This window comes from Specibacter sp. NPDC078692 (genome assembly GCF_040686835.1).
GTDB lineage: Bacteria > Actinomycetota > Actinomycetes > Actinomycetales > Micrococcaceae > Specibacter.
Map to the genome: position 1 here is coordinate 115,343 of NZ_JBFBLV010000001.1, position 55,483 is coordinate 170,825.

General features: G+C 61.1%; 62 protein-coding genes, 3 tRNA genes and 1 pseudogene (2 of these 66 cut by a window edge). 51 read left to right on the forward strand and 15 right to left on the reverse strand.

Annotated elements, in window-relative coordinates; genetic code table 11:
* Positions 1-828, reverse strand: the 5' portion of a protein-coding gene (locus tag AB0O97_RS00465) for an SGNH/GDSL hydrolase family protein (RefSeq protein WP_363878731.1). It extends 21 nt beyond the left edge of the window; only the first 828 of its 849 coding nucleotides appear in the window; the start codon lies at positions 826-828; its stop codon lies beyond the left edge, outside the window.
* 117 nt (positions 829-945) lie between these two features.
* Between AB0O97_RS00465 and AB0O97_RS00470 the strand changes: the two genes are divergently transcribed.
* Entirely contained in the window at positions 946-1,596 is a 651-nt protein-coding gene (locus tag AB0O97_RS00470) for a phospholipase (RefSeq protein ID WP_363878734.1), read from the forward strand.
* Between the two features lie 77 nt (positions 1,597-1,673).
* On the opposite strand, the gene AB0O97_RS00475 is transcribed toward AB0O97_RS00470, so the two are convergent.
* The 3 genes from AB0O97_RS00475 to AB0O97_RS00485 are packed head-to-tail and all read right to left on the reverse strand — an operon-like array spanning position 1,674 to position 2,958.
* Positions 1,674-1,904: an RNA-binding S4 domain-containing protein gene (locus AB0O97_RS00475; protein ID WP_363878737.1), complete on the reverse strand. Its 231-nt coding sequence runs from the start codon at positions 1,902-1,904 to the stop codon at positions 1,674-1,676.
* A gap of 59 nt (positions 1,905-1,963) precedes the next feature.
* Entirely contained in the window at positions 1,964-2,614 is a 651-nt protein-coding gene (locus AB0O97_RS00480; RefSeq protein ID WP_363878740.1) for a hypothetical protein, read from the reverse strand.
* On the reverse strand, positions 2,611-2,958 hold the full coding sequence (locus AB0O97_RS00485) for a PadR family transcriptional regulator (RefSeq protein WP_363878743.1): 348 nt from the start codon (positions 2,956-2,958) through the stop codon (positions 2,611-2,613). Before AB0O97_RS00485 ends, AB0O97_RS00480 begins: the two co-directional genes overlap by 4 nt.
* Positions 2,959-3,072: 114 nt before the next feature.
* Between AB0O97_RS00485 and AB0O97_RS00490 the strand changes: the two genes are divergently transcribed.
* The 4 genes from AB0O97_RS00490 (at position 3,073) to AB0O97_RS00505 (ending at position 8,460) form a co-directional block, all read left to right on the forward strand.
* Positions 3,073-4,158, forward strand: coding sequence for a beta-propeller fold lactonase family protein (locus AB0O97_RS00490; protein WP_363878746.1), 1,086 nt, complete (start codon positions 3,073-3,075; stop codon positions 4,156-4,158).
* 331 nt (positions 4,159-4,489) lie between these two features.
* Positions 4,490-5,875, forward strand: coding sequence for a glycine--tRNA ligase (locus AB0O97_RS00495; RefSeq protein WP_363836614.1), 1,386 nt, complete (start codon positions 4,490-4,492; stop codon positions 5,873-5,875).
* A gap of 2 nt (positions 5,876-5,877) precedes the next feature.
* A complete protein-coding gene (locus AB0O97_RS00500) occupies positions 5,878-6,867 on the forward strand; it encodes a GNAT family N-acetyltransferase (RefSeq protein ID WP_363878748.1) in 990 nt (329 codons plus the stop codon).
* Between the two features lie 276 nt (positions 6,868-7,143).
* Positions 7,144-8,460, forward strand: a complete 1,317-nt coding sequence (locus AB0O97_RS00505) for a YibE/F family protein (RefSeq protein ID WP_363878750.1) — start codon at positions 7,144-7,146, stop codon at positions 8,458-8,460.
* On the opposite strand, the gene AB0O97_RS00510 is transcribed toward AB0O97_RS00505, so the two are convergent.
* From AB0O97_RS00510 to AB0O97_RS00520, 3 genes are read right to left on the reverse strand one after another with little or no spacing between them, the layout of a single operon-like run.
* On the reverse strand, positions 8,404-9,552 hold the full coding sequence (locus AB0O97_RS00510; RefSeq protein WP_363878753.1) for an NAD(P)/FAD-dependent oxidoreductase: 1,149 nt from the start codon (positions 9,550-9,552) through the stop codon (positions 8,404-8,406). The two genes, AB0O97_RS00505 and AB0O97_RS00510, sit on opposite strands and share 57 nt — an antisense overlap.
* Positions 9,545-10,279: a class I SAM-dependent methyltransferase gene (locus AB0O97_RS00515; protein WP_363878756.1), complete on the reverse strand. Its 735-nt coding sequence runs from the start codon at positions 10,277-10,279 to the stop codon at positions 9,545-9,547. The genes AB0O97_RS00510 and AB0O97_RS00515 overlap by 8 nt, the downstream gene beginning before the upstream one ends.
* A complete protein-coding gene (locus AB0O97_RS00520; protein WP_363878759.1) occupies positions 10,272-11,438 on the reverse strand; it encodes a type III polyketide synthase in 1,167 nt (388 codons plus the stop codon). Before AB0O97_RS00520 ends, AB0O97_RS00515 begins: the two co-directional genes overlap by 8 nt.
* 599 nt (positions 11,439-12,037) lie before the next feature.
* Here AB0O97_RS00520 and mgtE point away from each other — a divergent pair.
* The gene (mgtE, locus tag AB0O97_RS00525) at positions 12,038-13,396 is read left to right on the forward strand and encodes a magnesium transporter (protein WP_363878762.1); all 1,359 of its coding nucleotides are present in this window, start codon (positions 12,038-12,040) and stop codon (positions 13,394-13,396) included.
* Positions 13,397-13,490: 94 nt separating this feature from the next.
* On the opposite strand, the gene AB0O97_RS00530 is transcribed toward mgtE, so the two are convergent.
* The 3 genes from AB0O97_RS00530 to AB0O97_RS00540 all read right to left on the reverse strand — a co-directional run bounded on the left by AB0O97_RS00530 (position 13,491) and on the right by AB0O97_RS00540 (position 17,289).
* On the reverse strand, positions 13,491-14,063 hold the full coding sequence (locus AB0O97_RS00530) for a TetR/AcrR family transcriptional regulator (protein ID WP_363836603.1): 573 nt from the start codon (positions 14,061-14,063) through the stop codon (positions 13,491-13,493).
* Between the two features lie 100 nt (positions 14,064-14,163).
* Positions 14,164-16,512: a YhgE/Pip domain-containing protein gene (locus AB0O97_RS00535; RefSeq protein WP_363878765.1), complete on the reverse strand. Its 2,349-nt coding sequence runs from the start codon at positions 16,510-16,512 to the stop codon at positions 14,164-14,166.
* Entirely contained in the window at positions 16,513-17,289 is a 777-nt protein-coding gene (locus AB0O97_RS00540; protein ID WP_363836599.1) for an ATP-binding cassette domain-containing protein, read from the reverse strand.
* Positions 17,290-17,633: 344 nt separating this feature from the next.
* Between AB0O97_RS00540 and dusB the strand changes: the two genes are divergently transcribed.
* The 5 genes from dusB to AB0O97_RS00565 all read left to right on the forward strand — a co-directional run bounded on the left by dusB (position 17,634) and on the right by AB0O97_RS00565 (position 22,586).
* Positions 17,634-18,815: a tRNA dihydrouridine synthase DusB gene (gene dusB, locus AB0O97_RS00545; RefSeq protein WP_363878768.1), complete on the forward strand. Its 1,182-nt coding sequence runs from the start codon at positions 17,634-17,636 to the stop codon at positions 18,813-18,815.
* A 161-nt stretch (positions 18,816-18,976) separates the two neighbouring features.
* The gene (locus tag AB0O97_RS00550) at positions 18,977-20,251 is read left to right on the forward strand and encodes a deoxyguanosinetriphosphate triphosphohydrolase (protein ID WP_363878771.1); all 1,275 of its coding nucleotides are present in this window, start codon (positions 18,977-18,979) and stop codon (positions 20,249-20,251) included.
* Between the two features lie 84 nt (positions 20,252-20,335).
* A complete protein-coding gene (dnaG, locus tag AB0O97_RS00555; RefSeq protein WP_363878774.1) occupies positions 20,336-22,249 on the forward strand; it encodes a DNA primase in 1,914 nt (637 codons plus the stop codon).
* A gap of 62 nt (positions 22,250-22,311) precedes the next feature.
* Positions 22,312-22,387 (forward strand) — tRNA-Asn (locus AB0O97_RS00560).
* Positions 22,388-22,513: 126 nt separating this feature from the next.
* Positions 22,514-22,586: transfer RNA gene (locus AB0O97_RS00565), tRNA-Asn, on the forward strand.
* Positions 22,587-23,026: 440 nt separating this feature from the next.
* On the opposite strand, the gene AB0O97_RS00570 is transcribed toward AB0O97_RS00565, so the two are convergent.
* Positions 23,027-24,247, reverse strand: a complete 1,221-nt coding sequence (locus tag AB0O97_RS00570; RefSeq protein WP_363836591.1) for a multidrug effflux MFS transporter — start codon at positions 24,245-24,247, stop codon at positions 23,027-23,029.
* A 319-nt stretch (positions 24,248-24,566) separates the two neighbouring features.
* On the opposite strand from AB0O97_RS00570, the gene AB0O97_RS00575 reads away from it, so the two are divergent.
* The 5 genes from AB0O97_RS00575 to AB0O97_RS00595 all read left to right on the forward strand — a co-directional run bounded on the left by AB0O97_RS00575 (position 24,567) and on the right by AB0O97_RS00595 (position 28,463).
* The gene (locus AB0O97_RS00575; protein WP_363878776.1) at positions 24,567-25,406 is read left to right on the forward strand and encodes a phage holin family protein; all 840 of its coding nucleotides are present in this window, start codon (positions 24,567-24,569) and stop codon (positions 25,404-25,406) included.
* Between the two features lie 90 nt (positions 25,407-25,496).
* Entirely contained in the window at positions 25,497-26,168 is a 672-nt protein-coding gene (locus AB0O97_RS00580; protein WP_363878779.1) for a CDP-alcohol phosphatidyltransferase family protein, read from the forward strand.
* Positions 26,165-27,052 carry a DMT family transporter gene (locus AB0O97_RS00585; RefSeq protein ID WP_363836586.1) on the forward strand — a complete coding sequence of 296 codons (888 nt, stop codon included), beginning with the start codon at positions 26,165-26,167 and terminating at the stop codon, positions 27,050-27,052. The genes AB0O97_RS00580 and AB0O97_RS00585 overlap by 4 nt, the downstream gene beginning before the upstream one ends.
* Before the next feature lie 59 nt (positions 27,053-27,111).
* A complete protein-coding gene (locus AB0O97_RS00590; RefSeq protein ID WP_363836585.1) occupies positions 27,112-28,317 on the forward strand; it encodes a glycosyltransferase in 1,206 nt (401 codons plus the stop codon).
* Positions 28,318-28,389: 72 nt separating this feature from the next.
* A tRNA-Ile gene (locus AB0O97_RS00595) sits at positions 28,390-28,463 on the forward strand.
* A gap of 82 nt (positions 28,464-28,545) precedes the next feature.
* Here the strand turns inward: AB0O97_RS00595 and AB0O97_RS00600 are convergent.
* The 3 genes from AB0O97_RS00600 to AB0O97_RS00610 are packed head-to-tail and all read right to left on the reverse strand — an operon-like array spanning position 28,546 to position 30,959.
* Positions 28,546-29,856 carry a site-specific integrase gene (locus AB0O97_RS00600; protein ID WP_363878782.1) on the reverse strand — a complete coding sequence of 437 codons (1,311 nt, stop codon included), beginning with the start codon at positions 29,854-29,856 and terminating at the stop codon, positions 28,546-28,548.
* A gap of 30 nt (positions 29,857-29,886) precedes the next feature.
* Complete coding sequence (locus tag AB0O97_RS00605) at positions 29,887-30,291, reverse strand: ImmA/IrrE family metallo-endopeptidase (protein WP_363878785.1); 405 nt, start codon at positions 30,289-30,291, stop codon at positions 29,887-29,889.
* A gap of 41 nt (positions 30,292-30,332) precedes the next feature.
* Entirely contained in the window at positions 30,333-30,959 is a 627-nt protein-coding gene (locus AB0O97_RS00610) for a helix-turn-helix transcriptional regulator (RefSeq protein WP_363878788.1), read from the reverse strand.
* Positions 30,960-31,209: 250 nt separating this feature from the next.
* Between AB0O97_RS00610 and AB0O97_RS00615 the strand changes: the two genes are divergently transcribed.
* The 17 genes and pseudogenes from AB0O97_RS00615 to AB0O97_RS00695 all read left to right on the forward strand — a co-directional run bounded on the left by AB0O97_RS00615 (position 31,210) and on the right by AB0O97_RS00695 (position 40,783).
* Positions 31,210-31,491: a helix-turn-helix transcriptional regulator gene (locus AB0O97_RS00615; RefSeq protein WP_363878791.1), complete on the forward strand. Its 282-nt coding sequence runs from the start codon at positions 31,210-31,212 to the stop codon at positions 31,489-31,491.
* Positions 31,491-32,204, forward strand: a complete 714-nt coding sequence (locus AB0O97_RS00620; RefSeq protein WP_363878794.1) for a hypothetical protein — start codon at positions 31,491-31,493, stop codon at positions 32,202-32,204. Before AB0O97_RS00615 ends, AB0O97_RS00620 begins: the two co-directional genes overlap by 1 nt.
* 89 nt (positions 32,205-32,293) lie before the next feature.
* Positions 32,294-32,521 carry a hypothetical protein gene (locus AB0O97_RS00625; protein ID WP_363878797.1) on the forward strand — a complete coding sequence of 76 codons (228 nt, stop codon included), beginning with the start codon at positions 32,294-32,296 and terminating at the stop codon, positions 32,519-32,521.
* Positions 32,522-32,623: 102 nt separating this feature from the next.
* Complete coding sequence (locus tag AB0O97_RS00630) at positions 32,624-33,010, forward strand: hypothetical protein (protein ID WP_363878800.1); 387 nt, start codon at positions 32,624-32,626, stop codon at positions 33,008-33,010.
* A complete protein-coding gene (locus AB0O97_RS00635) occupies positions 33,007-33,270 on the forward strand; it encodes a hypothetical protein (RefSeq protein ID WP_363878803.1) in 264 nt (87 codons plus the stop codon). Before AB0O97_RS00630 ends, AB0O97_RS00635 begins: the two co-directional genes overlap by 4 nt.
* Entirely contained in the window at positions 33,270-33,473 is a 204-nt protein-coding gene (locus AB0O97_RS00640; protein WP_363878806.1) for a hypothetical protein, read from the forward strand. The genes AB0O97_RS00635 and AB0O97_RS00640 overlap by 1 nt, the downstream gene beginning before the upstream one ends.
* A complete protein-coding gene (locus tag AB0O97_RS00645; protein WP_363878809.1) occupies positions 33,470-33,946 on the forward strand; it encodes a hypothetical protein in 477 nt (158 codons plus the stop codon). Before AB0O97_RS00640 ends, AB0O97_RS00645 begins: the two co-directional genes overlap by 4 nt.
* On the forward strand, positions 33,946-35,421 hold the full coding sequence (locus tag AB0O97_RS00650) for a ParB/RepB/Spo0J family partition protein (RefSeq protein ID WP_363878812.1): 1,476 nt from the start codon (positions 33,946-33,948) through the stop codon (positions 35,419-35,421). Before AB0O97_RS00645 ends, AB0O97_RS00650 begins: the two co-directional genes overlap by 1 nt.
* Positions 35,418-35,750 (forward strand): hypothetical protein, encoded by a 333-nt coding sequence (locus AB0O97_RS00655; RefSeq protein WP_363878815.1) that lies wholly within the window; start codon positions 35,418-35,420, stop codon positions 35,748-35,750. Before AB0O97_RS00650 ends, AB0O97_RS00655 begins: the two co-directional genes overlap by 4 nt.
* A 990-nt stretch (positions 35,751-36,740) precedes the next feature.
* Positions 36,741-36,896 (forward strand): annotated as a pseudogene (locus AB0O97_RS00660) (DNA translocase FtsK); the annotation flags it as partial.
* Between the two features lie 56 nt (positions 36,897-36,952).
* Positions 36,953-37,564, forward strand: coding sequence for a hypothetical protein (locus AB0O97_RS00665; protein ID WP_363878818.1), 612 nt, complete (start codon positions 36,953-36,955; stop codon positions 37,562-37,564).
* Positions 37,561-37,926: a DUF4326 domain-containing protein gene (locus AB0O97_RS00670; protein WP_363878821.1), complete on the forward strand. Its 366-nt coding sequence runs from the start codon at positions 37,561-37,563 to the stop codon at positions 37,924-37,926. Before AB0O97_RS00665 ends, AB0O97_RS00670 begins: the two co-directional genes overlap by 4 nt.
* The gene (locus AB0O97_RS00675) at positions 37,923-38,222 is read left to right on the forward strand and encodes a hypothetical protein (protein ID WP_363878824.1); all 300 of its coding nucleotides are present in this window, start codon (positions 37,923-37,925) and stop codon (positions 38,220-38,222) included. The genes AB0O97_RS00670 and AB0O97_RS00675 overlap by 4 nt, the downstream gene beginning before the upstream one ends.
* Positions 38,223-38,241: 19 nt before the next feature.
* Complete coding sequence (locus AB0O97_RS00680) at positions 38,242-39,363, forward strand: hypothetical protein (protein WP_363878827.1); 1,122 nt, start codon at positions 38,242-38,244, stop codon at positions 39,361-39,363.
* A gap of 8 nt (positions 39,364-39,371) precedes the next feature.
* A complete protein-coding gene (locus AB0O97_RS00685; protein ID WP_363878830.1) occupies positions 39,372-39,731 on the forward strand; it encodes a hypothetical protein in 360 nt (119 codons plus the stop codon).
* A gap of 49 nt (positions 39,732-39,780) precedes the next feature.
* A complete protein-coding gene (locus AB0O97_RS00690; protein ID WP_363878833.1) occupies positions 39,781-40,077 on the forward strand; it encodes a VRR-NUC domain-containing protein in 297 nt (98 codons plus the stop codon).
* Between the two features lie 31 nt (positions 40,078-40,108).
* Positions 40,109-40,783, forward strand: coding sequence for a hypothetical protein (locus tag AB0O97_RS00695; RefSeq protein ID WP_363878836.1), 675 nt, complete (start codon positions 40,109-40,111; stop codon positions 40,781-40,783).
* Positions 40,784-40,829: 46 nt separating this feature from the next.
* Here the strand turns inward: AB0O97_RS00695 and AB0O97_RS00700 are convergent, their stop codons facing one another.
* Positions 40,830-41,138, reverse strand: coding sequence for a hypothetical protein (locus AB0O97_RS00700; RefSeq protein WP_363878838.1), 309 nt, complete (start codon positions 41,136-41,138; stop codon positions 40,830-40,832).
* Between the two features lie 290 nt (positions 41,139-41,428).
* Between AB0O97_RS00700 and AB0O97_RS00705 the strand changes: the two genes are divergently transcribed.
* From AB0O97_RS00705 to AB0O97_RS00790, 18 genes are all read left to right on the forward strand, one after another.
* The gene (locus tag AB0O97_RS00705; protein WP_363878840.1) at positions 41,429-41,635 is read left to right on the forward strand and encodes a hypothetical protein; all 207 of its coding nucleotides are present in this window, start codon (positions 41,429-41,431) and stop codon (positions 41,633-41,635) included.
* A 65-nt stretch (positions 41,636-41,700) separates the two neighbouring features.
* The gene (locus AB0O97_RS00710; RefSeq protein WP_363878843.1) at positions 41,701-42,228 is read left to right on the forward strand and encodes a hypothetical protein; all 528 of its coding nucleotides are present in this window, start codon (positions 41,701-41,703) and stop codon (positions 42,226-42,228) included.
* Complete coding sequence (locus tag AB0O97_RS00715) at positions 42,188-43,270, forward strand: terminase (RefSeq protein ID WP_363878846.1); 1,083 nt, start codon at positions 42,188-42,190, stop codon at positions 43,268-43,270. Before AB0O97_RS00710 ends, AB0O97_RS00715 begins: the two co-directional genes overlap by 41 nt.
* Complete coding sequence (locus tag AB0O97_RS00720) at positions 43,267-43,860, forward strand: terminase (RefSeq protein ID WP_363878849.1); 594 nt, start codon at positions 43,267-43,269, stop codon at positions 43,858-43,860. The genes AB0O97_RS00715 and AB0O97_RS00720 overlap by 4 nt, the downstream gene beginning before the upstream one ends.
* Before the next feature lie 20 nt (positions 43,861-43,880).
* Positions 43,881-45,332: a phage portal protein gene (locus tag AB0O97_RS00725; protein WP_363878852.1), complete on the forward strand. Its 1,452-nt coding sequence runs from the start codon at positions 43,881-43,883 to the stop codon at positions 45,330-45,332.
* A gap of 34 nt (positions 45,333-45,366) precedes the next feature.
* Entirely contained in the window at positions 45,367-46,557 is a 1,191-nt protein-coding gene (locus AB0O97_RS00730) for a hypothetical protein (RefSeq protein WP_363878855.1), read from the forward strand.
* 66 nt (positions 46,558-46,623) lie between these two features.
* Positions 46,624-47,307 (forward strand): hypothetical protein, encoded by a 684-nt coding sequence (locus AB0O97_RS00735; protein WP_363878858.1) that lies wholly within the window; start codon positions 46,624-46,626, stop codon positions 47,305-47,307.
* A gap of 53 nt (positions 47,308-47,360) precedes the next feature.
* Complete coding sequence (locus AB0O97_RS00740) at positions 47,361-48,320, forward strand: major capsid protein (protein ID WP_363878861.1); 960 nt, start codon at positions 47,361-47,363, stop codon at positions 48,318-48,320.
* Between the two features lie 43 nt (positions 48,321-48,363).
* Positions 48,364-48,633 carry a hypothetical protein gene (locus AB0O97_RS00745; RefSeq protein WP_363878864.1) on the forward strand — a complete coding sequence of 90 codons (270 nt, stop codon included), beginning with the start codon at positions 48,364-48,366 and terminating at the stop codon, positions 48,631-48,633.
* A gap of 15 nt (positions 48,634-48,648) precedes the next feature.
* Positions 48,649-49,050: a hypothetical protein gene (locus tag AB0O97_RS00750; protein ID WP_363878867.1), complete on the forward strand. Its 402-nt coding sequence runs from the start codon at positions 48,649-48,651 to the stop codon at positions 49,048-49,050.
* A gap of 2 nt (positions 49,051-49,052) precedes the next feature.
* Complete coding sequence (locus AB0O97_RS00755; protein ID WP_363878870.1) at positions 49,053-49,481, forward strand: DUF6093 family protein; 429 nt, start codon at positions 49,053-49,055, stop codon at positions 49,479-49,481.
* Positions 49,478-49,867 (forward strand): hypothetical protein, encoded by a 390-nt coding sequence (locus AB0O97_RS00760; RefSeq protein ID WP_363878873.1) that lies wholly within the window; start codon positions 49,478-49,480, stop codon positions 49,865-49,867. Before AB0O97_RS00755 ends, AB0O97_RS00760 begins: the two co-directional genes overlap by 4 nt.
* On the forward strand, positions 49,864-50,274 hold the full coding sequence (locus tag AB0O97_RS00765) for a hypothetical protein (RefSeq protein WP_363878875.1): 411 nt from the start codon (positions 49,864-49,866) through the stop codon (positions 50,272-50,274). The genes AB0O97_RS00760 and AB0O97_RS00765 overlap by 4 nt, the downstream gene beginning before the upstream one ends.
* Positions 50,275-50,343: 69 nt before the next feature.
* Positions 50,344-50,511: a hypothetical protein gene (locus AB0O97_RS00770; RefSeq protein WP_363878878.1), complete on the forward strand. Its 168-nt coding sequence runs from the start codon at positions 50,344-50,346 to the stop codon at positions 50,509-50,511.
* A complete protein-coding gene (locus AB0O97_RS00775; RefSeq protein WP_363878881.1) occupies positions 50,511-51,011 on the forward strand; it encodes a hypothetical protein in 501 nt (166 codons plus the stop codon). Before AB0O97_RS00770 ends, AB0O97_RS00775 begins: the two co-directional genes overlap by 1 nt.
* A gap of 93 nt (positions 51,012-51,104) precedes the next feature.
* Positions 51,105-51,638, forward strand: coding sequence for a hypothetical protein (locus AB0O97_RS00780; RefSeq protein WP_363878884.1), 534 nt, complete (start codon positions 51,105-51,107; stop codon positions 51,636-51,638).
* 458 nt (positions 51,639-52,096) lie between these two features.
* Positions 52,097-55,126 (forward strand): phage tail tape measure protein, encoded by a 3,030-nt coding sequence (locus tag AB0O97_RS00785; protein ID WP_363878887.1) that lies wholly within the window; start codon positions 52,097-52,099, stop codon positions 55,124-55,126.
* Positions 55,123-55,483, forward strand: the 5' end (the start) of a protein-coding gene (locus tag AB0O97_RS00790) for a hypothetical protein (RefSeq protein WP_363878890.1). Its footprint extends 428 nt past the window's final position; only the first 361 of its 789 coding nucleotides appear in the window; the start codon lies at positions 55,123-55,125; the stop codon falls past the right edge of the window. Before AB0O97_RS00785 ends, AB0O97_RS00790 begins: the two co-directional genes overlap by 4 nt.

Here is a 55,483-nt window from a genome sequence, read left to right on the forward strand (position 1 = left end):
GTCGAATGTAGGCGCGTCGAATGCAGGCGCGTCAAACAGCGGCTGGCTGAACACAGGTCCTGGCGTGGGGCGCTTGGCGGTGATCCCGTCACCCGACGACTGGTGCCGCAAACGCCGCAGCACCCAAGGGAACAAGAACTCTCTGGCCCAGACCAAGTCCTCCGCACGGGCTGCCTGCCACTTTTGCGCCGGCAGGGGAGTGGGCTCCGATGGCACCAGCGAGTGCTTCACATTGAGGGCATCGAGGGCCATCATGGCAATGGTGTGATGGCCCAGCGGGGAGAAATGCAGCCTGTCCACATCCCACATTTGGGTGCCAGCGGGCTGCCGCAGCGACCACATGTCGGCAACAATGGCGTCATGCCGTGCGGCGATGGTGCGCAGATTCTCATTGAAGATGGCGACCCGCCCGCGTACGATTCCCAGAACCGGGGTGTCACGGATGTCTGGACCGTTGAAGAGCAGCACAGTCGCCCCGGTCCCCGCCATTTTGGCCACGGCAGCATCGAGCTGTTCGGCCAAGGCGTCGGGGTCAGAGCCGGGCCGGATCAAGTCATTTCCGCCGGCGGAGATACTGATCAGATCCGGCTTCAGTGCCAGTGCCGGGTCCAACTGCTCGTAGAGAATCTGGCCCAGCAGACGTCCGCGGATGGCCAAGTTAGCGTATTTGAAGTCGTCTGTGCCGTGGCTCAGTTCTTCTGCCACACGGTCTGCCCACCCGCGGTAACCGCCGGGGCTGGAAGGCTCTGGATCTCCGATTCCTTCGGTAAAAGAGTCGCCCAAGGCGACGTAGCGGGTCCAAGGATGCGCAAGGGTTGAATCATTCACCTCTCCATACTGCCCGGTAACAAGACATTTCCGCTACCCCGCTTTCTGTTCTTCCTATTTTGACGAGCTATTGGGACAGTCTTTGGGGCAGCTCACCTGCCATGGAAAGATGGAATCATGAATGCAACCCCCACAGTCCTTTGGTCACGTCCGGAAAATGAGCGCGCCGGAACTCCTCTTCTGGTCATTTTCCACGGCTATGGCGCCGATGAAGCCGACTTGTTTTCGCTGGCCGACCAGCTCCCTGCAGAGTTCACGGTCGCCTCGGTCCGGGCACCGCTGCAGGCAGGTCCGGGCTACTCGTGGTTCCCGTTGCGCAACGATCTGAGCTACTCGGTGACGGCTGTGACCGAGTCCGCGGCCGCCGTCGAACTATGGATTGATACGCTCCGGGAGAATCACGCCTCGGTGAGTTTGCTGGGATTCTCCCAAGGCATGTGCCTGGCCACCACATTGCTGCGCCACCGCCCGACCGATTATGCCGCCGTCGTAGGGCTCTCAGGTTTCGTGGTGGAGGCCGAGGGCGATCCATACTTCGACGATGCCGCAGTTGCCGCCGTGAAGCCGGAGATTTTCTGGGGCCGTGACCAGGCCGATCCGGTCATTCCGCAGGCGGCTGTCGAGGCCACGAACACGTGGATGCACGGCCACGTCAAGCTCACCAAAGTTCTCTACACGGGCATTTGGCACGGTATCAATGCCCAGGAAATCTCCCATGTGGGTGAGTTCCTGCAGTACAAGGTCCTCAACACGCAGGCCGCCAAGTAACCTGTTCTTAAAGTACGACGGCGGCACCCGCGTTGGGTGCCGCCTCGTTCGGTTAACCTGTGGTGCCGTCAGGGACGTCAGCCGCCGGTGGCGATGCGAACCGTTTCGCCGTTAACCGTGACGGTGTCGCCGGGGTGAAGCTGGCGGCCGCGGCGGTCATCGATCTCGCCGTTGACCTTGACTAGACCGTTTTTGATGAGCTCGGTGGCCTCAACGCCGTCCTCGACCAGGCTGGCTAGCTTGAGCAGCTGGCCCAGGCGGATCATGTCGTCGCGGATGGGGATGTCAATGATCTCGTGTGCACTCATGTAGTTAATTGTGCCGCATGGGATGGCTTTCCGTTTACCCACTGCCGCGCGCTGCCCCTTTACGGTTGTTTGGTGCCGCGGCGCAGGCCGACCACCAGGAGATAGAGCGCCACGGCGATGGGGATGCACGTCACGGCGATGGTCCAGCCCAAAGGCAAACCAGGGAAGAAGGGGCCAACGACGATGGGGTTCTCTGACGTGGGTGCACGTGGGGGCAGGGTGATAAGTCGTGACAGGATTTGAGCTCCCACAATCCCGCCGGGAAGCAGCACCGTGCCCATTACCTTTTCCCACACCTTCCACCGGGTGCCCATCCACAGACCGGCCACGCCGAAGAGCCAGCCCACTCCGGCCAGCAGAATGCCGAAGGGGAGCAGGATGGTTGTCGCGACCACCCAGAGGGTTGAGGTTTGGTGGCGCGGTGCCGGGGCGGCTTGCGGTATCTGCTGGAATTGGTAAGGGGGCAGTTGCTGCACTGGGCCGGGGGCCTGCACGTCCGGAGCAGCCACACCGGCGGCGATGTCGTCCGGAGAGCCCAATCCGGCCAAGATTTCGGAGGTGGACTGCCCGCCCCGCTCCGTGGCCTCGGCAATGTGCTCGCGAACGCCGAACATGATCTCCTCGGACTGCTCGGTGGGCAGCTGTGCCAGCCGGGCCTCGATGGCGGCCAGGTAATTGCGAACCTCGGGTGCCTCAATGTCGTGATTCATGGTGTTCCCCCGGTTGTTGAGTTGAGTGTGTCGGTAACGGAAGCGCTGAAGGTTTCCCAGACTTCGGCAAAAGCGGCCAGTGACTGCTGCCCTGATTCCGTCAAGGTGTAATAGCGGCGCGGGGCGCCCTGGCTGGATTCGCGCCAGCTGGTTTCCACCAGTCCGTTGCGGCGCAGCCGGGCCAAGAGCGGATACAGCGTGCCCTCGCTGGTGAGCAGCCCGCGGCTCTGGAGGCCGTTGGCTATGTCCAGCCCGTACATTTCTCCATCGCCAATCGTGGCGAGGACGCAGTACTCCAGAACCCCCTTCCGGAGGTTGGTGCTGACAGTGTCATTGAGTACCATGCAATGCACAGTACCTTGTGTTGCGCAGTCATGCAACGGTTTTTGGGTGGTGGGCGCGGTAGCGTAGACGCAGAATTCCAGCGTGAGAAGACACAACGATCAGGAGAGCCAGCTATGCCCACCACCCCCGAACTGATTGTCAGCGGCTACACCAGGGAAGGTTATGGTGCGGGGCCTGGGATGGTGCGCTACGCGTTGTTGGCTGATGGCACCGTGGGGCAGCAACTGGCACAAGGCACAGCTGTAACCAATCCATCGTTCATGGCCGCCGGCGGCGCCGTTCTGTTCGTTGTTGAGGAGCTGGAACAAGGCAACGTGGTCGCAGTGGATCCATGGTCACTCGAGGTGCTCGGTAGGGTTTCCAGCGGTGGCGCCGACAGCTGCCATGTGGCACTCGTGGACGGTGCGGTGTGGGTTGCCAACTACTCAACGGGAACGGCGACAGTCCTCCCCGCTGAAGATGTTGTGGGTGTGAGCATTAATGCCGGTTCGCACGGAGCACCCGTCCAGCCCATAGTTCTGGCACATCCGGGCAGCGGTCCCGTGTCGGATCGCCAAGGCGAATCCCATGCGCATCAGGTCACGGCCACGGAGTGGGGTACCGTTCTGGTCGCGGACCTTGGCGCGGACAGAGTGGATGAATACTCCGCGGAGTCCCACGTTCGCCTGGGCTCAGCAGAATTACCGCCGGGGACCGGTCCGCGTCATGTTGCCATCAAAGGCGAGTTTCTCCTGGTGGCCGGTGAACTCGATGGCTACCTGCACGTCATGAGGCGGACTGTGCGTGACGCACGCGGCGAATACTTTTGGCACTGGCTGTTCAAAGTCCCCTTGGCGGAAAATAGTCAGGACATAGCGGATGCGGATCAGTTCTTCCCCTCGCACATTCAGCTCTCCGATGATGGCAGTAAACTCTATGCCGCAGTTCGCGGGCCCGACACAGTGGTGGTGTTGGACGTGAGCGGATTGAACGTGCCGGAGAATGCTGATGCGGCTCCCACTCCGCCGCGGCTCCTGCAGCAGCTGTCCAGCGGCGGGACGTGGCCACGACACTTTGCCGTGGCCCACAACAAAATGTACGTTGCCAATCAAAACTCCAACAATGTGGCCGTTTTCGAGGTGGACAGCCAGGGGGTGCTCGGCCAGGAACCCCTCCAATCCGTGGAATTTGGCAGCCCCACCTGCGTTTTGCCGCGCTAACAGCGCAGCGGTGAGCCAACGGCGCACGTCTGGAGTCCGGCGTCGTGCTTCACATAGTCCTTATGCGCTGAACCTGCAATCGAGTTTGGTGCACAAGGCACACGGTGTTCCCTTATACGCTGAACTGGCAAGCGCGTTTGGCGCATAAAACAACTGGCGTGCTTATATGCGTCAGACTGACCGCGAGTTTGGTGCATGAGGCACCCGGCGCCGAATTCATGCCGGGTTCAGCGCATGCAGGGAACAATTCCCCCGGAATGCTCGCCGAACTGTAAGCTGGAGCGCGGGACGGACCGCACCCAGCGGCCTCGTAAGTAATAGGAGTAATACAGTGGCGCCTCAGTCCAAGCTAGACCAGGTCATTTCACTCGCGAAACGTCGCGGCTTTGTTTTTCAGGCCGGTGAGATTTACGGCGGTTCGCGGTCGGCCTGGGATTACGGCCCCCTCGGTGTTGAGCTGAAGGAAAACATCAAACGCGAATGGTGGCAGTCATTCGTGCGCGGCCGCGAGGACATGGTGGGACTGGATTCCTCCATCATCCTGCCCAAGGCCGTGTGGGAAGCATCTGGCCACGTCGCCACGTTCACCGACCCGCTGGTCGAGTGTACTCAGTGCCACAAGCGCCACCGCCAGGACCACCTCATCGAGGGGTTCGTCGCGAAGAAGAAGCGCCAGCCCGAAGATGGCATGTCCGAGATTGTGTGCCCCGACTGCGGCACCAAGGGTCAGTTCACCGAGCCGCAGCTGTTCTCCGGCCTGATGAAGACGTTCCTTGGCCCGGTCGAAAGCGAGGCCGGCATGGCCTACATGCGTCCGGAAACCGCGCAGGGCATCTTTGTGAACTTCAACAACGTGCTCACCACGTCCCGCAAGAAGCCCCCGTTCGGCATCGGCCAGATTGGCAAGGCGTTCCGCAACGAGATCACACCCGGAAACTTCATCTTCCGCACCCGCGAATTCGAGCAGATGGAAATCGAGTTCTTTGTGCCCGGCGAGGACGCCGAGAAGTGGTTCAAGGAATGGGTCGAGCTGTGCTGGGACTGGTTCATCGATTTGGGCATCGACCCGGAGAACATGCGCCGCTTTGACGTCCCCGAGGACGAGCGCGCCCACTACTCTGCCGGCACCATCGACTTCGAGTACAACTTCGGCTTCCAGGGTTCCAAGTGGGGCGAGCTCATGGGCGTCGCCAACCGCACCGACTACGACCTGGGCTCGCACACCAAGGGCTCCGGCACGGATTTGAGCTACTTCAACCAGGCCACGGGCGAGCGCTTCACCCCTTACGTGATCGAGCCGTCCTTCGGCCTGACCCGTTCCATGATGGCGTTCCTGGTGGACGCATTCGTCGAGGACGAGGCCCCCAACGCCAAGGGCGGCGTGGACAAGCGCACCGTCCTGAAGCTGGACCCGCGCCTGGCCCCCGTCAAGGCTGCGGTCCTGCCGCTCTCCCGCAATGAGGACCTGTCCCCGAAGGCCAAGGAGCTCGCCAACACGCTGCGCAAGCACTGGAACATCGAGTTCGACGACGCCGGTGCCATCGGCCGCCGTTACCGCCGCCAGGATGAGATCGGCACCCCGTTCTGCATCACTGTTGACTTCGACACCCTCGAGGACAACGCCGTGACCATCCGCGAACGCGACACCATGAGTCAGGAGCGCGTGCCCTTGGATCAGGTTCAGGCGTACCTCGCCACCCGCCTTTTGGGTGCCTAGGAATGGCTGAACTTTCCTACCGGCCGTGGCGCGACGGCGATGACCTGACCCTCCTGGAAATCTGGGGAGACGCCGAGTCTGCCCCGGCCGGAGCGTTCCGCGCCGCGCTGGCACCGGAATCTGACAGTGGCCCGTGGCGACGCACCATCGTCGCCGAAGACCAGGGCATCCCGGTCGCGGCCGGCACCGTCTATTCGACCAAATTGCACCCGGCGCGCCTGTGGGCTTTCGTGGAAGTTGCCAAGGACCACCGGCGCGCAGGCGTCGGCGCCACCTTGCTGACCATGTTGCGTCGCGAAGCTGACGGTGCGCTTGCCGCCGGCTTGGTAAGTACGACGGCGTTGCGCACCAAGGTGGCCCCCGGCACCTCGGGCGCGGGGTTTGCTGAGGCAATGGGGTTGGCTGTGCTACAGCGCAACCGCGTGGTTGAGGTGGGCCCCGGCGCACTGAAGCTTCCCATGTTCGGTGAAGGCACCGAGGAGGAAGCCAGCGCACGCGTGCAGGATTTGGCTACCGGCTCGGTGGAACTAACAGATATTGTGGGCCGCTACTACGAGTCCGTGAACCTGTGGGACCCGACCGGTCCGCTGAGCCCCGGGCTTGTTCAGCGCATGTTCCTGGACGAGCTCACCGGCGCCCACGGTGCCTTGGTGCTGCGGGCCGAGCCCGCCAGCGCCTTCGGTGCCGGCGTTGCGCCGAGCAAAAAGGGCAAGATTCAAGCCTTTGCGCTCAGCTACTCACAGGGGCACATCGAGGCGTCGGAAGACGTTGCCGCGGCAGCCTCTGAGGTGTTCCTCGGCGTTGAACCGGCACTGGAGAACGATGAGGCGGTGCAGGCCGTCTACGATCTGTTGGCCCTCATTACTCACCAGTACCCGGTGCTGCTGGAATTGGACGACTCCATGGAAGCACTTTCCGCCGTGGTCAACCCGATGATCGCCGTCGGAGCAGCCAAGGTTCGCGGCACCGAAACCCTGGTGCTCGGCGAATAAGTAGCAGCGGACCGGCATTTTTCCGGCGACTATCCGACTCCTCGGCGCGGGCGGCCTGCGAGTCTCCTTTACGTCGCCTACAAAAAATGCCGGCTCCGCCGCTTCGCCGTTGCCGACGTGACTGGCGACGGAGGGCAAGCCCAGCCCCCGGAGCGAGGATGGATTTCTGAAGGCCGCCCGCGGCCGAGGAAATCTTACTGCTCGCGAGGGGGCCGGGTTTGCCCGGAGCCATCCGCCGCACTGAGACCAACCGATACGAAGGACCAACCACAGCCCATGGGCCATTCACATTCGCACGTTGATGAGTCGACCCTGAGCCGTCCGGAGTTGCGACGCCTGAGGGCGATGCGGCGGCGTGCGGTGGTGCTGTTGAGCTGGATTCTGGTGCCCTTAGCCGTGGTGACCATTGTGGCCATGGCGCTCCTGTGGCCTAGCGCCGACAACACGGACAGTGGGCCGGGACAAGCTGGCAACCCTTATGCAGCGGCGCCCGGTGCCAGCATCGATTCCGGAAAAGTACAGCGCACAGCCACGGAAGATTGCTCCTTGAACACCGGGGGCAGCCCGGGGACCAGCTGCTTTGTCGCTTTCATTGCGGGGCAGGGCCAAACAGAAGTTCCGGTGCTGATCAGCCCTGACATCGTGCAAACCCGCGGCGTCCATGTTGGCGACACCATCCGGTATCTGAACCTCTCCGGTTTGTCAGCCGTCACGGGTGTCCAAGCCAATGGCCCCCAGTACGTCTTCATGGACTTCGTGAGGACCTTCCCCATGGGGTTGCTAGCCGTGGTGTACGCCGTCGTGGTGGTGGCTGTGGCGCGCTGGCGTGGATTCCGTGCCATCGTGGGGCTGGCGGGGGCATTCGGACTGCTGGCCTGGTTCATTCTGCCGGCGCTGGCGCAGGGCCAGCCGCCCATGCTGGTGGCCCTGGTGGGCTCATCGGCCATCATGTTTGGCGTGTTGTATTTTGCCCACGGCTTCTCCGCCCGAACCTCCACGGCCCTCCTGGGCACCTTGTTCGGACTTGGCGTCACGGCAGGACTCGCCTGGTGGGCGGTCGATGCCGCAGCCTTGGCCGGAAACTCGGGCGAATACGGCTACCAACTACTGAATATGACGCAGGGCATGTCTCTGTCCGGCATGATCCTGTGCGGCCTGGTGATCTCGGGCCTGGGCGTGCTCAACGACGTCACCATCACCCAGTCCTCGGCCGTCTGGGAACTCTACGAACTCGCCCCCAACACCAGCACACGGGAACTGTTCACCTCGGCCATGCGCATTGGCCGCGACCACATCGCCTCCACGGTCTACACCATCGCCTTTGCCTACGCCGGAAGCGCCATCCCCGTGCTCCTCATGGTCTCCCTCTTTGATCAGGAACTACTCCTGGCCCTCACCGGATCTGAGCTCGCCGAGGAGATCGTGCGCATCCTGGTCGGTTCCATCGGCCTGGTCCTAGCCATTCCGGTCACTACTGCGGTGGCGGTCGCCGTGGTCAAGGCCACCGGGCGGCCCGCGGCTCGATCGGCCCAGGATTCACCGGAGGCTGTGCATAGTGAAGCGGCGGGCCACAAGGTTATGGACGGCGTCTAGCCGCACCAACCGACCCAGCACCGCATTGCGCCTCTGAAGGTACGACGCCGGGACCTTGCGTCCCAGCACCATGTTCAGCTGCGCTTGCCGGGCCGCCGTGCGGGCGGCTCGCATGCGTTTCTTCTCAAACGCGGCCAGCTTTGTCCCGGTTGGTTTTCCTGCCAAAGCAGCCACCACAATGGGCGCCAACTCGGCGGCATCGAGCCAGCCCAGATTCATGCCTTGACCGCCAATGGGGCTGATTTCATGCGCGGCGTCGCCCACCAAAGCTACTCTGCCAGCAATCATGTGCCGGGCCAGCCGTGTCCGGACAGCAAAGGCGCTGAGCATTCTGTTGGCTTGCGGCTCCAGGGATACTCCGCTGCGTTCGCTGACAATGCGGGCTAGATCAGCTGCCGTCGCATCCAGAAGCAGTGAATCCGTATGTGCCACCCAGCGGCGTAGCCCGCCCGGCAGCGGAAAGGACTCGAGGATCCCGCCAGGTTCCAGATACAGAATGGCGGCCGAACCATCCGGGCCCGTGTCTGGAAAATCGCCCATCAGATAGGTGTCCGGGTAGTCCCGGCCGCTCGTGGGGATGCCCAGCAATCTGCGAACGGCTGAACGTGCACCGTCGGCACCCACCACCAGACGGGCCTGAAAATGCGTGCCAGCTTCCACATCGGAAGAAGAGCCGGACAGCGTGAGGAAAGTCCCGGCGTCGTGCATGGAAGAAACGCAGAAGCCGCGCACCAAGGCTGCCGGATCCAGAGCGTGAAGCCGCGCCTCCAGCAGCGCTTCCGTGCGGGCTTGGGGGAGGGTCAGCACGTACGGATAGTGGGAAGCAAGGGTTGCGAAGGACAGCCGGGCCACCTCGGTGCCGGCGCTGCGGGCGATGCCGAGACCGATCTGCACAGCTTCGGCCACCATCTGGGCTGCGACGCACGCCTGCTCCAGCGCCGCCAGTGCCGGCGGGTGGATGCCAATGGCGCGCGAATGCGGGCTCGGACCGGTGCGCTGTTCCAAAATCCGGACGGAGAGGCCCTCTTGCAACAGGAGCGCGCCGAGGAACAATCCCACCGGCCCGGCGCCGACCACGACCACGTCAAACATGCTGCTGCTCGGGCGTATAAAGCAGCAGATTCCGGTACGGTCGCGCAGACTCGACGCGCCACCCCGCAGGCAGAACAGCTTGAAGTTCGGCGGGCGTGTAGCTGCGGCGAATGGATGTCAGGCCGTCGCGCCGAATAAAGGAACCGCCTATGAGCGGGAGCGTTGCCACGGAGAATAGCGCGTAGCCGAGGCGGCTGCGAGCAATATCGCTGTGAATGACGGCGCGCCGTGCCAGCTGGGCCGAATCCTGAAGCAGAGCCTGCAATTCGGTCTGGGCGAGGTGGTGCAGCATGTGGTTGGAAAGCACGACGTCGAACCTCTCACCTGCCGCCGTGAGGGCGGCGCTGTGGGCTTGGCGAAACTGGACGCCAGCGCCTGCGAAATGTGTGCTGGCGTAGGTGATCGCCCGGGGATCGGGGTCGATCGCAGTGACTTTTAGGTGCAGGTGGTCGCGAGCAGCCCAGCGGGCCAAAGCGGCGGGGATGTCTCCGCCGCCGCAGCCAATGTCCAACAAGGTGCTGCTGCGTGTTGAGGATAGCAGCGGGCGGATGCGTTGTTTGTAGACGCTGTGCCAACGAGCAACCACGCTATTGATCAGCGGAAACTGGGCGTAGGTGCGGGCTAGCATGGCAGGATCGCAATCGGCCCTGTCCATCTCCTCTATGGCGTGCTCGTCGCGAACGGCTAAGAACCCGCCGGTGCCGACAGGGCCAGGATTCTCAGTCATGGACATCCGCGGCAGATGCGGTGGAGACCCACTGTGTGACCTTGGTGAATAGCCCGGTTTCCACGGTGAGGCCGGGCCCAAAAGCCATGGCGCAGATGCTCTCACGCTCGGATTCCACGGGCTGTTCCAGGATATGTTTGAGCACAAACATGACGGTTGCGCTGCTCATGTTGCCAAAGTTACGTAGTGTTTCCCGGGCCGGAATGAGTTGTTCGTCGCTGAGTTCCAACTTGCTCTGAACCTTGTCGAGAATGCTGCGCCCGCCGGGGTGAATGGCCCAGTGACGGATGCTGGAGAATGGCACGCCTTGTCGTTCTGGAGCCAAGGCCAGTAGCGGTTCCAGAGCGCCCACAATGTGCTCGTCGATGATCTTGGGAACGTAGCTGTCGAGCACCATTTCAAAGCCGTGATCGCCAATGTTCCACGCCATGGAATCTTCGCCCACCGGGGTGAGTACCGTTTCAAAATGATCCAATTCAAGAACCGGCCCACCGCCTGGCAAGCCCCGCGCCGTGACAACCGCAGCCGCTGCGCCGTCGGCAAAGAGGGAGGATCCCATGATGGTGTCGGGATTATTGGAGGTGCGCACATGCAGCGAACACAGTTCCACACTCACCACCAACACGACAGCTTCGGGGTCTGCCTCGCAGAAGGATTTGGCTGCCCGCAGCGCCGGAAAAGCGGCATAGCAGCCCATAAATCCGAGGTGGTAACGCTGCACTGACGGGTTGAGCCCGAGGGCACGGACAATCTTGTAGTCGGGCCCCGGGTTGAAGAATCCGGTGCAGGATACGGTGATGACATGCGTGATATCTGCTGGAAGCAGCCCCGGGCAGGCGGCTACCGCCTTACTGGCCGACTCGATGAACAGCGCCGTTGCGGCCGTGGCAAAGAGATCGTTGCGATCTTTGGTGGTGGGGTTGAGCAATAGTCCGGCGATGCCGTCGTAAAACAGGGGATCGGGACCCCGGAAGTCTAAGCTCATCTCCGTGACGGCGGTGTGGCGGGTATCGATCGCGGCCGAATCGAAGCAGGTGCGCACCAGCCGCTGGCCCAGTCGGGTGAGGCCAGGTTGGGCGGCAAACACGTCGCGGGCTTGTTCCTGGATCAAGATGGTGGGTGGAACAGCTGTTTCGAGAGACCTCAAGGTGACCGTCATAGTCCATTCTTAGAGGCTCCAGAGACATAACACAATACATAGAACACATTGGTGTGGGCACCTGGGGAGCGCCGGCAGAGCGCCGTGGAGCATCCGAGAAACCCGGGCGGAGCGCCTGATTGGTGGTTCACGCTGCGGTTGGCCTAGGATGAGAGGGACGCCCGGATTCCTCAGGAATCCCTTGTAAGGGCAGTACATACGCCCGGGATGGGCCTTGGAATGACGGAGGTGAGCCGCACATGGAAGACGGACTTAGTCGATCTACGTCACCGCGCGAGCCTCGCCTGCGCCACCGGAATTCACTCTCCTCGTAGTCTGCCCGTTCTGCGTAGTCTGCACGATCTGCAGAGTCTGCCTCAGTTCATTACCCCACACGCGTAGCCTTTTCTGCGCCGTGGTGATGGCTGCCTTGACACAGCTGCCGTGACACAGATGAATCGCCTGCCACTGTTCAGGCGGTGATGGAGTATTTCACCGGCATCGGGTTCGTGCGGTAGACACTTCGAGCACAGCACTGCGCCACACACCCAATTTCTGCACACGCCCACGGCTAGCGCCGCGTCATACCCGCGTGTGTTTTTACCGGAGGGATTCGGATCATGATCAAGTACCCAGTTCAAACTTTTGAGGACAGCGCAGAGCTGCTCGGGCGCGCCTTGAGCCAGCACGATCTGGCCGCCATTTCCAGCGCCCTCTTGCCCTTGAACACGGCCGAAACATTGGAACAGCTGGAACGGCTGAACACCATTGAGCGGGCTCTGGCCTACCGCACGCTGTCCAAGGGCCGCGCCATTGAGGTCTTTGAGCGCCTCGATGCCGCATTGCAGGCCGATCTTGTGGCAGGTCTTCAAGACGTCGAAGTTGCCGATGTTTTTGCCCAGCTGAGCCCGGATGACCGGGTGGCGCTGCTGGACGAGCTGCCAGCATCAGTTGCGAACAGGCTGATTTCTGGGCTGGATGAGAAGGAACGGGCGCTCACCAGCACGGTGCTGGGCTACCCGCAAGGTGCCGTGGGCCGTTACATGAGTCCCGAATTTGTCACCACCCATCCGCACTTGACCGTGGCGCAGACGTTTGCTCGTGTACGGTCCCAGCTCGATGATGCCGAGAGCGTTTACACCATTCCGGTGACGGATGCTGGCCGCCACTTAGTGGGTGTAGTCTCACTGCGCGATGTGCTGCGGGCCGATGATGCGGTTCTGGTTGGCGAGATCATGAAGGCCCCGCTAAGCTTTCCCGCCACCGAAGATGTGGAGGAAGCTGCCCGTTACTGTGCCGACGCCAAAATTCTGGTGCTGCCCATCGTTGACGCCGAGGACCGCTTGGTAGGTATCCTGACCGTGGACGACGCCCTGCAGATCCTTGAGGATGCCGAAACCGAGGACGCCGCCCGCTCCGGCGGCACCGAACCGTTGCGCAGGCCGTATCTGGCCACGCCCGTGGGCACGATTGTCCGCGCCCGGGTGGTCTGGTTGCTGGTCCTGGCAGTGGGTGCCACGTTGACGGTCCAGGTCATTGGCGCGTTTGAAGCCACGCTGGCCGAACAAGTGGTGCTTTCGCTATTCATCCCCCTACTGATCGGCACCGGCGGCAACACCGGCAACCAAGCAGCCACCACCATCACCCGTGCCCTGGCCCTAGGCGATGTCCGCCCGCGCGACTTCCTTAAAGTCTTCGCCCGCGAGGTACGCGTCGGCGCATTCCTAGGTCTGCTGCTGGGCACCTTGGGCTTCGTGATCGCCTCCCTCGCCTTCACGGTGCCGTTGGGCTGGGTCATTGGGCTGACGCTGCTGGGTGTGTGCACCATGGCGGCCAGCATCGGCGGGCTCATGCCGTTGCTAGGTAAAGCTGTTAAGGCGGATCCGGCCGTGTTCTCCAATCCGTTCATCTCCACCTTTGTGGACGCGGCCGGGCTGATCATCTATTTCCTGATCGCCACCAGCATTCTGGGCCTCTAACCCGAAGGAAGTACGACGCCGGGAGGTCACCTTTGTGCGCGACGGTGACCTCCCGGCGTCGTTCTCTAGCCCAGTCAGGCTATGTAGTTCGACTCTAAGAAGCGAGCTTTCCCGAGAACGTGAACAAGATCGCGGCGGACACCTCTGCCGCCGGCGTTTCGGGGCTAAAGAGCAACCATTCCAGCCCACCTACCAGGGTGGCTCCGAAGATCCCGCCGGCCATCAACAGCCGGCTACTCTCGGACGTTCCGGCCGGAACCAGAGGCAGCAAAGCTGCGCCGATCTCGGTGACGGCCTCCCGGCGCAGCGCAGAAACAGCTGTTTGCCACGCCCTGTCGGTGCGGAAAATCTCTGCCGCCATGAGCTTGGCCAGCGCCCGGTTATCGGCGATCAAGATCAACATGTCAGAAACCATCGCCTCAACGGCGGCAAACCCAGAGGCACGACCACGTGCCGCCGCCAGATTTTCGGCCAGCGAGCTGACGCCCGTGGTCAGCAGCTCTTCAAACAGCTTGTCCTTCGAGGAAAAGTTGTAATAGACGCTGCCCTTGGCCACGCCAGCGCGCTCCGCCACCTCGTCCATGGTGGTCCCGGAAATCCCGTGCAGCGCACCGAGCTCCAGCGCGGCGGCCAGGATGGCCTTCTTAGTGGGGGAGATGCGAGGCACTTAGATTCCTTGGGTGTTGGGGGAGGGCTGGCTTCTGGTGGACAAAGACATGGACGACGGCGGATGGGGCGCCTTGCGCTATTGGCGGCGCCCCAGTTGGCTACATCTCCAGTTCCGGATGCAGCCGCTTGATGGAGAACACCCTCTGGCGGCCGGCGCAGAATGCGCTAACTGCCACGGAGCCCGCCGCAAGCACGGCGAGGAAAGTGATGGAGATCCACAGTCGGGAGTCTATTCCACCAGTCATCAGCTGCCGAAGTCCATTCACCACATAGGTGGCTGGCATATACGGGTGCAGGGCCTGGAAGAAACCGGGTGTGGTCTCCACCGGGTAGGTGCCACCGGAGGAGCTCAGCTGCAACATCAGCAGTACCAGGCTTACGACCCGGCCCGCAGCGGTGCCGAAGACGATGATGAACATTTGCTGCAGTGCCAGGAACGCCACGGTGGTCAGGTAGATGAACGCGGCAGTGGCCACGGGGTAGACAGGTTTCATATCCAGACCCCACAACAGGACGGCCACCATGATCAGCACCTGACCCAGACCAATGGCCAGAGCAGGGAGCAGACCAGTCAGCACGCTGCGCAGACCGCTCGCACCGGCAGCCAGTGCGCGGGTGGGAAGTGCTCGCAGCAGCAGCCAGGAAATCAGGGCGCCAACAAAGGTCGCCAAGGCGATGAAGAACGGGGCAAAACCTTCGCCGAAGCCACCCGACTCATTGGACCACTGCTGATTCACGGCCACGGGATTGGCCAGCACCTGTGACTTTTCACTAAGCAAAGTGGAGGAGTCGTTCGGGATTGCCGCTCCGCCGTCGTGGAGCTTGTCGGTCAAGGTGTGGCTGCCGGTGGAGAGTTTCTGAGCCCCGTCAGCCAGTGTGGTGCCGCCGTCAAGGAGCTTGCCGCTGCCCTCGGCCAGATCCGAGCTGCCCGTGCTCAGAGATCCGGCGCCCGTGGCCAGTGCCGCGGCACCGTCCTTCGCCGTTCCAGCACCGTCGGCCAGCGCAGATGCGCCACCAGCCAATTTGGAGGCGCCGGCGGCAACGCTTGAGGACCCTGCGGCGGCGCTCTGGGCGCCCTTGGACAAGGTGGCTGCGCCCGTATTCAACGTAGCGGCACCCTGGGAGAGTTTCCCGGCACCGGTAGCTGCCTCGCCCACGCCAGCGGAAAGCTTCGTGACGCCCGTGGCGACCGAGTCGGCGCCAGCGGCGAGTTTCGCAGCACCGTCGGACAGCGGAGTGATGGCCTCAGTGGAGAGCTGGTTTGCGCCAGCTGCCAACTTGCCGGCACCTGCTGCCAGGGGTGTGGCTGCCTCACTTTGTAGTTGCTTCAAGTTCCCCAGGATGGAGCTGGCAGGGGTGTCGGCCGGCAGGGACTCCACCGCGCTGATCAGGGCGGTTAGTTGCCTAGCTGTTTCGCTGGCGCCCGCGGCTACGTCATCGGCGCTGCCAGCCAGGGCTGATGCGGACGTGGAAACCTTGGCGGCGCTCGCCGACAACGTGCCAGCACTGGCGGAGACCGAGGCGGCACCCTGCTCCAGTGCCTTGGCATCCGGGACCGCATTGGCCAGCGATGTTGCCAGCTCGGAGGTCCCGACGGCGAGGGTGTTGCTGCCCTTGGCCAGTGAGGCGGCACCGGTGTTCAGTTCCGATACGCCGGTTGCGAGGGAACCGGCTCCCGTGGCGAGAGAAGCTGCGCCTGTATTCAAGGTGGCGGCTCCACCGGCGAGGGTGGTGACCCCATCGGAGAGGGTGGTAGCGCCGTCGGCCAGCTGGAACGCGCCATCTTTCAAGGTCACCGAGCCGGCCGTCAGGTCTTTCATGCCGACAACCAGTTTGCCAGCACCGTCCTTGGCGCTGTCGATGCCCTTGGTGACCTCAGCGGAACCTGACGCTGCGGCGCGTAGTCCTTCTCCGGCGTCGTGCAATCCCACGAGGAGGGCGGAAGAGGTTTGCTCACCCAACTGCTCGGCGACAGCATCGCGCACCTGTGCCATGGCCTGCTTGCCAAGGACGCTGGAGAGGAAGTTATTGGAGTCGTTGAACTCGACGTCGATCATGGTCTGGGCCGGGGAATCCGTGCCCACCGAAACGGCGTTCTTGGAGAAGTCCGCAGGGATGCTCATGGCAAAGTAGTACGTGCCGTCGGCGACACCCTGGGCGGCGGTGGCGGCATCGGTCTGCTCCCACGAAAGCTTCATGCCATCGATGAGTTCGGCGGCGAGGTCATCACCGGCATGCACGGCTTCGCCGTCCTTCGTGGCGCCGGTGTCCTGGTTGACAAGGGCCACGGGCAGGTTGTTCATGTGCTGGTCCGGGGCCTGGAAAGCCCACAGGTAAAGGGCGCCGTAAATTAGCGGAATGAACAGCATGACAGCGACGGCAATCTTGGGAAGCTTGCCGCGCTTGAACCGGCCCAGCTCCGTTCCGGAGGATAAAAAGGCAAACATTTAGTGGGACTCCTTGATCAGTTCATGCTGGGCAATCAGTTCATGCTGGGCTGCCGGGATTTCTTCGGTGCGCAGAGAATCGGTGGGTGCGTCAGCGTCAGTCTTTGGCTCGATCGGCAGGTTCATGTCGATCACCTGCGGGGTGAGGTCCAGTTCATCCCAGAGCAGTTCATCCAGGGACGACGCCGAGACCACCACGTCGGTGCCGCGCGCCGCCAAATGCCCCAGCCGGGCCCAAACGACGCGACGGGCGTCGGTGCTGCGCAACTGCTCAATGTCATCCACGAAGAGCACGTCCGGGTTGCTCATGGTGGCCAGTGCCAAGCGGAGCAGGAACTGCGCGGTGTCATCCAGATCCCAGATGACGGTGTCGGCGTGGGGGATGGATTCGCTGCCGAAGGCGGGTGCGCAGAGCCTAGCGACCTCCACGTCGTTGGGCCGGCGCACCATGGACCACCAGGGTGCCAGCCAGGCGCGGCGTTCACGCAAGGCGGCGCCTACGGTTACGGATTCCTCAAGGCTGTCGATGCCGGCGAATCCGGCCACGGAGCTGATCTTCTGGACGGCGCGCAGATTGCGGGGGAGCTCATGTCCGCCCACGGTGAGAGTGCCGGCGTCGGGCTTCATGCGCCCGCTCAAGGTGAGCAGCAATGAGGTTCGGCCGCTGCCGGGATCCCCGCGGAGTACCGTGAGCCCGCCGCTGCTTTCAAAGGTGAGGGGGCCGTAAACAGGGCCGCGGCCTGCTGACAGCGCGAGGTTGTGGGCGGTGATCTGCACAGGGGTTCCTTTGCTGGTGGTGATTCAGGAGCTGAGGGAGCGGCCGCCGAATCGTGTGAAACGACGGGACCGCCACGCTCTAGCTGCCTTCTCAATTCTTTGTACTGACCAGTCAGTTTAGCAGGATGTTCGGGACGGAAAAGTCCGCTCCGGGTGAGGAGATTCTGTGAGCTTGTTCACGGCCGGGTTTGATTGAGTGCCCGGGGTTTTGGTGGGTTTAGCCGTGTTTCGGCGGTGACGCGCCGCTTTTTCACAGTCGGGGACAGTGGGGCGGGAGAAGGGCGGGATATGAGATTGGCCGGGGATGCCGCGCAGAATTTGGCAGGATTTGAGAGAATTGATTTGTGACTGTTACAGACATCCCCAGCAGCTATACAAAACTGGACCTCCCGCCCCTGAAACTCGGCAACATTACGGTGGACACCCCCGTGATCCTTGCCCCGATGGCCGGGATCACCAACACCGCGTTCCGCCGCCTGTGCCGCGAGCACGGTGGCGGCGTTTTCGTGTCCGAAATGGTGACCTCCCGCGCCCTCGTGGAGCGCACCCCGGAGTCCATGCGGCTCATCAGCCACGACGACGATGAGCAGATCCGCTCCGTCCAGCTGTACGGCGTCGATCCCGAAACCGTTGGCAAGGCCGTGCGCATGCTGGTCGAAGAAGACCACGCGGACCACATTGACCTGAACTTTGGTTGCCCCGTCGCCAAGGTGACCCGCCGCGGAGGAGGCGCCGCGCTGCCGTGGAAGCTGGACCTGTTCACCTCGATTGTTCAGACCGCTGTCCGTGAAGCCTCCAAGGGTGGGCTGCCGCTGACCATCAAGATGCGTAAAGGCATCGACGAGGACCACCTCACCTACCTTGAAGCTGGCCGCATTGCGCGCGACGCCGGTGTTGCTGCGGTAGCGCTGCACGGACGCACAGCCAACCAGTTCTACTCCGGCCAGGCCGATTGGGACGCCATCGCCCGCCTGCGCGAAGCTCTCCCGGATGTTCCCGTTCTGGGTAACGGCGATATCTGGAGTGCCGAAGACGCGATCGCCATGGTGCGTCAGACCGGCGTCGACGGCGTAGTAGTGGGCCGAGGCTGCCAGGGCCGCCCGTGGTTGTTCGGTGACCTGATGAACGCTTTCGAGGGCAGCGATGCCCGCCATAAGCCCGGAATGGCTGAAGTTTCCGCTGCCGTGTACCGTCATGCCGAGTTGCTGGTGGACACCTTCGATGACGAAAATAAGGCCCTCCGCGATATCCGCAAGCACATGGCCTGGTACTTCAAGGGCTATGTGGTGGGCGGAGATTTGCGCGCCAAGTTGTCCTGCGTGCCCACTCTTGAGGTGCTCCGCGAACTGCTGGATCAGTTGGACATGTCAGGGGAGTACCCCGGCGTTGACGCTGAGGGCCCCCGCGGCCGTGCAGGCACGCCCAAGCGCACAGCACTTCCGGCCGGTTGGCTGGATGAGCGCACCTTGAGTGGATCGCAAAAAGTGGAGCTCGTCGGCGCTGAGTTGGACGTCTCCGGCGGCTAATCCCCAGCCGTATCACCCAACATCGATCCGTTAGATAATGTCGCTTAGAAGCTTCTAAGCGACATTATCTAACGGATCGATGTTGGCTGGCGGGGTGGAGGACTGGCCATCCTGTGGAGAACGTCCCCGGACCGGGTTGCATTGGCCCTAAACTGGGTTTTATGTCCAATGAATTGCAGTCCGTGTACCTTCCCCGCGATCAGCAACGCTGGGTGCCGGAAGCTCCGAAAACAAGTTTCCGCACAGTGTTTGAACGGGACCGGGCGCGAGTGCTGCACTCCTCGGCGCTGCGCCGGCTGGGCGCCAAAACTCAGGTTGTGGCACCTGATACCGACGACTTTGTCCGCACCCGCCTGACCCACAGCCTTGAAGTGGCCCAGATTGGTCGGGAGCTCGGCGGCACGCTGGGCTGCGATCGTGACGTTGTGGACACGGCGTGCTTGGCCCATGACCTCGGCCACCCGCCCTTTGGGCACAATGGAGAATCGGTTCTCAATGACCTAGCCCATTCCATCGGCGGCTTCGAAGGCAACGCCCAAACTTTGCGCCTATTGACCCGCCTCGAGTCCAAGGTCTTCACGTCCGACGGCGGTTCGGCCGGCTTAAACCTGACCCGCGCCTCCCTCGACGCCTCAGCGAAATACCCATGGCTGGCCGTGGATGCACCCCTGATCAATGGCCTCCGCACGGGGAAGTTCGGCGCCTACACCGACGATCTTCCCGTGTTCAACTGGCTGCGCGAAGGCGCCCCAGCCGGTAGAACCTGCATCGAGGCACAGGTCATGGACCTCGCCGACGACATCTCCTACTCGGTCCACGACGTCGAAGATGCCATTGTTGCAGGGCATGTGCAGCTCAAATGGCTCGCCAACCAAGACCAGCGCAACCGGGTCCTGGGCTACACCCAACAGTGGTACCTGCCCAACGTGGACGTGGCCGAAATCGATGCCGCACTCAAACGTCTGGAAGCCACGGATGTGTGGGTGCGCCGCGCCGACGGCAGCCGCCGCTCCATGGCTGCGCTGAAGGACATGACCAGCCAACTCATTGGCCGCTTCTGCCAGAGCGCCGTCGCCGCGACCCGTGCCGTGCATGGCACTGGAGCCTTGGCGCGCTACGCCGGCGAGGTAGTGGTGCCGCACGAAACTCTGCTGGAAATCGCCGTCATGAAGGGCCTGGCCACCACCTTCGTCATGACCACCGATCACCGCCAGCCCATCTACCAGCGCCAGCAGGACATCCTCAGTGAATTGGTCGCTGTCCTCAGTGTCACCGGCGACGCGCATCTGGAAACCATGTTTGCCGCCGATTGGCGTGACGCGCACGACGACGCGTCCCGGCTTCGGGTGGTCATCGACCAGATCGCTTCACTGACTGACGTATCGGCGCTTGCGCTGCACGAGCGGCTCGTGGGCACCGAACGGACACTCCTCTAGGCGGGGCCGGGGACGCCTGCGAGTTCTCCACAGGGACGCCTGCTGAGGGAAACTGGGCGCAGGAAACTCACGTAAACTGGCCCAGTGGCTGGCCTGATTAAACGTGAAGATATTGATGAGGTGCGGACTCGCACCGACCTCAAGGAAATTGTTGACTCTTACGTCACCTTGAAATCGGCGGGGATCGGTTCCTTCAAGGGTCTGTGCCCCTTTCATGACGAGCGCAGCCCCTCCTTCCATGTCCGCCCGCAAATGGGTTATTTCCATTGCTTCGGTTGCCAGGAGAGTGGCGATGTCATCTCCTTCATTCAGAAAATGGATCACATTTCATTTTCTGAGGCAGTGGAAAAACTGGCCGGCCGTATTGGCTACGAGCTGCGCTACGAGGACGGCGGAACCGGACCGCGCCGCGAAGATGTAGGTAAGCGGCAGCGCCTGCTGGACGCCCACAAAATCGCCGGTGAATTCTTCCGCGCCCAACTTCTCACCCCCGCCGCAGCCGCAGGACGGCAGTTTCTGGATGAGCGCGGCTTTGACCGCGAAGCCGCTGAACGTTTCGGTGTGGGCTTTGCCCCGCAGGGTTGGGACGCCCTCCTCAAGCACCTGTCCGGGAAGGGTTTCACCCAGGATGAGTTGAAGTTGACCGGCATGTTCTCCGAAGGTCAACGCGGCATTTACGACAGATTCCGCGGCCGCCTGATCTGGCCCATCCGCGACATTGCCGGGGACACTGTGGGCTTTGGTGCCCGTAAACTTTTTGACGATGACCAAGGCCCTAAGTATCTGAACACCCCGGAGACCAGCCTCTACAAGAAGTCGCAGGTGCTGTACGGCATCGATTTGGCGAAGAAGTCCATCGCCTCCAAACGCCAGCTGGTAGTGGTGGAAGGCTACACGGACGTCATGGCCTGTCACCTGGCCGGCGTGGACACCGCCGTGGCCACCTGTGGCACCGCCTTCGGTACCGATCACATCAAGGTCGCCAGGCGACTGCTCTCCGACGACGGGACCGGCGGGGAAGTGGTGTTCACCTTCGACGGCGACGCGGCCGGCCAGAAGGCTGCGCTGAAGGCCTTCGATGAGGACCAACGTTTCACCGCACAGACGTTTGTAGCCGTTGAGCCCTCCGGCGCCGATCCCTGTGAGTTGCGTCAACGAAAGGGCGATGAAGCTGTCCACGCCCTGATCCGCTCACGGCGACCACTCTTTGAATTCGCCATCCGCACCACCTTGGCCAAGTTCGATCTGAGTACGGTTGAGGGCAGGGTCAGTGGCCTACGCGCCTCGGCCCCCGTGGTGGCCTCAATCCGCGACGCCTCCACCCGGATGGGTTACAGCCAGGAACTTGCTGGCTGGCTCGGCATGGCAGATCCCAACGAGGTGCTGCGGGCGGTCAAGGGTGCCGAGCGTCGTGCCCACGCCCAGCCCGGCAGTCAAGGTGCGGGGCAGGGGAACTTCAGGAACGACGTCGCCCGTCATCAGCAGATGCCGGCAGCCGAGGTGGAGCAGGCGCCGCCTACAGTAGCTAGGCCGGATCCGCGAGATCCGCAGGGGCGCATGGAGCGGGAGGCGTTGGAGGTTGTTTTGCAGCATCCTGGGTTCTTGTCCGCGGGGAACTGGCAGCATTTCGCCGCGACGGAATTTGTGGTGCCGGCGTACAAGGCTGTGCAGCAGGGGATTTATCAGGCAGGGGAGTCGCAGGTGGCGTCCTCGCAGTGGCTGGAGGCGGTTCGGGAGCATGTTCCGCCTGAGCTGGGATCGCTGGTGGCTGAGCTGGCGCTGAGCCCGTTGCCGGCCACTCGTGAAGAGACGTTGATGCGATATTGCCGGGATATTTTGCGCCGGCTTTTTGAGCTGCAAATCACACGGCTCAAAGAGGAGCGCTTGGGGGCCCTGCAGCGCATGGATCCGGCTGTTGATCCGGAGAGCTATAACCTGCTCCAGCGCGAGTTAATGGAGCTGGAAACGGCGCGTAGACAGCTTCGTGGGGACGGTTAGGGAGCCTAGAGCGGCCCGATTTCACAACTGGGCAACCCTTTGTTATTGTTGTTCCTGCACGATCCCCTATAGCTCAATTGGCAGAGCGTTCGACTGTTAATCGAAAGGTTCCTGGTTCAAGTCCAGGTGGGGGAGCCAAGACAAAATTGTCTCCGGTCCTATCTGTGGGCCGGAGACAATTATTGTGTTGAGTGTGCGGAAATGATCGGTTTTGATCTAATTTGATTTCAACTGTGAGTTACTGCTAAGATTTACTTGCCGCATTCCCCTATAGCTCAATTGGCAGAGCGTTCGACTGTTAATCGAAAGGTTCCTGGTTCAAGTCCAGGTGGGGGAGCAATTCACAAAAAATCCCCGTACTCCATGTGAGTGCGGGGATTTTTTATTAGCCGCTAGCGCTAACCCCTAACACCTTCTTCCGATCGCCATCTTCGAGTCGCCATATCTGGCCCCGAAAATGCGATTAAACGGGCCGTATGTGGCGACTCGAGCGGGGTTAGCGGGTTAGCGGCCAAAATGTGTGTACAGCCCCGGCGTTTCAGTGGCTCGTTTCAGGGGCTTCTGCGTCGAAACTGCAGATGATGCGCCGAACCTGGTCGAGACTGCAGAAGACGCGACAAATTCACGATTTTCATCGCATTATCTGCGTTTTCGAATCCGGGTGGCGTTCTCTTCCGGGTGCCGTGCTCTTATGTGGTGTTCGCCACGCCATGGCCGGCACGGCAAAAAAGAACCGCAGTCCTCGCCCCAGCAGGGACTGCGGTTCTTTTCGTGGGACTAGATCGCCGGGACCATTCGCGGACGCACAATCACCCAGAGCGCGGTCATCGCCAGCAAGATGGAGCCGCCCATGATGATCGCCATGGGGGTGGCGGTGGCGACGCCGATGAAACCCACGACCGGAGTGATCAGGCCGGCGAAACCAAAGGTTACGGCGCCCAAAAGCGACGCGGCCGTGCCAGCTTGCTTGCTATTGCGCGCCAGACCCATGACCTGGACTGAGGGGAACATGAACCCGGTGGCGCATATGAAGAACCACAGGGGAACAATGACGCCCCACAGACCAAGACCGAGCTGGTCGCCAATAATCATGGCTAAAGCCGCCGCAACTTGAGCCACCGTGGCCCACGCAATGACCCACTGGGGGCCTGTGTGGCGCATGATCCTGGATGCGATTTGGACACCAAGCACCACTCCAACTGAGTTCACCGCGAAGAGGTAGCCATATTGTTGCGGGGTGAAACCGAAGGTGTTTTGGAAAAGGAACGTTGAGGCAGACAGATAGGTGAACAGTGCAGCGAAATTAAACCCGCCCACAAAGAGTGTGCCGACAAAGATTCTGTCGCTGAACACGGCCTTGTAGCGGTCGGCGACAGTCACGCCGTCGGACTTCCGCCTTTCAGGTGGCAGGGTCTCAATGATGAAGACGGAGGCTGCCACAACCACGAGCGCGCCGTACGCGGCCAAGAACCAGAAGATGCCCGGCCAGTCCATGATGCCCAAGAGCTGGGAACCAACCACGGGAGCCAAGATCGGGGCCATGCCGTTGACCAGGGCCATGCGGGAGAGCATGCGTACCAGCTGGTAGCCGCCGAAGAGGTCGCGGACCATGGCCATTGCCACAACACCGCCACCGGCGGCGCCGATGCCCTGGAGGACACGGAAAACGCCCAACATGGTGATGTCGGTGGACATGGCCGCGCCAACAGACGCACCGACATGCAACGCTGTGGCCAGGATCAACGGCATCCGGCGTCCGAATTTGTCGCTGAAAGGGCCCACGACCAGCTGGCCAGCTGCAAAGCCGATCGTCGTTGCGGTCAGGGTCAGCTGGACGGCGGTGGCGCTGACTCCGAACTCCTCGCCGATGATGGGAAATGCGGGGAGATAGAGATCAATGGTGAACGGGCCAAGAGCGGTCAGTAGCCCCAGCACGAGAATATAGATTAGTTTTTGCCTGCGTGACAGGGAGTCGCCGGGGTGAACAGTGCTGGTCAAGTAGAGAATCCTCAAAAATGTGGTGTGCGCGTTGGGTGGGAGAGCGGTGAGAAAGTGCCACCCCCTGAATTATGTTATGCGCTTGTGAAACGGTGCAACTGTCGTCCACTCGGGGCAGATTCGGCCACCTGGGCGGCAGGAAAATCGAGAGCTTTTCCAATCCGTAACGTTGCCGCGGCAGGTGGGCGCCCGCTGCTGGGGTGATGGATGGTAATTTTGTCATTACGGTAGTGCCACCGCGGAGGAGGCGCTACAAAGATTTCGGGTTCGTGACGGTCTTTACCCTTCGACACGAACACACACGATGGAGGCGGACTCAGTGACGGTTGTGGATAAGGATCTGCATATCGCGGCGGACGAAAACTCAAAGGACCACGGTTCTGCCCTGATTGAAGCAGCGAAGACGGCTTCCCGGCTGCTGCCGCGGCAAATAAACGATGAAATTGCTTTGGCCAAGCTGGAGTTGGAACACAAGAAGGCCAAGGTGGGGGGTGTGGCAGTCTTTGCCGCACTGGCTCTGGTGTTCACGGTGTTGCTGGTTATTGCCCTCGTGGTGGCCGCCATCGCTGGCCTGGCTACCGTGGTGCCGCTGTGGCTCTCAGCGCTGATCGTCTGCGGAGCCCTACTGGTGGTTCTCGGTATCAGTGCACTCATTGGCTACCTGAAGTTCAAGTCGCTACTGCCGTTGCTCCCCAAGCAGGCTTGGCATGGAATTCGTCACGATATCGGCATCATCAAGGAAGGCCGCGAGTTTGACCCGGCTACTTTGGACCCGGCTGAGCTGAGCAAGGAAGAGAAGAAGGCCGCCGCCGCAGAAGCTGACGCAGCTGCAGCCAAGGAGAAGGCTGAACGCGCTGCCAAGGAAGCCGAACACGGGCCCAAGGCCAGCGAGAACGAGCTCGTGGCCCGCACTGCCGCCCGACGCGAACACCTCTTGGGACTGCGTGAAGAACTCGTCTCCGAGGCCGATGTGAAGAAGCAGGCCACATACTTGGTGGATACCGCCAAGAATCGTGCGCGGGAGACCATCAATCAGGCCGCCGCCGGTGCGGCCGGCCAGGTAGTCGAAACGGCGAAAGAGCGGTGGAAGCCCTTGGCTGTCTTTGCCGTCTCTGCCACTATTTGTGGGTTGCTGCTGCGAAAGTTGTTGAAGAAATAATCCGCGCCCATAGTATGGCGATTCACGGGAGAGGCAGATTCGGTGCTGCGCAAGCAGCCCGGGGTGCTTGTTCCGGGGGAGGTGAGCGACATGGCCGACAGCTCAACAACGCATATTGACACCTCCAACGCCATTGTCACCATCCCCAACATCATCACAGTAGTCAGGTTCCTTGGCACTCCCTTGTTTGTCTGGTTGGTCTTGGCCAGGCAGGAATATGGCTGGGGAGTCTTTGTGCTGGCCATGATGGGTTGCACCGACTGGATTGATGGCTTTGTTGCCCGCAAACTCAACCAGACCTCGCAGCTGGGCCGGATCATGGATCCGCTGGCCGACAGGGTCGCCCTCGTGGCCGTCACCATCACCTTGGTGCTGGCTAAGATTCTGCCATTGTGGCTGCTATTGCTCTTGGTGATTCCCGACGTCGTTCTGCTGGCGGCAACGCTGTACTTCTTCCGCGGAGACGCGGACCTCAAGGTCACCATGTTGGGGAAGACACGCACGGCTGCGCTCATGGTGGGTACGCCCATGCTGCTGCTGGCCAAAGCCTTGGACTCCGATTTCACGTTTGTGATGGCTTGGGTGATCCTTGCCTCCGGAATGGTCATGCACGTGATTGCCTTCAGCCAGTACATGGTGGCAGTTTTCGCCAAACACCGGGCACTGCATCTGCCCGCTGGCTCGGTTGGCTCGGACGGTTCTGATGGTTCAGATGGTTCAGACGGTTCTGGCAGTGATGGCTCTGTTGAGGGCCGCCCATGATGTGGGTTGCCGTCTTGTGCGCCGTGGCGGGTGCTTTCTTCCTCGCGTTTGGCGCGCAACGCCAGGGTAGCGCAGTGAAAAACAACACGGGCGGGCTCGCACTGGGCGGGTCCGGTTTTGTGCGCCTGCTGACCAACCCCCGCTGGGTATTGGGTCTGACGCTGCTGGGTATTGGCACAGCCTTGAACGTTGTGGCCCTGACGCTGGGGACCTTGACGGTGGTGCAGCCGATCGGTGCGATAGCTCTAGTGATTACCACCATTGTGAATTCGCGCGATGAAGGGATCCGACTCAACCGGGCCACGGTGGTTTCTATCACCGCCTGTGTTGCCGGGAGCGCCCTGTTCGTGCTTCTGGCCGTCAATGCGGTCAAGGAGAATACCCACGTCACGACCACTGAAGAACTGACTGTGGTGATGTTGCTAGCTGTGGTTGTCACCATTTTCGGTGGCGCCTTCATCCTGTTCAAGCGGCGCCTGAAATCATTTTTCTACATTGTTGGCTCCGGCATGCTCTTCGGATTTGTCGCCGTCTTGACACGTATCATCTCCAAGCAGATCTTCGATCCCAACGGACTGTACCTTCTCAACGTGCAGTGGTATTCGGTGATCGCCATCGCCGCCGCTGGGGGATTGGGCAGCTGGTTCGTGCAGAGCGCGTACGCCAGCGGACCACCTGATTTGGTGATTGCCGGGTTGACGGTCATTGACCCCATCGTGGGAATTGCCATCGGAATTGCCATTTTGGGTGAGCTTCATGACGATGTACCCGCCGTGCTGGCGATTGCCATGGCTGGGGCGGCGATCCTTGCTATCGTTGGGGTTATCGCGTTGTCCAGACATCATCCGGATGTGGTGAAGCGGCGTCGAGCTGCAAAGAAATAGCAACGTAAATAATTGAGCCGGCCCGCTGGCCAGTGAAGAATCCACCAGGAGTTTTATCCGTGTCATCAACCCCGAGTGAAAGCGCCCAAAAACCGCTTACCATTTTGATTGCGGCAGATACCTATCCGCCCCACATCAACGGGGCAGCACAGTTCTGTTTCCGCCTAGCGACAGGGATGAAGGCCAGAGGCCATAATGTGCATGTGATGGCATGCCGCGCCGACAGTGGCCCCATGTTTACCGAACAGCGTGCCGAGGCTACTGTGCACAGGCTCCGCTCTCGGTCTGTTCCCACCCATGAGTACTTCCGGATTAGCCTTCCCTGGGAAATCAAGCGAGACATCAAAGCACTCTTTGATGTGATCAAGCCTGATGTGGTGCATGTCCAGAGTCACTACATGATCGGTGAGCACGTTGTGTACGAAGCTGCCCGACGCGGCATCCGAATTGTTGCCACCAATCACTTCATGCCGGAAAACCTCAATCCGTTCCTACCGTTCCCGCAGTGGTTCAAGAACATTGTTGGCAGGGTTTCCTGGCGGGACATGGGCAAGGTCATGAGCCGTGCCGATGTTGTCACAACTCCGACGCCGCTGGCCGCCAAAGCCATGCATGAGCACGCGTTCCTGCGTAAGGTGCTGCCATTGTCCAATGGTATTGAATCGGGCAACTATGAATTGGCCGAGGGCGAAACCATTCCCCGCAACCCCTACCCGACCATCGCCTTCGTCGGTCGCCTGGCTGAGGAAAAACACATCGACGTGCTCATCGATGCCTTGGCCAAGACACCTGCCGATCTGAACCTGCACCTCGTGGTTGTGGGTGGCGGCGAAGTCAAGAACGCGCTCAAGGCTCAGACCGAAAGGCTGGGACTGTCTTCGCGGGTCACCTTTACAGGACTGATCAGCGACGAAGAATTGCGAGAGGTTTACCTCAAAGCCGATCTCTTCGTCATGCCCGGGACCGCAGAACTACAGTCGCTCGTGACGCTGGAAGCCATGAGCGCCTCCACGCCGGTGGTCTTGGCCAACGCCATGGCACTGCCGCACCTAGTGGACGACGGCGTCAACGGCTACTTGTTCACGCCGAACGACAGTGATGACCTGAAAGAAAAGATCACCACCATCATGCGGCTGTCACCGGAAGACCGGGCAGCCATGGGTGCGGCGAGCCACTCGATGGTGGCCCGCCACGGGCTCACCAAGACGCTGGACACCTTCGAAGACATTTATCGTGGCGGAACTTACGAGGATCACGCGGTTTAGCTTCTCATCCTCTAAGATCGTAAGAGTGCTTTTCCCTTGGACCAGATGGTCAACGGGCGAGGCACCTTGCATGGGGCCATAGCTCAGCTGGTTAGAGCGCGGGACTCATAATCCTAAGGTCCTCGGTTCAAGTCCGAGTGGCCCTACATGTAAAGCCGCAGGTCAGAGACCCTTTCGAGGGGATCTGGCCTGCGGCTTTTTTAGTTTTGGTGGTCGTTTTGGTGGTCGTTACCGAGTTTGACGGGCGCGCGCGGCCCGTCGTGCAGCCAGGTCAACCACCTGGGCGTCCTCCGTGGGTGCCGTCCAGAGCGCTTCAGTCACCTTGTTGCTGGCGTCCCGCTTCATCTCATCCAAGACGTGCTGGTAGCGCTTGAGCATGGAGGACTGGGACCACCCCATCATCTCCATGACGATGCGCCCGTCAACTCCCATGAGCAACAGGAGTGTGGCGGCTGTGTGCCGGGCGTCGTGGACTCGTACGGCGGGGACGCCAGCCGACTTCAGGAAAGCTTGCCAGTCACCCCAGTCCTTCCGGGAATCGGTAGGGCGGCCGTTGGTCTGGCTGAACACCAGGTCTACGCGCTCGCCGTTGGCGGATGTCCAGGTGGTCTCTCCTAGGCCTGCCTGCAGGCGCTCAAGGTCCTGCCTCTTCTTTAGCTGGGTGAATGCGTCCACCAGTGGAGAGGGGAGAGGCAGGTGCCGTTTGCCGGCCTCTGACTTGGGCAGCTTGATGAACAGCCCGCCGTTGACCTTCTCCGGACACCAATGCGCCCGGCGCTCGCAGCTGGGTTTGTTGTTCACTGTGGGGCATCCGTGTTCCCAGGGCAGTCTGTAGAGTTCGCGGGTGACTCGGATGTCTTTGGCATTGAGGTCGATTTGATCCCAGCCAATGCCGAGACGTTCGCCTTGCCGCAGACCTAGGGACAGGGCGACGATCCAGCGGGCTCCATGCGGGTCCTTGGTTGCAGCTCTGATGAGTCGGCGGGCGTCGTCGATGGTCAGGATGTCCGGCGTAAATTCGTTCGGCACAGGGGCGTCTAGGCGACGGGCTGGGTTGATGCCGATCTTGCCGCGTCTTTCTGCGATGGTGAGGGCGCGGGAGACGATGCGGTGCAGCTGCGTGACGGACGTTTCTGCCAGTCCGCCTGCCCGAGCATTGATGTGGATGGCCTCGATGTGTTCGGCGCTGAGTTTGTCCAGGCGGACGCGGGCCACGTTGGTATCGGCTACCCACTTGCGGACGTAGGTGCGGTACCCCACGAGGGTGCGGGGGATGACCTTGACGCTGGCCACGTTGTCCAACCAGTACTCCATCCATTCGATTAGGGTGGGGACCTTGCCGGTGACGAGGATGCCGGTGTCCTTGGCGCCGAGGGCGGCGCGTAGCTTGGTGGCGCACTCGGCGCGGGTTGCTGCGTAGATTGTCTTCCGGTTGCGTTTGCCGTCCGCGGTCCAGCCGACGGTGATTTCTGCTCGCCAGCGGCCGTCTTTGATTTGGTAGGGCTTGACGCCTTCGCCCTTGCTGTTGGTCTTGGCCACGGTGTCTCGCTTCTCGGAAGCCCCGGAGGGCTATCGGTTTTGGTGCTCAACGAGAGACAGCTGTGCCGTCTCGTTGGGGGTGAGTGATGTCAGCCTGTGAGTGAGGACTTCAGGAGTAACCCAAAGATCCTCGGCATGTTCCTGGTGGCTGCGTGCCCATGCTGCAGAGCTGCAGAGATCCTCGATGAGGATTAGCCGGCGCGCGGTTTCCACACAGACTTGATACTCAATGCCTGGGCTCTGACAACCGTCATGGCCACGCTCCATGTGGACGAGCTCGTGCGCCAGGGCACAGCGTCTCTCGTCCTGCTGAAGTCTCTTGTCGAGCCAGATGACACGGAGCCCGTCAGTGCGCCCGGGGACGCCGTCCGGCATGCGGATGAAGCTGATGTGGATGTGCGTCAGCCGCCGAAGCGCCCCCCAAGGATCGAACATTCATCTGACCTTAGATGGGACCACTGACATTGTGGCCAGGGCTAGTCGTCGTGGCCGCTGTCTTGAGTTTCTTCACCGCGGGCGCTGGCCCTGAGTTCTTCTTCGGCGCCGTAGTTCCTCGCGGTGTTGGCGGCAAGCTCGTAGTAGTTAGCCGGCAGTGGGACGTTGCCTGCTGAGTCTGCGTCTGGGTGGGCGTGTGGATCCACGTATGGGACTTTCTTCGCCTTGGGGCTGGCAGGGCTTTCCCCTGCCTGGTTCATATGGGTGGGATGGTTTCTTCCATTGCCCACCACCTCCTCTTGCGTCGTCGCGTCAAGAGTTCGAATCGTGTCCACGAGACCTTGGATGATCTGCCGGTCGCGTGCACTGAACTCCTGTGAGTCGCGGACAACATCCTCTAGAGCAGGTTGAGTCACCGGCACTTCCACGCCCATGCTAGCCATAGCTGCTTGGGCGACTCGGTGTACAGGTACCTGGAGCACGTCAGCAAGGGCGTGGATTACCGTGCCCTTGATTGAGACGAGCTCCTGATTCTTCAGTCGCGAGAAGTTCGAATGCTTCATGTCTAGCCCAAGACTCTCAGCGCGTCGCTGCAAGTCTCGGGTGGACCAACCATTCTTGTCCTGCGCTGACTGGATCAGCTCTCCTAGTGGATGTGTTGCGTTCACAGCGTCAGTCTTTCGGATGGCTGGGCAAGGGCAAAATGATGCGGACACCGCCAAGAGTCAGCAGGTGGACACTAAAAGAATACAAGTTCCGTATGGATTGCGCCCGGATTGGCGCGGTTCCCGACTCTGTTGGATTAAATGAGTGGACACTAGGCGCAGAGTTGTGTAACAATAAACTGGACACAACGGAACGGAAAGGGATACAGTGATTTCTACCAACAACGGCCTACTAGTGATTGGAGATCTCTGGATGGAACTCAGAGACCGAAAGATGCTGCAGCGGCTCATGATTGTCCAGGGTGTTTCCAATCGCAGTCTCGCCAAGATTGCTGGATGGAAATCGCACAGCTATATGAACCGCTTGGTTGCGGGTGACGTGAAGACTCTGGAGCCGGAGCCAGCTCTGCGAATAGCAAAGTTCCTGGGCGTCGGAGTCGAGGATCTTTTTTTGACCAGAGTGGAACACAATTCTGTACGCGGCGGAACGGCTCACGCTCCGCATGCGTCATCAGTACGGAAGAAGGTGGCGTGATGAGTCCTTGGGTTGAGGTAGATGAGAAGTCGCTGTGCACGCAGGAGGTAGACACGCAGCGTGTGTGGGTGCCGGAGTTCAGCCGGGGGACCGGCGGCATTGACGCCGAGACCAATGAGTTGTTCGACGCTCACTTCGAGTGCCACGACTGCGGCACGTTTTACTCGTGGCCAGTCACTCCCGGCCTCGCTGCGATCGACGACCCGAAGCAGACAGAGATGCTTGCCCTGGTCAACGGGCACACCCCGGAGACATGCCAAGCGATCCTCGAGGCAGCGGCCGAGGCAACCAAGGCCGAGAAGTACGCCGTCTTCGAGAAGGAGGTCTACGCCCATGCCGACATCGCCTCCAACTTCACCGTGGATGATGCCGTTCTTGCAGAGCTCCGCGGGATGCCTATGCCCTTCAGCGGTGACCGTACAGTCACCCTGCAGGAAGCGATCGACCGCGGCGCAGTAACCATCACCAAGGGCCTGCCACCCAACGTCCTATTCCGGCGGAGCAACCCGAGCCTCACCGGAACCCTGGTTCCTTTCCAATGGGTGGCCAGCGACACCAGTCCGACCAGCCCGGCTAGAACGATGCTCGGCATGTGGCCAACTCCGTCCCACGAAGCACTCACTGAATCCATCACAGCGCTCGCAGGCAATCACCGGCAGACAGCCTTCACCGGCTGGTTACGCCGCCATGGTGGTCCCGCGCTCGCGGACTGACGGTGTTGCTCATGAAAAAACCGGCCAACTGCTGTAACAGGCGGCCGGTTCGTAATTCTCAAGAACCTCAAGAGTTAGGAAGAAGTTCAATGTCAATCATAACAATGGCGCCCAAGTCAGCTCACAGGACGGAAGAGACTGTCCGCCTGTACACAGCTGTGGAAGCCGCCGGCCGCCTCGGCGTCTCGGATGACTACATCTACGCCCGGCAGAAGGACCACTCACTCCGTGTGGTGGACATCGGTACTAATGGCCGGAAGAAGCTCCGCGTTCGCGCCGATGATCTTCAGGCCTACATCGATGCCAGGACGGCATAGCAGGGAACGTCAGCGCTTCGGCGCGGCGATAAGCGATGACGCCTCCTGGGGAGGCGCACGCAGATCTAGCAGTTCATAACTCAATCCAAAAGGAATGGTCTCATGAGTGGTTCCCCTAAGCCCAGCGCGCCCGCTGGCACACAGTCCGCAGCTGTCGAGGTAGAGATACCGGACGGCATGTTCTTTGACGCGGCTGATTACAACGAGGCGAACACGCCTCTTACCCATCTGGAAATGACGCGGCGCAAGGTGTCGAAGCACCGCTCCGCACTCAAGTCTCGTGTCACCTTGTTGCTCGAGGACTTGGCCCGGATCAGTTCGAGCTTGCATGCTGCTGATCGCCAGGGCAACGCTGCCCCGCATTGGGACTCCGCTCATGTGTTGGCTGGCAAGTTGGAGGCCGCTGTCTCTCACTTGGCGGATCAGATCGGCAAGGCTGAGCGCCGGTATGAAGAGTCCTTCTCGCTGCCTTTGGTGGATGTCCAGTGAGTAGTTACCGGACGAAGAAGCAGGCGGTGGTCCATGCGCCGAGGTCAGCGAAGGCGATTGTTCCTTATTGCCAGTTGGATTTCCGCACCACTGCGGAGATGAAGAATCAGCTGGCTCTGTATATGCGGCCGATTTGCCCGGGCCAGAGGGTCGAGATTGACACTGCTGCCAATCAGATCCTGGTCAATGGTGAGCACCGCTATAACTTCGAGCTGATTGATCCTCGGCGCCCGTCCCTTTCTAAAGGGGTGATGTTCTGATGGCCGCCATTGTGCGCCCGTCCGAGCGTGTAGCTGCTCGCCGTCGTCAGGCATTCCTTTACGCACCGCTGCTGGTTTTTGGCGCTGTGATCGGGTTGGCCGGCGGCTCGATGATCGACGTATTCAATGGGCTCGACGTCATTGGCTTGGCGTGCACTGTGGTCGGGCTCTTGGGCTTCGTCCGAGAGATGGACAAGCGATGACGGGCCTCGCTGCTCCTGGCTTCAAGCGGGTCGTGGAGATCCCGAAGGGTACGAGTGAGCTGGCGTGGGAGGTCGCGGCTGCCTGGTCCGATGTTCCTGTGGCCACGCTGCTGGCTGACACAGCGCCGGTGAAGTCCGCTCACTACATGGCCGCTCTCAAGGTCGTGCACGTGGTCGAGTGCTGGCTGCTGGACCAGAACGCGGAAGGCGACGAGGACAGCGCTGCGGCGCTGAGAGCCGAGCGACTATCGGCCGAGGATGACCCTCTTGCGGAGGTCATCATTCGGGACGACGAGGAAGACCACTTTGCCAGGGCCTTGCGTCTGGCGGAGGACGTGGCTGCTTTGACGGCCGGGGCCCGTGACAGCGGCGATGCGATCACCGCTGCGAAGTACTCCAGTTTTGAGAATTCCCTGCTGCAAGCAGCTGCGGGGCTGCAGGCACTAAACGACATAGAGATAGAGGAAAAGTAATGAGTGAGTTGATTGAGGTCTCCGTTGCAAAGCTTGAGGCGCATCCGAATAACATCCGCAAGGAGATAGCCCGGGATGCTGCGTTTGACGATCTGGTGGCCGGCATCAAGGCCGTTGGATTGATCCACCCGCCCGTGGTGATCCCGCACCCGACGGCGAAGACGAAGTACAGGATCGTCACAGGACACCGCCGTCATGCCGCCGCGCAGGTGGCTGGGCTCAAGAAGATATCCGTGGACTTGCATATGGATCTCTCGGAGCAGCAGCAGCGGGATATGCAGTACCAGGAGAACAAGCACCGCGTGGGTAACACGGTGATGGAGCGTGCCCAGTACGTTGCGAACGAGCTGGACTTGGGCGGGCGCACGATTGCTGACCTAGCCAAGGGCATGGGCGTCACTCAGGACCAGGTGCGGACATCAAAGAAGCTGTCTAGTGCGCCGGGGAAGATGCACACGAAGATCAATGACGGGCAGATGACCCTTGAGGATGCCCTGATTCTGGCGGAGTTCAATGGTGACGTCGAGGCGCAGGACGAGCTGCTGCAGGCGTGGAATACGTGGAGCTGGGCTACGACGTTGCGTCGCTGGCGCAATCTCCGTCAGGCGCAGAAGCAGGCGCCGAAGACGAAGCGAGAACTGACAGTCGCCGGAGCCACGATTGCGGCCAGCAGGGATGAGGTCGGGGAGCACAGGTGGGCTCAAGATGGTTTGTCTACGGAGGAGCATGTGGCGGCAGGGCACGTGGCCGTCATCAATGAGACGGAGACGGGGCAGGCCACTTGGTTTGAGCTGGTGGTCGAATCTGAGGAACCGGAGAAGACCCCGGAGGAGCGCCAGGCGCAGGCCGCTGCGGAGAAGGCTGCGGAGGACCTGAAGGCGGAGCTGGTGCTGGCGGGTCAAGTCCGTGAGGAAGCTTTGAAGGCTCTGATCAAGACACCCCCGGCAGGGCTGGCATGGACGCTCACAATGGCGGCGGTCGCCCGACGCGTCGTGATTGCCAAGGCGTGGGACTGGGCGGGGGTCCCGTCGAAGTCGAGCCCGGAAGAGGTAGAAGCAGCATTCGCTAAGTGGACGCTTGAGCAGTTACTCATGCTGGATGACGTCATTCAGAAAACGGATGAGCAGCGCTTGGTGGAGTCCCTCGCCGGGTGGGGCCCGTCCCGGTGGGGCAGCGACTATGGCATGGGCTGGCGTGACCGCCTATCTGAGGTATATGGCTACCAGTGGAGCGACCTAGAGCGCGGCTTCATGAAGCAGCAAGAAGACCTAGTGAACGGCTCCTGCCAGGAGTGCGACGAGCCGCTGGACAGCGACCAGCGCGAAGGCAAGCTCTGCACTGACTGCTTGGGAGACCTGTGCTCCCAGTGCCAAGGCGACTTGGACGACGGCGAAGGCTACGACGGCAAGTGCGGCGACTGCGCTGACCGAGCCGAAGAGATCGCCAATGACGACGACGTCGAGGTAGCGCAGTGAGCCCGGGCGCCAAGCACAAGGAGCTACTGGCCCAGATGCCCGCACCGCTGCGGCACGCTGCGGCACCGTTCTCGATCAGCACTAGGACCGCAATCGCCAGAGATCTCGCTTACCCGAGGGCCGGGGTCCGAATGCAGCCGGATGGCAAATGGCTGATGCAGGTCTGGTTCGGACCGGACCTGGTCCGTGTGGACCCGCGGCCACTGACCCACACCACCCGCCTGGGCGCGCTGATGGACGGAAAGCGGCAGGTCTATGCGGCCCGGGCTAGGGCGCACCCAGCCGGGCAGATCCACCTCCGCGGCGTAGGCATCGAGGCCACAGCATGAGCACCGACAACCCAGACATCAGCATGCTCAAGCGCGACCGCCCCACATCACCCATCCGCTGCGAATCCTGCAACGGACCTATCAACCCACTCACGGCCGAGTGCCGCTGCAGCGACTAAGGAAGGACACGTTATGACTATGACCATCGACGTCGAGACCAGCGACTTCCGTGCCGCTCTGCAGGCCGTCACGCCTCATGCGGAAAAGGAAGCGGAGATCGTATCGATCCACCGCGTTCACTTCGCGGTCACACCCAACATGCTTTACGTCTCAGCGACGAACCGGCACAGCGTGGGCTGTGCCATTGCCAACATCTTTGAAGCAGACGGACTCACTGGCTCCTACGAAGACGATCAATTCGACCTCACCCCGGCTCTGATCAAAGAAGTCCTCTTGCTCTTCAAGGGCAAAGCCAACCCAAACGGTGACATCGGCGACGCGCTCCGGATCGAAGTCAAAGAAGAGGAACTCATCTTCACCGACATATCCGGCCTGTTCCCTGGCAAGAAATACGCCATCCCCCGTATCAAGATCGACGCACCCTTCCCCAACATCCCGCGCCTAATCCGCCAAACCATCATCGGCGAACGCAAGACAGCACCACGACTCGCAGCAGCTGGCATGCTCCTGGGCCTATTCGTCACTGCAACCAAGGTCTACGGCGACGCCCTCATCATCGAACCAACCGGGGCCCGATCAGCACTCCTAGTCTCATGCGGAGAGTCCTTCATCGGCCTCCTCATGCCAAGAGACATAGGCGACGACACAGAAGAAGCCAGCCAAGCCAAACAATGGCGCGATGGCTGGTACGACCGCCTTCACAACCTCGCCCGAGGCCACGAATACCAAGACGAAGCCCGCGCCCGCCGCCAAGGCAAAACAACCATGACCGTAGTCAGCGGCGACACCGAAGCCACCATCGAAACAGACGTCCTCGACGCCCTGGCACAAGCCATCGCAGAAATCGGCGGAGACAAAGTACTCCAGGCCCAAGCCGTCGAACTCATCATCACCACCCAATTCGGCTCCCTGTCCATGCTGCAGCGCAAACTCCGCATCGGATACGCCAAAGCAGGCCAAATCATGGACCGCCTCGAAACAGCCGGCATCGTAGGCCCCGCCGACGGCTCCAAAGCCCGAGACGTCCACTACCCCGCAAACCAACTCACCGAAGCGCTCGCAGCCTTGGAAGGAGCCAGCTCATGATCACCATTGAAGAAGTACTCGAAGCACACAAGCCGGTCCCCAACAGAGGCGTGGCGTTCAACTGTTCCTGCGGCTGGACCGGAATGCCCATGACCCGTGACTGGAACGGACACATCGCCCAGGCAATCACTGACGCAGGTTTCGGCCCACCCCCGTCGTCCCTATCGTCCATCGGCCCGGACTGCCGGGATGCGAACCACCACAAATGCCGCGGCGATGCATGGGACGAAGCCCACGACCACATCACAGAGTGCCAGTGCAGCTGCCACGCCAAGCAGCAGGCGGACCCTAGGATCGCAGCTGCAGTCCAGGCCATGAGTGGCCGCGACCTTGGGCGCATGGACCGCGAGTACTACCAAGGTCACGCCGCCGCCGCCATTGCCGCTGCTGATGCGGTGGACCCGCTCCGGCAGCCCGGGCACCGTGTGGAGATTGCAGGCTTCAGCTGGACGCTGCAGCACCCGGCCGAGTGCCGACCTGATCTGCTGGACTGCCCGGTGACTCGGGCGTTCATACGGCTTGGCGTCAGTGACATCCCGGACGGGATTCACGCCGTCGAACTTACCGAGGACGGTTCGCTGTTCCTCCCTGATGAGGTAACCCTGTGACGGCCCCGCAGCGGATTCAGCGTAAGCGCACGCAGGGCTGGCGGGCACCAGCCGGTGCCATGTACGTCGGCCGCGGCAGCAAGTGGGGCAATCCCTGTCACATCGTCCCGATGCATCGCAGTGGCCCCTTCGATCTTGAGCGTGATGACGTCGGATTCGTCGGCCAGCACACCAGCCTGGAAGGAGCCAGAGCAAGCGCAGCAAGCCGATACCGCGACTACGTCGACAACGGCCTCGCCCCATCAGCACATGAGATCCGTTCAGCGCTCGCGGGCAAGGATCTCATGTGCTGGTGCCCCCTTGACCAGCCGTGCCACGCGGACGTGCTGCTTGAGATTGCCAACCAGGAGGTCAAGCCATGACCAACCAGCTCTTCCTTGAAGTACTCGAAGGCCGAATCCCACTGCCGGTCAAGCCCAATCTGCATTTGCCAGTCCTCCTCGATGAGTGGCAAATGCAGGCACTCCGCAACATCTTTGGTTCGGACGCATTCCAAGACTTCATAAAACCACTGGTAGCCGCCGGCATCGTCACACTCCCACTGCCCACCGAGCCAAGGGCTCGGGCGCTCGCGGCCAAGCAGCGGCTGGGGCAAGGTCCGCCGTCGGCCGGGGGCTGGCGGGGCAGGGAACGCACTACGAAATTTAGGTCTCAATAATGAAAGCAGGTCTCATCCGGTGTCTTGGCTCAAACAGTCTGATGTCTCGGCCAACCACCCGATCACGTTGCGTGCGTTGGAGATGGAAGAAGCTGATGACCGAATACTCAACGAGGTGTACGGCTGGGTAAACCGATGCGCTACACAGTCCGCGGCCCATGACCAGGACTACATAGTGACCAAAGGTACGGCCGTGGCCATGGCTGGCAGCTTCAGCAGGTTCGAGGCTCTGGCGGCGGCCGCCATATTCTGTGGCTACTTCACCGAGGTCATGATCACCGTGGAAGGTGAGAAGCGCAAAGCCTTCAAGCTCGTGGAAGAGGAAGACCTCTTCCACATGATCCTGAAGGCTGACAAGGACTGGACCCAGCAGCGCCAGGCAGACAACCGCGACCTCGCCAAGACTGGCCCTGTGCGGCTCCGTGACGGGGACGCCTGCAGGTACTGCGGCCGAGTGGTCGGCTGGGGTGCTGATAGGAAGTCTGTGCGCTGGGGAAGCATAGATCACGTTGTGCCTGGTGAGCCGGGCACGGTGGCCACGATGGTGGTCTGCTGCGGTCAATGCAACTCCAAACGCAAGAACGACCCGAACAGCATATGGAAGACCCTGCCCGTACCGACTGAGCCGCACATAGGACCGACCACCGCAGCGTGGCTGACCGAGAAGTGCGGCACACCGACCAAACCGACCTACACACGAATACCCACCGAATCTGTATCTCCTGCACCGGTCAACGGCCAGCAGGCAACTGAGGAACCTCCCACCGTCGAGCAGCCCATTGTGGCAGCTCCGGTTGAGGACGAGGCAACGGAAGCAACACCCGGCCTCTCCAGCGACTCAGTAGCCAGCACCCCGGATCACGCAGTCGAGAACCTGGGAACAACGGAGCAACAGCCGGACCCAGAAATCAAATCAGAAATCAAAACGGATCACAGGTTAATCAGTGATGAGGAGTCTGGCAGATCTGGATATGCCGGGTCGGGTCGGGACGGGTCAGGTCAGGTTGGGCTGGGCAGGGCTGGGTTGGGAGCACAGCTCCCCGCCCATCCTGACCCTGCCGCTCATCTCAAGAGACCGCCCAAGCCTGCAGCCAATCCTCAACCATCCACCAGACGTAAGAGACCACGGAGAAGGAAGTGAGCTCCCTGATGAATGATTCCAAGATCTCAATTCGGCCGGCGGCTCCGCTGTGGGTCCCTACCGTCCAGCAGTACGCATCCATGTCCTGGCATCAGCGGCAGCAGTTCGTCCTGTCCCGGCGCGTGGTCGAAACGGTTCAGCTGTTGATCCCGTGCGAGAAGTCCCATGTCGAGGATCGGGCAGAGACGCAGGTGTCGGGTCCGTGGGACGAGGTAAGGATGCATCACGAGATGACGTTGATGCGCCGTCGGCAGGCCGCCCAGCTGGCTGCCGAGATTGTCAGCCCCGAGGAAGGGGACCGGAACTGGAACACCCTCGCCGAGTCGATGGGGTTCAGAACGGATGTGCGACGTGTCTGGTCGCCATGATGTTCGCCCGTTGCCGGCGGCTGAGTATCGGCTGCAGCAGTTCGGGTTGATGAGCGAGAAAGTGTTCCAGGTTCATGTGGAGCGGCTGGCCCGTTCGTTGGGCTGGTCGATCTATCACACCCATGACAGCCGGCGGTCTCAGCCTGGCTACCCGGATCTGCACTTGTGGCATCCGGGGCATGGGCAGTTGTTCAGGGAGTTGAAGACGATGAAGGGCAAGCAGTCCGTGGAGCAGCTCGCAGTAGAGAAGACGCTCAGGGCTGCTGGCGCTGATGTCGATGTGTGGCGGCCGTCTGATTTGGATGGCCGGATTCTGGATGAGTTGAGGGGGAAGCTTGGTGCGTGAAGTGAATGGCAGTCTGGAATTGAGGGAGGCTGTGAACACGTTGACTCGGGTGACGGCACATCGCATCGTGGTTGTGGGGCCGGACGGGGGAGAGGTAGGCAAGTTCGTACACCAGGCTCCGTTGATTGGTCAGCTGCGTGTGGCGTTGCGGCCGAGCTTGGAGGCGAAGAACGGTGGCGGGAGTGGTGGTGGCGACGGTGGTTCAGCGGCGCCCATGTCTCTGGACGCTCACGACTTGCTGGAAGAGATCGATGAGGAAGCTACCCGGCAGTGGTGGATCTTCAAGTCAGTGACGAGAGAGACCGGGAAGCCGGTGCCTGGTCAGAAGCCAAGGCCACAGACGCAGCAGTTGCCGGTGGAGTTGCGGGTCCAGTTCTGGGCAGCCCGGGCACACCTGATTGCTGGCGGAGTGGATGAGGCTGTGAAGACCATGCGTGGTTGGATACGTTCCATAGAGTCTCTGTTCGATCCGGTGCACCGCAAGGAGTTGGCAGGCACGTGTCCCGAGTGCGATGCCCGGTTCGTCTGGGTAGAGAAGGACGGTGAGATGGTCAGGGTCCCGGCGTTGACCGCGGCTTGGTCTGCTGGTGGTGGTGCCGTTGCATCGTGTGCTGGATGCGAGCAGCGTTGGGCTGGCTTCGACATGCACGCACTGGCTGAACATGTGAACCCTGTGCTTAGTGAGCTGGTTGTTAATCCCGGCTGACTCTGTATAGAATGAGTGTGCTCGGGATAGTTGTCCCCAAATACATTCAGTGAAGGCCCTGACGGATTACCGTCGGGGCCTTTGCTATGTCCGAGGTGGTGAGTCCGGTGTGAGAGTCTGTCGCATTCCGGGTTGCCCGGAGATCACTGATCAGAAGCTGTGCACCATTCATCGCGTCGAAGCTGGGCAGCGTCGAGGTTCTCGGCAAGCTCGGGGTTACGACGCGGCTCATGATGCAGAGCGTGCACGGATAAAGCGGATTGGTATCCACCATTTCCAATGTGCCCGCTGTGGTGGTGACTTCGAGCCTGGTCAGCCGTTCGACCTTGGTCACACCGACGATCGGTTGGCCCATTCAGGCCCTGAGCATGTGCGATGCAACCGCGAAGCAGCAGGCAAAAAGGCTCATGAAACCCCTAAATCCAGCGGAATCCGGCGCTTTTCCTGACCGCAAGGGTGGGGGGTGACCCCCTTCCGAACGCAATCCAAATGACCGCCGGAGAGGGCTTTAGGAAGTTTGTCAGGTTCAGGTAACTTTTGGGCCTTGTTGTCAGGTTCAACGATTGGCCTGTCAGGTTCAAAGGCGGTAACCGGTGCGGATTGTCAGGTTCAAACGAGCCCCGTGGAGCGCCGCGATGGTGTGGCATGGAGGAAGTTGTGGAGCTTGAGTTTCTGTTTCGTGTACGGCTGAACCGTCGCCGCCGGCAGCAGCATGCGCCGGCCGTTGATCCTCCCGAACGTGAGTCCACGCTCGATGCGTTGGTGGAACGTGGGGAGGACCGGCATCCGCCGGAGTTGCACCCTGACGCGCGGACTCCCCAGTGGGAGGATCGCCGTCAGGCTGGGTTTTGATTTCTTCGACCGTGGCGCGATGCCTGGTCTAATCGTCGCGCGATGCGGCGGGAATGAGGTTACCAATGACCCGTGGTGGATCGAGGGTAAACCCGGGACCGACGCCGGACCCGACAGCGTTTCGGCGCGAGCGTCCGGCGGATAAAGAGTCTTGGACGAAGCTGCCGGCAGAGGGACGCAAGGGCAATGCCCCGGCGTGGCCGCTGTCCAAGTGGCGGGAGATGGAGAAGTCCAAGCCAGCCGATGAGCAAGACGTGGCGGCGGCCCGGAGGATCGATGACCGGGAGCTGGCGATCTGGCGGCAGATTTGGAAGACGCCGCAGGCAACACAGTGGGACCGCTTGATGTGGAAGCACGACGTGGCCATGTACGTCCGGATGATGGTGGGCGGGGAGACTGGCAATATGAAGGCCGCCCAGGAAGCCAGGTTCTGGTCTGACCGCCTCGGGCTCACCCCGCCGTCGATGCTTCGCAATCGCTGGAAGATTGTGGCGGACGAGCTAGGAGAGAAGCGTCAGGCGGCGAAGGTAGCCGCGAAGGTGCCCTCATCCCGTGACAGGTTCCATGTGGTGCGTAGTGGCGTCGGGGGATGATCAGTACGTTGTCGACTTCCCAACCCTTGGATTCCTCGCTGCCGACTGGCAGGAGCAGCACTGCATCATCCCTGATGGCTTCCACAAAGGCCGGCCTTTTGTACAGGCCGACTGGCAGCTCTGGTGCACACTCAACCATTACCGCGTCAAGCCCACAGCTTTGTGGCGACCTGACCGGCCCATCCTTGGTCCTGCGTTCTACAACAGGCGCTCGCAGGTGGTGGCGCCGCAGAAGACGGGCAAGGGTCCATACGCTGCGGGGCTGACCTGCAACGAGGCTGTGGGCCCTGCAGTGTTTGCAGGTTGGGCGCGGGGCGGTGAGACCTACACGTGCAGCGACTGGGGTTGTGGGTGCGGCTGGGTGTATGAGTATGAGCCGGGCGAGCCGATGGGCATGCCGTGGCCGACTCCGCTGATCCAGTTGGTGGCCACATCCGAGGACCAGGTCGATAACGTCTACAGGCCGCTGCAGGCGATGATCAAGGGTGGCCCGCTGCAGGAGCAGATGAAGGTGGGCGAGGAGTTCATCCGCATTGGGGATGAAGGCAAGATCGAGAAGGTGACCTCGTCGGCATTGGCTCGACTGGGTAACCCGATCATCTTTGCTGTCCACGATGAGACGGGTACTTATACCAAGACGAACAAGCTCAAGTCGGTGGCGAAGACCATGCGCCGTGGTTTGGCTGGAATGGGTGGCCGTTCCTTGGAGACCACGAATGCGTGGGACCCTTCCCAAGATTCGACGGCGCAGAATACTTTCGAGTCTCTGGCTCCGGATGTGTTCAAGTTCTTCCGGCAGCCGCCAAAGAAGCTGAAGTTTGAGGACAAAGCCCAGCGGGCCGAGATTCTCAAGTTCGTCTACGACGGTTCGGTGTGGGTGGATCTGGATTCCATTGAGGCTGACGCTGTCGAGCTCATGGAAAAGGACCCAGCTGAAGCTGCCAGGTTCTACGGAAACAAGCTCGTGCAGGGTAAAGGCTCGTGGATGCCTCCTGAATTGTGGGAGTCCACTGAGGTGGCTGTGGAAGTGGAGGCAGTGTGAAGATCTGTCTCGGCTTCGATGGTTCCGATAAGGACGACTTCACGGCAATCCGTGCTGAGACGGTGGGTGGCTGGCAGTTCACGCCTACCTACGGAACGGATAAGCGCCCGACGATTTGGGATCCGGCTGAATGGCCTGGTGGTCGAATCCCTCGCAGCGAGGTTCACGCCGCCGTCGAGGAGATCTTCGAGACGCACGAGGTGGAGCGCATGTACTGCGATCCACCGTTGTGGAAGACGGAGATTGAGACGTGGGCGGAGAAGCACGGCGAGAAGGTAGTGATTCCGTGGGAGACGTACCGGCCTAAGCCGATGCACGCGGCGCTGGAACGGTTCCTAGTGGACCTTCACTCCGGTGCCTTGACGCATGACGCCTGCCCCATCACGGCGCTGCACATGACCAACGCCAGGATGTTTCAGCGATCTGGTCAGACGTACTTGATCTTCAAACCGTCACCAACACAAAAGATCGATGTGGCGGTCACTTCAGTGATCACTCATGAGGCTGCCGCTGATGCGAGGGCGGCCGGATGGTCGGCAATGTATGTGGCCCCGTCCGGTACTTCAACAGCGGTTTATGGATTCAACTAAACACAGAAGGTGGTGGTCGCGTGCTTGATCAGGCAACGGCATTCGACTATTTGCAACGTGGGCTTGCTGGCATTGCCAAGCAGAGCGTGGGTTGGGACCGCCGGCAGGACTACCTTGAGGGCAGGCAGGATCTACCGTTTGCCCCTGAAGGTGTCAGTACCGAGTACATGGCTCTGCGGGAGCAAGCTCTGGCGAACTACCTAGGGTTGTGCATGGGCGCCCCTGTGCAGCGCATGCGGGCCGATGGATTCAAGACTGGTCGTGGCGGTGAAGCTGACCTGGTCACGTGGAACGAGGTGTGGCAGCCTAACAAGCTGGACTCTCGCCAAGGCATTGTGTACAAGCAGATGTTCGTTCACGGCCGCGGCATGATGTCGGTAACGGGCAACACCAAAAAGCCGAAGTCGCCAAAGATTCGTCCGGAGAACGCAAAGCGCGTGTGGATTGAACCTGATCCGGAGGACCCGTTCACACCATTATTCGCAGTCAAGAAGCTGGTTGTGGCAAGTCAGCCGCAGCAATCAGGGCTGATCCTCCCAGCCAGCCTGATTCGTCAATCAACCGAAGTCGCCTACGTCTACACAGATGAAGAGTGGATCAAGTTTGAGCGCGCGGGGATCATGGGAGCGTGGCAGATTGCCGAAGGGAAAACCCACTCACTCGGGGAGATTCCGTTTGTAGCCTTTGATTTCAACGTAGACGCAGACGGGAACCCGCGTGGCGCCATCACGGAGCTGATGCCACAACAGGACGCGGTCAACACCATCCGCTTCAACACGCTGCTGGCCATGCAATTTAGCGCGTACCGCCAGCGTATCTTCACCGGCTATGACCCTGTGGTCCGTGACAGCAAGGGCAACCCCCTGGTGAAGATGAAGGACGGCGTCCCGTTCCTTGACTCCAACGGGCAGCAAATCCCGTTGACACGCTCGCCGGGACGTATTGGCGTAGACCGGGCCTTGGTATTCCCTGGGGATCAGACGAAGGTCTATGACCTTGATGAGTCCAACCTGGATAACTACATCAAGTCCTTGGATCACTTCATCACAGCACTGTTTGCCACAGGGCAGATCCCGCCGCAATACGCGCTGAACAAAATGGCGAACACCTCCGGAGACGCCATGGCCGGCGCCGAGGCAACCTTCCAGTCCTTGATTCAGGATCTGCAAATCTCCGCTGGAGAATCAGTGGAGACGGTCATGAACCTTGCCGGTAACGCCAGGGGCGAAGGCGGCGGGGATCTCGCCGCCGAAGTGATTTGGGCCGATCCGGAGATCCGGAGCTTCGCGCAGATCGTGGATGGTATCGGCAAGCTCGTCACCTCAGGAATGTCGCGGGCCGACTCGTGGGCGATGCTCCCGAACGCGACACCGCCTCGGGTAGCCGAATGGGTGAAGAACTCCAACGCTGACCGGGCAGCCGCCGACGCCGAGATAAACGCATTGGCTGACAAGCTGGCGATCAATGCCTGAGTACTCCGCGACGATGGTCGCTCATGATGCAACGATGCGGCAACTCTCAGTCCTCGCGCTCGCCGTCGGCCGGCGATCATGGGGACAGGTCAGGGCCACTGACATTTCCGCGTCATGGGCGGACGCACTCGCTGGACTAGTACCCCTGATCACTGCCCTGCAGCTAAGGGCAGCAACAGAGGGTGCTGGGTATGTGGCGGATGCGCTCGCGGATCAAGGTTCTTACGTGCTGCCGGATGGATTTACTGATCCGCAGCAGTTCGCTGGCGTGGCCGCTGACGGCCGTTCCTTGGAGGGGTTGCTGTATTCCCCCGTGGTGGCTGCTAAGAACGCTGTGGCGGCTGGCATGGACGTGTCGTTGGCATTGGCAGTGGGTGGCCGGGGCCTAGATCGGATGGTTCAGACGACGATTGCCGACACAGGGCGGGCCGCGGCCAGCGTGGATATCACCTCGCGCATTTCTGTGGGCTGGGTTCGGATGCTGAACCCGCCGTCGTGCTCTCGCTGTGTGATCTTGGCGGGCAAGTGGTTCCGTTGGAATCAAGGTTTCCTGCGCCACCCCAAATGCGATTGCACTCATATCCCATCTGCCGAGGACAAAGCCGGTGATCTGACCACTGATCCTTACGAGTACTTCAAGTCCCTTGCTCCTGAGGAGCAGGCGAGGCACTTCACGCAAGCCGGGGCCGATGCCATCAATGATGGTGCTGACATGTTCCAGGTGGTGAACTCTCGTCGCGGCATGAACGCCGCGGGGATGAAGACCACTGAGGGTACGTCTAAGCGCGGTAACTTCTACAGCGATTCGGGCGGCAAGTCTGTCCGGTTGACTCCTGACGCCATTTACTCGCTCAACGGTGACAACCGAGCGGCGGCGTTGAAGGACTTGGAGAAGTACGGGTACATCCTCCCGGGCGGTCAAGACCCGCTGGGCTCCATTGTGGGACAGCGTGAGGGCTTCGGAGCGATGGGCCGTGGCGGTGCGAATGCCGGGGCACGGGCCGCTGTTCAGGACGCTCGTGCGACTGGAGTGCGGATTCCGAGCACGCGGGCAACGATGACTGCGGCGGAACGTCGGGTATTCGATGCCCGTCTCTCGTGGGACGCGGTGCGTGCCGGCCGGAACCCGCAGGGGCGTGGGCCGCTGACTCCGCAGATAGCGGCTCAGGTTGAGAAGAATTACCGTCGGTGGCTTTCCACTGGCGGTCAAGTCTTTGTCCAGTAGGGCGAAGCATCAACAACATGCCCGACGCACGATGCCGAGGGCAGCTACTCCGCGATGGAGGAACACATGAGCAAGTCAACTTTGATCGGTCCGCATGGGATCGATCTTCGGTCACCTGGTGGCATCGAGCAGCTGTTCGCTTTCAACCGCCGACTGTTCGGTAACGCTGTTATGCAGGACGACGGCGGGGCCGGGGCAGGTGGCGCTGCAGGTGCGGGTGCCGGGGCTCCTGCTGGTGGCGAAGGCGCTGGTGACGGTGCAGGTGCTGAAGGTGCGGCGGCTGGTGCTGGTGGCGCTGATGGTGACGAGCAGCTGGGGGAGGGCGGTAAGAAAGCCCTCGTTGCTGAGCGCGCTACAGCGGCAGCGCTCAAGGCTGCCAACGTCACGTTGCTTGCCGAGAACCAGAAGCTTAAGGACGCGACGCTGACGGAGGAGCAGAAGCGCGACGCCAAGCTTGCCTCCCTCGAGTCGGGGACCACAGAGCAGACGGTCACGATCGCCAGTCAAGCGTCCATGCTTCTGCGATACGAGATCGCGGAAGCCAAGGGTCTTGATCTGGCGGCAGCGAAACGCCTGGTGGGTTCAACTCGCGAGGAGTTGGAAAAGGACGCGGACGACTTCAAAACGAAGTTCGTGGCCCCCAGTACTTCGAACCTGATCCCGGGTGCTGGTGCGCGTGGCAGCTCCCAGATTGAAACATCCCCGGGCATGGGCACGCTGCGTGCCGGGTACGCCGAAACATCAAAGTAATCCCACCCGGAGGCGATAGCCTGCGGGCCATTTCAACGAAAGGATGAGCCACCATGGCTATCACTCTTGTCGAGGCAGCCAAGCTGTCTCAGAACACTCTTCAGAAGGGCGTCATTGAGACGTTCATCCAGGCGTCACCGATCCTTGACCGTATCCCGTTCTTGGAGATCGAGGGCAACGCTTACGCGTACAACTCCGAGGGCGCACTGCCGGGTGTGGAATTCCGTGCAGTCAACGGTTCCTACACCGAGTCAACTGGCACGGTAGTCCAGAAGTCCGAGACGCTGTCAATCCTCGGTGGCGACGCCGACGTGGACCGCTTCATCGTCAAGACCCGCGGGAACCTGAACGATCAGCGTGCCGTGCAGACGGCCATGAAGGTCAAGGCAGCGTCTTACAAGTTCCAGGACACCTTCTTCAACGGTGACGTGGCAGTAGATGTGAACTCCTACGACGGGCTCAAGAAGCGCCTGATCGGGAACCAGGTGCTCACGGCCGGCCCGAATGGTATCCCTGTGTTGGGCAATGGCACCACGGATACACATGCCTTCTTCGACCAGCTCGACGCCCTGGTGGGTGCCGTTCCCGGACTCGATGGCTCCAACGGCGCGATCTACACCAACGCCAGCTTGCTGGCCAAGATCAAGTCCGCTGGCCGACGCATCGGTGGATTCGAAATGGTCAAGGAGGACACGACCGGCAAGCGAGTCCTGATGTGGAACGGGATTCCGTTCCTCGACGCCGGCACCACGGCGGCAGGGGCTTTGATTCTGCCTCAGACCGAGACCGTTGGTACGGCCGTTGGTACGGCCGCATCGATCTACGCCGTGAAGTTTGGCAACGACGAAGGTGACCAGGCCGTGACTGGCCTGACCAACGGCGGCGTGCAGGTCGAAGACCTTGGCCAGCTCCAGGAGAAGCCCGCCTTCCGTACCCGCATCGAGTTCTACACCGGCGTGGCCACGTTCGGTGGCAAGGCTGCAGCTCGCTTGCAGGGCGTCCTCAACAGCTAGCCAGCAAGGGCAGCTGCACAACAACCTGAAAGGTGGTCCCGGCATGGCCGAGACAACGAAGAAACCAGCAGAACCCACCCCCGAGGAAATCGCCGCCGCCGAGGCGCTCGCTGCCGCTCAAGCAGCCGCGGCAGAGGCAGCTAAGGCTGAGGCGAAGACGGAAGCTGCAAAGCCTCCCTCGGGCGCTCGCGGTCGTGGTGGCAAGCCGAAGGTGCGGATGGAAACGTTCGAGGCCAAGCGTCCGGACGGCAAAGTGGTCACCATTGTCCGGAACATCGATACTGGCGAGCAAAACGCCACGGTCCAGGAATAGCAGGGGAGGGGCGCCATGGAGCCGATAGTCATTACTGCGCAGGACATCGAGAATGAATGGCGTCCTCTCAAGCCTCGCGAGTCCAACACGATTGCGAGTAAGTCAGCGACTGCTTGGACTCGGGTAGTCGCTGACACTGCGGACATTGTGGCCAAGCTGGAAGCGGCTCCCCAGCTGGTGGCCACAGCCACTGTGAAGTCCGTGATGGTCTCCATGATCATCCGGGTGTTGAAGAACCCGGACAGTGCGCGTCAGCAGTCCCGGGCAGTGGATGACTGGTCGAAGTCTCAGACTCTCGATACGAGCATCTCAACGGGTGAGATGTATGTCAGTGAGTACGAGCACGGGCTGCTGAATCCTAAGCCGGTGTCGGAAGCTCCGGAGTATGGGGCCTATGTTGTGTCGTTGGGAGGGTAGCTGTGGAGCTATTCGACCCTGACGATATTGACGAGGCCCGCGAGGACGCCGAGTCGGTCATGTTCGATACCTGTGTCATTGACCGTCCAGGCGTCCCGGTAACGGATGCTGCGGGCGTAGTCACGACACCCAAGACTCGGGTCTACCCGACGCCGGCCGAGATTGCGGACGGCAACCCAGGCCGATGCAAAGTCCAACAGACTATTGCCCAAGGCGGAGGGCCAGTGGCCGGCGGCCACGTTTTCATCGTCCAGGATGGCAGATTGGATCTTCCAGTTTCTGCAGGTCCCTTCGCAGTTGATGACGTAGCGACGCTGACTTCTTCTCTCAAGACCCCGCACCTGGTCGGCAATATCTACAGGATGGCTGAGGTTTATGAGAAGTCCTATCCTTCGGCCCAGCGAATCAGAGTGAAGCAGGTGACGGCATGAGCTTCGATATGGATATCTCTGAGGTTTCGGCCGTGGCTAACGGGTTGGGGCGGATCGCGGCACGGGCTCTTCCTGATGTTGATGCGGTCCTGAAGAAGGGGGCGCAGAACATCAAGGAGGGCATGGCCGCCGATGCCAGCGCCTCGCAGCACTTCGAACCGTTGGCGGGGTCCATCACCTATGACTCACGCTATGGGATGGGCCGGGCGCAGTACGAGATCGGCCCGGATAAGTCACTGCGAGGTGGCGCCCTGGGAAACATCTACTACTTCGGTACTTCACGTGGTGGCGGTTCCGGGGATCTGGACAAGCAGCTGAACCTTGAAGCGCCACGCACTTTGGAGTTTCTGGAACAGCTGCCGGGTCAGTGGGAGGACCAGCTGTGAAGGCGCTGACAGATGCGATGGTGGCGTTGCTGCCACCGGGCCTGAAGGTATACAGGGGCACGGTCCCGGCTGGGCCAGAGTTCCCTTACGTCCTTGTGTCAGCGAACATTCCAGACACCTTGGAGCGCTCGCAGGCTCGACGGCGGTTGTTGTCGGGGGCGCGGTTGCGGTGCACGGTTGTTGGCCTGTCTCTGGACGCGGTGCTGGCCATTGCGCCCCAAGTGCTGGATGCGTTGGACGGGGCTCGCATTGATCCTCCTGGTTGGGTGACAGGCTCCGTGCAGAACATCCCGAATGATCAGTGGGTGACTGAGGATACGGATGTGAAACTGCCACTCACGAACACTCACCCAATGTTTGCGGTGCTGGACTTTCTGGTGACGGGGTCAAGTTCCCCTCCGCCCTAGTGAATTTCGATGCTGTATCTCATGCCCTCTTGTGAGGGCTTTTTTATTGCCCAAAGCAAGGAGCCATACATGTTCGTTTGGGTTCGTGACCGGGCGACCGGGCACAGATTCGACGTGCCGGAGACGGATTCTCGTATCCGTGACGGCGTGTTCGTCCTAGTGAAAGACAAGCGTTACCCCGCATCAGTGGTGGCGCGCCGACCAAAGCATTGCATCAACCACAAGAAGGAGTCGTAATGACTGAAATTCCCAGTACCCCGGCAGACGGCAACGCGCTTGTGTTGCTTGTATCAACGTTCGCTGATGCGAACGAGCCGAAGTTGACAGAGACGGCATCCGCCGTGGACATCTCCTGCTACCTGACGGTGTCCGGTTGGAAGCCTTCACTGGCGGAGCAGGTCACCACCGATGAGCGCATGTGCTCCACGGAGACGTTCGAGCAGCCTGGTCGTTCCACGAACTCTCTGGAAGTCGAATACATCGACAACACGAATTCGGAGAACGACACCGAGTTCAACAAGGCAAAGGACACGCTGGTGCCGCATGCGCCGCAGTTCGTCCTGATCCGCACAGGCAAGCCATACGCAACGCCGCTGGCATCTACGGACAAGGTCAAGATCTACCCGATCAAGCCGGGCCAGTACAACGAACTTCCCCCGGAAGCTAACTCCGTGTTGAAGATCGGGCAGAAGTTGTTCGTGACTGGCCCCGTTTCTCGCGTCGCAATGGTCGCTTAGCCGGCCCCATGTTCTACCTGCCTGCCAGTGTCTTGTGGGAGCGCTGGCAGGCAGGTATCCCACTTCCCACACACAGTCTTTAGGAGTATCACCATGGCATTGAAGTTGAAGCGTCCGCAGAAGAACGTTGACCTGTGCCTAGATGGCACCCTGCGTTCCGCCTGGCAAGAAGCCGACGCACGTCTGGCGCTCCTGCGTAAGCAGCGATTCGGTGACGACAGACTCAACAGCCCGGTGAAGGCACTGGCCCAAGAGGTCATCGATCTGCAAGAGCAGATGAAAGCCGAGACCGTCACCTTCACGATCCAAGGCCTCCCACGTACCGAGTGGGCGGACCTGATCACGGAGAACCCGGAACGTGACGACACTCCCACCGACAAGTCCTACGGCTTCAACGCCACAGCAGTCGCTGGCAAATCAATCCCTGCCTCAATCGTCAGCGCCACGCAGAACGGGGAGCCTGTCGAATTCAACGCAGCCACCGACTGGGATGCGCTCGCGGATGAGATGACTGATCAGCAGTATGAAGAGTTCTTCATTGCGGTTCTCAATGTGAATCGAGGCAGGCTGGACATCCCTTTTTCCACAAACGCATCGCTGGAGATGCGACCCTCCGCGGAGAGCTAGAAACCGCTCAAAGCCTCGGTATCAGTCTTAAGCGATTCCTTGGTTGGGAGCCCACCACGTACTTCGGCTATGACGATGTCGGACGCCTGGTCGCCTCTAAGCCTGAAGTTGAGTGGGACGAGACCCAGCAGAACTACATGCTGGCGCTCGCTGACTACAGGGCGAGTTTGTGTCCTGTTTGTGGGGGGCCGGTGGGGGAGTGCACGGCGCCTGAGAATGAGCGAAAGTTCAGGACTGAGCTACCCACGCGATGCCATCGCCAGACGGCGACCCTCGTTGCTCAAGAGGGAACGGCCACGAGCAACTACCCAGGGGCGTTGATGTACCGGACATCGCTGGTCGAATAGCGCTCCGAGGTGCCGGTGTAAAGCCGTTGTGAGATTCCACCGCCTCGCTGGCCAATGCCGCGAATTCATCTTCTTCCGTCGTTGTGGCGGGCATATTGCGAGGAGGCCTTCATGGCTGACCGGTCTATTACTGTGCGCTTGGGCGCGAACGTGCAAGGGTTCATGACCGGGATGCGGACGGCGGAGCAAGCGGCGCGGGACTTTGGGCGCCGGGCTGAGGGGTATGTGGAGCGTCATGGCGCATCCATGGAGGCCACGGGTCGGACTGCGATGTTGATGGGTGGAACCATTGTTGCCGGCGTTGGGTTGGCGATCGCCAAGTATGCCGAGTTTGACCAGGCAATGTCTGAGGTCAAGGCGTCTACGCATGAGACCACGGGCAACATGGACTTGCTGCGCGAGGCGGCCATTGTTGCGGGTGCTGATACGGCGTTCTCGGCAAAGGAGGCAGCGCAGGGCATCGATGAGCTGGCTAAGGCTGGTGTCTCGACAAAGGATGTGCTCGCTGGCGGTTTGACTGGTGCGTTGTCTTTGGCTGCGGCTGGGTCTTTGGGTGTGGGTGAGGCTGCGGAAATCGCGGCCACCGCGCTGACACAGTTCAAATTGTCCGGGCAGGATATTCCGCATGTTGCTGATTTGTTGGCGGCTGGCGCGGGTAAGGCGCAGGGCTCTGTGTCCGACATGGGCGCGGCTCTCAAGCAGGCTGGCCTGGTGGCGTCGTCCACTGGTCTCTCGATTGAGGAAACCACAGGCGGGCTCGCTGCTTTCGCTTCGGCCGGCCTCGTGGGGTCCGACGCGGGAACTAGCTTCAAGTCAATGCTGCAGCGGCTGACGCCTCAGTCGAAGGAAGCCCAGAAGCAGATGGACGCTCTTGGGTTGAGCGCCTACGACTCCCAGGGTGAGTTCATTGGCCTCGCTGCCTACTCGGGCAAGCTGCAGAACTCCATGAAGGATCTGGACTCAGAGTCCCGCAATGCTGCGATGGGCGTCATGTTCGGTTCTGATGCTGTGCGGGCCGCGAACGTGCTCTACGAGCAGGGTGCCACTGGTGTGCAGGGATGGATTGACGCCGTCAATGAAACCGGGTTCGCTGCCCAGACGGCTGCCATCAAGCAGGACAACCTGGCTGGCGATCTTGAGAAGCTCGGCGGCTCCTTCGATACCGTGTTGATCAAGGGTGGTGAGGGTGCCGCCCAGTCTCTGCGTGGAGTTGTCCAGAGCGCTGAGGATCTTGTGGACATGATGGGCAAAATTCCCAAGCCTGTCATGGATACCGGCATGGCCATGGCCGCTACGGTGGGCGGCGTGGCGCTGCTGGCTGGCGGCTTCCTGAAAATGGTTCCGGCCCTGGTCGGTACTGTGCAGAACTTCCGTGGCGTTTTCCGTGAAGGGTCTCGAATTCCCGGAGTCATGGGCCGAGTGGGTAAGGGCGTAGGAATTGCTACGGCCGCTCTGCTGGCCTTCGAGATTTTCAATGCCGTCGCTTACCAGAAGCGGATCATCGGCTTGGAAGAAATGACTTCAGCCCTACTCAAAGTAGCGAACGCGGCTGACGGTAGTGCGACTGGTCTCGATGCTGTTTTCTCTGACTTCGGAAAGTTCGCTGGCAAAGACATTGCCCCGGACGTAAACAGCGTTGCCGACGCCATTGAGCGCATCACCAATCCAGAGTCTGCCGATGGAATCGACAGGTGGGCTGATGCGGCGTTCGGATGGACGGGGCTTGCTAAGTCTGAGACGACTCAGGTTGATGATCGTCTCAAGCAGGTTGGCGATTCGATGGGGGCTCTGGCTAAGAACGGCGGCATGGACGCTGCAGCCAAGTCCTTCAATGCTTTGTCTGAGGAGTTTGTGAAGAACGGGTCCGATGCCCAGGATGCACTCGACCACTTGCCCGGGTATGAGGAAGCGCTGCGGGGTATTGGGAACGCGGCCGGCCTGTCCTTGGATCCGTTCGAGTTGCTTGAGCTGGCGGCCGGAAAGATCCCGGCTCGCCTGGCGAAAGTGCAGGCAGCACAGGAACAGACCGCCGCGTCAACCGAGGAAGCCGCCAAGCAGTCAGAAGTCTTATCGGCTGAGCTGGAAGATCTTGGCGTATCTGCCCAGGGCGCGATCACGAACCTGGATGACTTCACAAAGTCACTAGTATCAGCGGGTCTTCTGACCCTGTCTTCAAGAGACGCAGCACGTGGCTACCAGGAAACATTGGACTCCTTCAGTGAAACCCTCGCCAAGAACGGGCAGAACCTCGACATCAACACGGCAGCCGGCCGTGAAAATGAGGCAGCCATCGATGCCATCGCCAAGGCAGGCATCGCCTCAGCCCAAACAATCGCCCAAGACACGGAAGCCTACGCCAGCAACACCGAGGCCCAAGCAGCTGTCCAAGAGGCGCTGAAGAACACCTACACAGACATGGTCAACGCCTACATGGCCATGGGGAAAGGCAAAGACGAAGCAATCGCCCTGACCCGTGAAACGTTGAAAGTCCCCAAAGACGTCAAGATCGAGACGTGGATGGCCGACGCAGCCAGGGCCGAAGCCGAGAAGACAAAAGCCGCACTCGACAACATCCCCCGGCGAGTCGAAATTGACTACGTCAACACCACAACAAACCGTGTCATCAACATGGCCGCTGAGAACCACATTGCAGAGGGCCCCGGCGGACGAGGCGGACTCACCCAAGGCGGATACACAGGCGGCCTCGTCGGCTCCCTAGCCGGCCTCGCAGGTGGCGGAAAAGTACCAGGAGTCGCACCACGCAACTCACACGGAGACAACGTCCTCGCAATGATCAACGGAAAACCATTCGGACTCCGCTCCGAAGAATGGGTCATCAACGAACCACAATCCAAGAAGAACGACCACTGGCTCAAAGCAATCAACGACGGACTCGACATAGACGACATGCTCGGCGCTCGCGGATTTGCGGCGCCTGCGAAGGCTACGGGGTCGGGCTACTCGGCGCCCATGACCCGGGTGGCCAACACGGGCAGTGCTGGGTCCAGTAGCGGCAGTGGTGGTGGCGACATCAACCTTGGTGGCATCACTATCTATGGTGCTACCGATGCGGCCGCGGTTGCCCGTGCGGTGGAGGACAAGATCACCTACAAGTTCCAGAAGGCGGGGGTGAGGATTTGAGCCGCGAGAGCATCATGCTTGACGGGTTGGAGTTCGCCGGGCGTACCCGTTACGGGACGTGCAGCGCCCGGCTGGACGGCTGGATGGGGCGCCCGAAATCGAAGGGTGCCTCGTCTAGCCGGGCGACATCGCATGGCAGCGTCTCTTTGCCGAAGTTCAACGACACGCGCATCGTCACCGTGACGGGGTTGATGGAGGCTAAGTCGCACGATGACCTGCATGAGTGGATGGACCGTGTCAACGGGCTACTGCTGGGCTCCGGCCCGGTGGTGGGTGATCAGCTTGGCGGCGGTCGCCTCATCGTGGCTGGGCATGGCAGCACGCGGTGGGCTGACGTGAAGTGGGATGACGGCACCG

Coding starts and splice junctions, on each gene's coding strand:
- AB0O97_RS00485 (WP_363878743.1), bottom strand. CDS start 2,958: ATGGTACTCAATGACACTGTCAGCACCAACCTCCGGAAGGGGGTTCTG.
- AB0O97_RS00470 (WP_363878734.1), top strand. CDS start 946: ATGAATGCAACCCCCACAGTCCTTTGGTCACGTCCGGAAAATGAGCGC.
- AB0O97_RS00750 (WP_363878867.1), top strand. CDS start 48,649: ATGGAGCCGATAGTCATTACTGCGCAGGACATCGAGAATGAATGGCGT.
- AB0O97_RS00550 (WP_363878771.1), top strand. CDS start 18,977: ATGTCCAATGAATTGCAGTCCGTGTACCTTCCCCGCGATCAGCAACGC.
- AB0O97_RS00775 (WP_363878881.1), top strand. CDS start 50,511: ATGACTGAAATTCCCAGTACCCCGGCAGACGGCAACGCGCTTGTGTTG.
- AB0O97_RS00650 (WP_363878812.1), top strand. CDS start 33,946: ATGAGTGAGTTGATTGAGGTCTCCGTTGCAAAGCTTGAGGCGCATCCG.
- AB0O97_RS00620 (WP_363878794.1), top strand. CDS start 31,491: ATGAGTCCTTGGGTTGAGGTAGATGAGAAGTCGCTGTGCACGCAGGAG.
- AB0O97_RS00710 (WP_363878843.1), top strand. CDS start 41,701: ATGACCCGTGGTGGATCGAGGGTAAACCCGGGACCGACGCCGGACCCG.
- mgtE (WP_363878762.1), top strand. CDS start 12,038: ATGATCAAGTACCCAGTTCAAACTTTTGAGGACAGCGCAGAGCTGCTC.
- AB0O97_RS00685 (WP_363878830.1), top strand. CDS start 39,372: ATGAATGATTCCAAGATCTCAATTCGGCCGGCGGCTCCGCTGTGGGTC.
- AB0O97_RS00510 (WP_363878753.1), bottom strand. CDS start 9,552: ATGTTTGACGTGGTCGTGGTCGGCGCCGGGCCGGTGGGATTGTTCCTC.
- AB0O97_RS00640 (WP_363878806.1), top strand. CDS start 33,270: ATGGCCGCCATTGTGCGCCCGTCCGAGCGTGTAGCTGCTCGCCGTCGT.
- AB0O97_RS00705 (WP_363878840.1), top strand. CDS start 41,429: ATGGAGGAAGTTGTGGAGCTTGAGTTTCTGTTTCGTGTACGGCTGAAC.
- AB0O97_RS00605 (WP_363878785.1), bottom strand. CDS start 30,291: ATGTTCGATCCTTGGGGGGCGCTTCGGCGGCTGACGCACATCCACATC.
- AB0O97_RS00515 (WP_363878756.1), bottom strand. CDS start 10,279: ATGACTGAGAATCCTGGCCCTGTCGGCACCGGCGGGTTCTTAGCCGTT.
- AB0O97_RS00735 (WP_363878858.1), top strand. CDS start 46,624: ATGAGCAAGTCAACTTTGATCGGTCCGCATGGGATCGATCTTCGGTCA.
- AB0O97_RS00625 (WP_363878797.1), top strand. CDS start 32,294: ATGTCAATCATAACAATGGCGCCCAAGTCAGCTCACAGGACGGAAGAG.
- AB0O97_RS00745 (WP_363878864.1), top strand. CDS start 48,364: ATGGCCGAGACAACGAAGAAACCAGCAGAACCCACCCCCGAGGAAATC.
- AB0O97_RS00630 (WP_363878800.1), top strand. CDS start 32,624: ATGAGTGGTTCCCCTAAGCCCAGCGCGCCCGCTGGCACACAGTCCGCA.
- AB0O97_RS00675 (WP_363878824.1), top strand. CDS start 37,923: ATGACCAACCAGCTCTTCCTTGAAGTACTCGAAGGCCGAATCCCACTG.
- AB0O97_RS00480 (WP_363878740.1), bottom strand. CDS start 2,614: ATGAATCACGACATTGAGGCACCCGAGGTTCGCAATTACCTGGCCGCC.
- AB0O97_RS00505 (WP_363878750.1), top strand. CDS start 7,144: ATGGGCCATTCACATTCGCACGTTGATGAGTCGACCCTGAGCCGTCCG.
- AB0O97_RS00700 (WP_363878838.1), bottom strand. CDS start 41,138: ATGGGCCAACCGATCGTCGGTGTGACCAAGGTCGAACGGCTGACCAGG.
- AB0O97_RS00770 (WP_363878878.1), top strand. CDS start 50,344: ATGTTCGTTTGGGTTCGTGACCGGGCGACCGGGCACAGATTCGACGTG.
- AB0O97_RS00780 (WP_363878884.1), top strand. CDS start 51,105: ATGGCATTGAAGTTGAAGCGTCCGCAGAAGAACGTTGACCTGTGCCTA.
- AB0O97_RS00690 (WP_363878833.1), top strand. CDS start 39,781: ATGAGCGAGAAAGTGTTCCAGGTTCATGTGGAGCGGCTGGCCCGTTCG.
- AB0O97_RS00585 (WP_363836586.1), top strand. CDS start 26,165: ATGATGTGGGTTGCCGTCTTGTGCGCCGTGGCGGGTGCTTTCTTCCTC.
- AB0O97_RS00740 (WP_363878861.1), top strand. CDS start 47,361: ATGGCTATCACTCTTGTCGAGGCAGCCAAGCTGTCTCAGAACACTCTT.
- AB0O97_RS00475 (WP_363878737.1), bottom strand. CDS start 1,904: ATGAGTGCACACGAGATCATTGACATCCCCATCCGCGACGACATGATC.
- AB0O97_RS00500 (WP_363878748.1), top strand. CDS start 5,878: ATGGCTGAACTTTCCTACCGGCCGTGGCGCGACGGCGATGACCTGACC.
- AB0O97_RS00665 (WP_363878818.1), top strand. CDS start 36,953: ATGATCACCATTGAAGAAGTACTCGAAGCACACAAGCCGGTCCCCAAC.
- AB0O97_RS00520 (WP_363878759.1), bottom strand. CDS start 11,438: ATGACGGTCACCTTGAGGTCTCTCGAAACAGCTGTTCCACCCACCATC.
- AB0O97_RS00730 (WP_363878855.1), top strand. CDS start 45,367: ATGCGGCAACTCTCAGTCCTCGCGCTCGCCGTCGGCCGGCGATCATGG.
- AB0O97_RS00535 (WP_363878765.1), bottom strand. CDS start 16,512: ATGTTTGCCTTTTTATCCTCCGGAACGGAGCTGGGCCGGTTCAAGCGC.
- AB0O97_RS00490 (WP_363878746.1), top strand. CDS start 3,073: ATGCCCACCACCCCCGAACTGATTGTCAGCGGCTACACCAGGGAAGGT.
- AB0O97_RS00785 (WP_363878887.1), top strand. CDS start 52,097: ATGGCTGACCGGTCTATTACTGTGCGCTTGGGCGCGAACGTGCAAGGG.
- AB0O97_RS00645 (WP_363878809.1), top strand. CDS start 33,470: ATGACGGGCCTCGCTGCTCCTGGCTTCAAGCGGGTCGTGGAGATCCCG.
- AB0O97_RS00615 (WP_363878791.1), top strand. CDS start 31,210: ATGGAACTCAGAGACCGAAAGATGCTGCAGCGGCTCATGATTGTCCAG.
- AB0O97_RS00760 (WP_363878873.1), top strand. CDS start 49,478: ATGAGCTTCGATATGGATATCTCTGAGGTTTCGGCCGTGGCTAACGGG.
- AB0O97_RS00580 (WP_363878779.1), top strand. CDS start 25,497: ATGGCCGACAGCTCAACAACGCATATTGACACCTCCAACGCCATTGTC.